The organism is Vagococcus silagei, assembly GCF_004795745.1.
GTDB lineage: Bacteria > Bacillota > Bacilli > Lactobacillales > Vagococcaceae > Vagococcus > Vagococcus silagei.
Genome location: NZ_SDGV01000001.1, coordinates 173,015 through 225,024, shown reverse-complemented (window position 1 = coordinate 225,024; position 52,010 = coordinate 173,015). Strand labels below are relative to the sequence as shown.

Here is a 52,010-nt window from a genome sequence, read left to right as displayed (position 1 = left end):
AATAATGTCTAGACAGGAATCAAATCAAGCAAAGGAAAACAAGCGGTTAAAGATCATTATTTTTCAAATCTATTCTAAATCACATCGCCGATATGGGGCTCCAAAAATTTATCAAGAATTGTTAAAAAAAGGGATTAAAATCAGCCTAAAACGGGTTCAAAAATTAATGAGAGAATTAGATATACGTTCTATTACAGTCAAAAAGTGGCGACCATCATCAACTGAACTATTATTGATTCAACTAGCTTATAATTTAAAGAATTTTGCAGCACAACGATTGTCACAAGAGAAATATAGAAAAGAACTAGTCGCTTAACTTCAAAAAACAATGATTTTGAAATTGGTCGAGTGTTTACTTTTCTAAAAAGTGAATTATGAAATTAGCTCATATACTTGTAATCCTCGTATTCATCTTGTTTTAATGTTCCTTTATCCCAACAATTTTCTTCCTCGTATTCTATTATTTCTACCCAATCATTTTTCATTTTTTATCGCCTCCTTTATATTCTTTTATTTTTTTCAATAAAATAGAAATGAAAACTCCCATACAAGTAAGTCTGTAGGGGAGTTTGATTGCTTTTAAATTTGTTTATTAATTTTATCCAAAAACTTCTTCTTGTCTAATGAAGAAGTTTTTTTTATATTACCTAGATTAATCCATCTTCTTTTTTTTATACCTAATTGTTTACATGTCGCATTTAAAAATACTTTATTAATACTATTACCACAGAATAATTTAATGTACCAAGTAGGGGAGTTAGAAGTAGTGATTACTGATACTGACTTTATGTTAGTTAATTTACCTGAAACTCCTGTTGGAGTATCTATGTAAGCAAAATTCTTTTTCATAACTAAATCAACAAAATTTTTAACAATTCCTGGAATATCATTCCACCATATTGGAAAAATAAATACTATATTTGAAGCTTTCGAGATTCTGTTTTGATAATTTTTTATAAAAGTGCTATTAGTATCACCATCCTTGAATAAAGCGAGCTCTTCTTTAGAATAGATAAGATTAAAATTATCTTCATATAAATTTATAATATCTGCTTTATTTAAGTTCTTTTCTGTAATAGTTTTTAAAATATGATGATTAAAGCTTTTTTCATAAGGATGTGCATAGATTATTAAAGTACTCATTTAAATTCCTCCATTTCTTATCTAGTTAAAAAACTTTTAACAGTAGCGTCTATAAGTTCTTCGTTCAATTCAATTTGTTTTTTTGATACTAAAACAGCATACCCAAAAATAAAACACCAAAGTTGATTAAAAAGTATTTCCTTACTGTATTTAAAGTTATTCTCTTTTATTGCTTGATTGATAATTGAATCCATAAAAAGAATTAAGGGATAATCGGATTTATGGTTTAGAGAAACATTTTTTAAACTGTAATTACTTAGAAACAAGAAATCAAACTCGTTTTTAGATGTTGTTGCATAATTAACAAAACAAACACCAACAGTAGCGATTTCCTGAGTAGGTGAAATTTGACACCCTTTAAGGGACGTCTTTAAGAGATTAGTAAATTCGTGAGAAACTGATACTATTGCTTGTGTAAATAATTCTTCTAAACTATTGTAATGTCGGTAAATAGCAGTAGGGGAAACGTCTAAATGATTGGCGATTTTTCGTACAGATACGGATTGGTATCCTTCTTCTTTAATAATTTTGACTGTTAAAATCAATATATTTTCTTTTAAGTTTTCTTTATGATAATTATTTTTCATATAATAAACCTCCTTAAATAATGTTAACACTGTAAACATTGTGTGTAAAGAAAAAAAGAAGTTTAGATAGTAATTTCTTTTTCTAAATTTTTATTAGATTCATTTAATCTTTTTATTAATTTTTGTTGCTCTTTGGCTAGAGTATCCATAGATTTAGTTAAAGTTGTGTCTTCATTTATATTGATATTTTTGATAGAAGACAGGTAGTTATTTGTTAATTTAACTAGTTTTTCTATTGAGTTATTGTGATATATGTAGTAGTTTTTACCATCATCTTTTTTGATAATGCTAATGTTGTCCTCTTTATTTGCTTTAATCCTATTAGTTAACATTTCTAAAAATTTACTTGGCGTCTAGCAAAGATAGTTATAGAGCAAATAACAATAATAATAAAGATTTTGAGAAAATAGAATATCTAAAAGGAAAGATTCAAGAGCATAACTAACTGTAAAAAGGAAATTATTATAAAATCACATCACTTTCCACATCAAAAAACCACATGAAACGAGAAGTCTCATGTGGTTATTTTTATATCAATATATCTCTTTTAAAGAGTCTACATCATACCGCCCATCATTGATGGATCCATTCCACCAGGCATTCCAGGCATCTCTGGTTCTGGCGTATCTGCAATGACACCCTCAGTTGTTAATAGTAATGCGGCAACACTTGCTGCATTTTGTAATGCTGAACGTGTTACTTTAGTTGGGTCAACGATACCTGCTTCAATCATGTTTACCCATTCGTCAGTTTTCGCATTGTAACCCATACCGAAGTCAGCTTGTTTCAATTTATCAACAATTACTGAGCCTTCCATACCAGCATTTTCAGCAATTTGACGCACTGGTTCTTCTAGAGCACGACGGACAATTTTAACACCAGTTGCTTCGTCACCTTCAGCGTCAATTTCAGCAATTTTATCAAGTACGTTTACGAATGCTGTACCACCACCAGAAACAATTCCTTCTTCAACGGCAGCACGAGTTGCGTTTAACGCATCTTCAATACGTAATTTTAATTCTTTTAATTCTGTTTCAGTTGCTGCTCCAACCTTAACCACGGCAACCCCGCCAGCTAATTTAGCTAAACGTTCCTGTAGTTTTTCACGGTCAAAGTCTGAAGTTGTTTCAGCAATGTGAGAGCGAATTAATGCAATACGATCTTCAATGGCAGCTTTGTTTCCGCCACCTTCAACAATTGTTGTATGTTCTTTGGTTACAACAACTTTGCTAGCAGTTCCTAAAGCATCAATTGATGTATCTTTTAAGTCTAAGCCTAATTCTTCAGTAATCACTGTTGCGCCAGTAAGTGTCGCGATGTCTTGTAACATTTCTTTACGACGGTCACCAAAGCCAGGAGCTTTAACAGCGGCAACATTGAAAGTACCACGAATTTTATTTAATACTAATGTTGGTAATGCTTCACCATCAACGTCATCTGCGATAATTAACAGTGGTTTACCTTCTTGTAAAATTTGTTCTAATAACGGCAAAATATCTTGAATGTTAGAAATTTTCTTATCTGTAATTAACAGGTAAGGGTTATCTAAGACAGCTTCCATTTTATCGTTATCAGTTACCATATATTGAGAAAGGTAACCACGATCAAATTGCATACCTTCAACGACGTCTAGTTCAGTTTCGATACCTTTTGATTCTTCAATCGTAATAACACCGTCATTACCAACTTTTTGCATTGCTTCAGAAATTAAGGCACCAATTTGGTCGCTACCAGAAGAAACAGCGGCAACTTGTGCGATAGCTTCTTTAGAATCCACTTGTTTTGAAATTGCATGTAATTCTTCAACGGCTTTTTTAGTTGCTAGTTCAATCCCACGACGAATGCCGATTGGATTTGCGCCAGCAGTTACGTTTTTAAGTCCTTCACGAACAATTGCTTGTGTTAATACAGTAGCTGTTGTTGTACCGTCACCAGCGATATCGTTTGTTTTTGATGCCACTTCAGCGACTAATTTAGCTCCCATATTTTCGAAACGATCTTCTAATTCAACTTCTTTGGCGATTGTCACACCATCATTTGTAATAAGGGGTGAGCCAAAAGCTTTATCTAAAACAACGTTACGTCCTTTTGGTCCTAATGTTACTTTTACGATATCTGCTAATGTATCGACACCGCGCATCATTGATGAGCGTGCGTCTTCTGAAAATTTAATGTCTTTTGCCATTTTTATTTCACCTCATAGTTTTTTTGTTTCGTTTTGTACTTTTATTCAACGATTGCTACAACGTCTTGTTCACGTACGATTAAGTAGTCGTGACCTTCGTATTTAACTTCTTGCCCCGCATATTTTTCAAACATGACAGTTTGACCAACAGTGACGCTAATTGGTGATTTTGTCCCGTTGTCAAGGGTACGTCCTTCACCGACCGCAATAACTTCCCCGGTTTGAGACTTTTCTTTTGAAGCAGAAGTTAAAACAAGGCCACTAGCAGTTGTTTCTTCAACTTCCTTAACTTCGATGATAATACGATCTCCTAAAGGTTTTAACACGATGAATCCCTCCACAAATTGTTTAATATTTTCTCTAGCACTTAGCAGTCTTGTTTGCCAAGTGCTAACACTTCTATATCATAACTAGTTTTGATTTTTTTTGCAAGTAATTTGCTAAAATGATAGTGAATAAACTGATTCGGTAGCGTATGATAGAAGAAAAGAAAGATTTTGGAGGAGATAGCGTGACCAAAGAACGTTTTTTATTAGTCAGTAGTTTTATATATTTAGCTGTCGTCAATAGTCCGCTACTCTTGGCGAAACTGCCACAAGATAGTCTTTTAGGGGCGATCAGCTATGTTGCAATTAGTATCATTGGAATGAGTATTTTACTCTTTGTATTTGTCAGATATAATGATGAAAATGATTCAATCATGCAAGTAAAGAAGAATATACGTTGGATTGTAGGCGGAATTATTGTTAGCTTCATTTTACAATTTTTCTATATTAACGCGCTCTTGCTTTTTAGTCATAAACCTTATGAAGCGAGTTCAACGCTTGCTGCTTTACAACAGATAAAATCAGCAGAATTCATGATTATTGCTTCAGCAATTTGTATTCCTATAATTGAAGAAATTGTTTTTAGATATAGTTTACCAACTGTTTTGGAAAAGCGTTTATCTTGGCAATTCAGTCTGGTCATCAGCGCAATGCTTTTTGCTTTATTACACGGTAATAACCTTATTTTCTATTTGTTATTGGGATTTTGGTTTGGATATCTTTATCACCGCACCAAACAAATTTGGGTTCCAATCGTTGTGCACGTTGGGATGAATCTGGTGATCTTACTGATATGAAAAGGAGCACTCAAAATTGAAATCATTTGTTTGATTTCAACTCTGAGTGCTCTTTTTATTAATAATGTGATAAAAAGTAAATCAAAGTTTGTAGTTCATTTGTTAAATCAACATTTTGAACCAACACATCTTCTGGTGTTGTGATGCGATCAGGCGTAAAGTTCATAATTCCTTTTACACCAGCATCAATCAGTAAATCCGCTGTTTCTTGTGCTACTTTTAAAGGCACAGTTAAAATGGCAACTTCAATTTTTTGTTCTTGAATTTGTTGGACCATTTCATCAATTGGATAAACAGGTACACCTTCTAAAATTTTTCCATAAATATCTGGATCACTATCAAATGCAGCACTAATACGAATGCTGTCACTTTGATGGAATTTATAATTCAGTAATGCATGTCCTAAGTTCCCCACACCTACTAAAGCAACGTTTGTTAATGTGTCTTCATTTAAAATCTTCGCAAAGAAGTTCATTAAATTTTCAACATCATAACCGTAACCTCGTTTACCTAGTTCGCCAAAATATGAAAAATCACGACGAATAGTGGCACTATCAACTTTGATAGCCTCACTTAATTCTGTAGAAGAAACTTTTTGTTTGCCTGAGTCAAACAAAAACTTTAAGTAACGATAATATAACGGTAGACGTTTTGCAGTTGCTTTAGGGATATCCATTTCTCTCATTTAAAATCATCCTCCCCGATAGATCTAAGCTTCACATGAGCTTGTTTAATATTTCACTTCCCTAGAATACTATTGCTATTAGTTAAAAGCAAAAAAGATGCTTACCAAATATCGAATAGAATGGCTAGATGTGTATCTAATACTGTCTGAATTTGAGCTTTTTCATAGAAAGATGTTGTTAAAAACAATGAACGCATTTGATGGTTCTTTTGTTGGCTGTGTTATTACTTTGAGAGCACCGTAAAAATACAATAAGAGTACTTATGCATTAATGTACATCTCAGATTTTTTTGTGATGTGTCTCTATTTTCTCAGTTATCATTTTTTAACCACAATGTGATTAAAAATATGATAAACTAAGCAAAGAAAGCAACAAGTGGAGGAAACGTATGATATTACTACAAGCGAATCAAGTCGCTCGTCATTTTGGCGAGGAAGTCTTGTTTGAAAATATACAATTAGAAATTCAAGACCGCAGCCGCATTGCCTTAGTTGGACGTAATGGCGCGGGCAAATCAACTTTATTAAAAATTTTAGGTAACATTGAAGAAAGTGATGGCGGAACCATCTCAAAAGTTAAAAATTTAACGATGGGTTACTTAGATCAACATACTGGCTTAGAATCTGAAAATACAGTTTGGGAAGAGATGCTGACCGTTTTTGAAGGTGTCCGTCAAATGGAAGTAAAATTACGTGCGTTTGAGCTGAAGATTGCTGAAGCAGCATCAGAAAATATGCCCGAACAAGAGTATGAACAATTATTAAATAGTTACTCAACCTTACAACATGAATTTGATCAAATTAATGGCTATGGCTATGAGTCAGAAATTAAAGCAGTGCTTCATGGTTTTAATTTTAAAGAAGACTTTTTTGAACGTGTCGTGAGTACTCTTTCGGGTGGACAAAAAACACGGTTAGCCTTAGCGCGTTTATTACTTGAAAAACCGCAATTACTAATTCTGGATGAGCCGACTAACCATTTAGACATTGACACGTTAAATTGGTTAGAAAATTATTTGCAAGGTTACCGTGGCGCGCTTTTGATTGTGTCGCATGACCGCTATTTCTTAGATAAAATTGTGCAAGAGGTATATGAATTAAGTCGCCAAAAAATATATCATTATCATGGAAATTACAGTCGTTACTTAGATCAAAAATCAGAACGTTTAGAACGTGAATGGAAAGAATATGAGAAACAACAAGTTGAAATCGATAAACTAGAAGATTTTGTTGCGCGTAACTTAGTACGTGCGTCAACAACTAAACGGGCTCAAAGTCGCCGTAAGCAACTTGAAAAAATGGACCGCCTTGATCGTCCTTCGGGAGATGAAAAATCAGCGAAATTCCTTTTCCAAACGGAACGCCCTTCAGGTAAAGATGTACTTAAAATGTCTGACGTTGCGATTGGCTATGATGAGACTATTCTTTCAGAGCCAGTGAATGTGGCGATTCGTCGCAATGAAGCAATTGCTTTAGTGGGACCGAATGGTGTTGGAAAATCGACACTTTTAAAAACAATTATGAAAGAGATTCCTTTAATTAAAGGCGACATTGAGCTAGGACATAAAGTTGATATTGGTTACTACGACCAAGAACAAGCACGTTTAAGCTCAAATCAAACTGTTTTAGAAGAATTATGGAGTGAACATTCGACAACACCTGAAAAAGAAATTCGTACCGTTTTAGGTAGTTTCCTTTTCTCAGGTGAAGATGTGAAAAAGACGATTCCTTTACTAAGTGGGGGCGAAAAAGCTCGTGTCGCATTAGCAAAGCTGTCAATGAATAAGGATAATTTTTTAATCTTAGATGAGCCGACCAACCACTTGGATATCGATAGTAAAGAAGTTTTAGAAAATGCTTTAATAGAGTATGAAGGCACGATTCTTTTTGTATCACATGACCGTTATTTTATTAATCGAATTGCGACCAGTGTTTTAGAATTATCTGAATCAGGCAGCAAACTTTATCATGGTGACTATGATTATTATTTAGAGAAAAAAGCTGAGGAAGAACAAGTCGAACTTCTAACTGGTCAACCTGAAGTCGAAGTTGAAGTCATCACTGAAACAAAACGTGATTACGAACAAGATAAAAAAATGCAACGTGAGCGTCGCACCTTAGAGCGTGCCGTTGCAAAAATCGAAGAATCCTTACATCAAGTTGAAGCTGATTTAGAAATCATTCAACAAGAGATGGAAAAACCTGAACACATGGATGATTTAGGTAAACTACAAGATTTAAACAAGCAACTTGCGGAAAAAACGCAAGCGCAAGATGATCTTTTGGAAGAATGGGAAACGGCATCGCTTGCTTTAGAAGAGTTTTAGTAATCGCCTCAAAACGCTGCTGTTAAAGGATGTCAACAGATGTTGACACGGTTTTTTTTAGAGAAAAACTTCAATGTCACCAACAATTGACAGACAAAAATCGTACTACGTTGTACGCTTGATTTGACAAGGAGGTAAGCAAATGAATTTTAGTCATCAATTAAAAAAATATCGTGAAAAAGAACAACTCTCACAAGAGGAATTGGCTGAAAAAATATATGTCTCAAGACAAACAATTTCAAAGTGGGAGAATGATAAAACCTATCCCGATATTCATAATTTGATTGCTCTAAGTATTCTGTTTGATATCACCTTGGATGAATTAGTCAAGGGAGACGTGGAAATAATGAAGAGTAAAATATCAAGGCAACAGTGGGATTTTTGGGTGTATAGTTTTACACTTTTTATTGTTTTAACACCGTTATCTTTTGGTCCAACAATGAAATATTTGGGATTCAAAGGTATGTGGATTCCGTTGGTTTTAGGTAGCTGGATGTTATTTTCTTGCTGGATGGTGGAAAGACTTAAGAAACGTCAGAACCTAAAAACATATTCGCAAATTATTTCATTTATGGAGCAAACAAAGGTTGATGATGAAAAGGTAGCAGAAGAATTGAAATATCACAAAGTGAAAAATGTTGTAGCAGGGATGGTCTCGGGTATTGTGACACTACTATTAATTTCGATTAGTTTCTTTTTATTTAAGTGAGTAAAATAAGTAGTCTTGATGTACAGAAAGATTTTGATTTTTCTGTAGCGTAAAGACTGCTTTTTTTCTTTTTATCTAAAGCTAACCGGAGTAATTTTTTTTATGATACAATGAACAGTGTAGCTATTATTTTCAGTTTTTTCTTCAAATATACTGTCAAAATGCTTTGACATCCTTGAAAGTAAAGGAGTTTTGGCTGAAAAAAATATTCTTCTAAATTATAGTAAATGTAAGGAGCAGACAATGGATATTGCCACAAAATTAAAAGATAAGCGCAAGCAATTGGGATTTACCCAAGAGGAAATTTCCAATCAGTTACACGTTTCGCGTCAAACCATTTCAAATTGGGAGACAGGTAAAAGCGTACCTGATATCTATAATTTAATTGCGTTAAGCGATCTTTATACTCTGACCTTAGATGAATTAATCAAGGAGGATATTAAAATGGTAGCAAATATTAAACGTGAATCAAAAGAGAAAAAGTATTTAAAAGTTACAATGCTGATTAGTGTGGTTGGACTGATAACTTTTGGCTTGAGTTTCTTAATGAGTGCTAGTCATCTTACAGACTTTTTACGAGGTTTTAGTGTGGGGATGTGGATTATCTCTGTGTTAATTTTTATCATTATTAAAATGAATGCAATTTTAAAAGACATCAACAATAGTTAAACTCTTATGGTTGATAAGAAAGGAAGGAATAAATCAATGCGCAAAGAGAATACGATTTTATTAGGCGTCTTTCTAATTTTGGCACTGTTATATGTAATCAATCCGACGATTTTTAAAATCGTGCTGGTGATTTCAATGATTGGTTTTGGTATTTTCTTATCAATCAAACTTAGAAAAGATTGATGGTATAAAGAATTAAGCTCGAGTCTCAAAGGAGAAATCTTTTGAGGCTTTTTTAGTATTTTTAAGGCTATAACGAGCATGTTATACTAAGATATTCAGTTAAAGCGAGGAGTAATTCGACATGATAACTTTTACATCGACACATTTTTTAGATTTTAACTTTGTGGATCAGCCGAATGAATACGTCTTTTTTGCAACGACTTATGATGATGCTGTTAATTTTGATGCTTATAACTTGTTCAAATTTATTAATGCACTACCAATAGAATTGAAAGGATATAGCGTTGAAAATTTCCTTACGCATACCTATTTCGATGAAGTAAAACTACCAATGACTAAAGAAGAATTAGCTGAATTATTCGGGAGTGGCGGTGATCAAACGGCTCTTTACTTTGCTGACAATCAAATTATTATCAATTCATATTACGAAGATAATATTGTCTTTCTTGCCATTCATCAAGCGAAGTTATCTGAATTTCAAGACGCAATTTATGCTGCTGGATTTAATAAGATAGCTTTTTTTTTGGAACGCAAAGTGGATTTCTTTTCCAAAAATGATAAAAAAAGATTGCTGCAATTATATGGTCCTGAACCAAGAGAATATTTTAAAGATGAAGAAAAAGTTGCCAAAAAAGTCAAACGAAAAGAATTTTTATACCCCTATCGCTTGATGGATACACTGTCAGTTATGAAAAAAGTAGGTATTATTCTTCTAGCCATTGTGTTAGCAATCCTAATTTTAGCAGTTTTTGAATTTCAGTTTGGTGAAATATCAGAAACGTTGGGCTTTGTTATGACTTTGATTTTAGCTTTTAGTTTCATATATGTTGAACTGTTGGTTATTGGAAAATGGAGAAAGCACCCCTAAACGAATTAAATAAGAAAAAACGGAACCCACATAGCTATATGCTGTTTGTGAGTTCCGTTTTTGCTTGTTTAACCTAGTATTTGTTTGAGTTCATCTTGGATGCGAAGATTGTCATTTTTTTTACCAATCGTCACGCGTAACCATCCTGGTTTTAATCCACCACGAATAATAAAACCTTTAGATAGTAGTTCTTGTGTGATGGTTTTGTCATCTTGCTTGGTATCAAAGAAGATAAAGTTTGTTTCAGTGTGATAGTAATGTAAACCTAAATCTTCAAGAAAGGCTTCCCACTTTTCACGTTCAATTTTATTTTCTTTTTGAGAAAAGGCCACGAAATCTTGATCTTTAAGCGCAGTGATGGCTGCTTTTTGTGCTAAAGAGTGACAGTTAAAAGGTAACCGCGCAATGTCTAGGAAACGACCAAGGTCTTTTGGAATAATAGCATAACCAACACGAATGCCAGCCAATCCGTAGGCTTTTGAAAAAGTTCGCATAATCATCAGATTCGGATATTTTTCAAGAAATGGTAAACTTGTCGGTTGTTCTTCTGCGGTTACATAGTCATAGTAGGCTTCATCACTGATGACAAGAACATCTTCAGGAACGCGAGCTAAAAATTCTTCGATTTTATTTTGCTTAATATAGGTTCCAGTTGGGTTGTTTGGGTTACATAGCCAAATAATTTTAGTTGTGTCATCAATCGCCGCAAGCATACCTTCTAAATCCATTAAACCACTATCAGCAATGACCGGTACTTTTTTAACAGTCGCACCTTCAATGACAGCATGGTGTGCGTATTGAGGAAATGAAGGACTAGCAATAATAATTGAATCACCTGTATTTAGTAAAGCACGGGAAACAATTTGGATGACTTCGTCTAAGCCAGAGCCTACTAGAAATTGTTCTGGTGCGAGATTGTAAAATTTAGCTAATGCAGCTTTTAACTGAACAGCACCACCATCAGGATATATTTCTAAGTGATCTAAGCCATTTACTATGGTTTCTTTGACTTGTTTTGAATAACCATAGGGATTTTCATTTGAAGCTAATTTAACAGCTGACGTTAAGCCGTATTCTTTTAAAACATCTGCGACAGGTTTCCCTGGCACATATGGGTTTAAACTATTTAGTGTTTCTTTTGTTTTCATTAAGATTCTCCTTTAATTGTTTTTTCCATTTTTTGAATGGCAGTCAGTAGTTCGTGTTGCGTTTCTTCATCTGTTTCTTGTGTTAAAACAGATTTTAAGAACGCTAAAATTTCTTCATTGTTGGGATCAATCATACTGAGTGCCCAAGCAGAGGTACCTCGAATCATAGGTCGAGGGTCTTCTTCAATACAACGAAGTAAGTTTGGAATGCTGGTTTTGTCTCGAGCATTTGCGAGGGCAATAATGGCATTTCTTTGAATCGGTTTTTTGCCACGCCATGATCCGGCTAGATAACCAAACTTTGTTTTGAATTCTTTGTTTGAAATGGTTAAGAGTGGTTTTAATAATGGCATTACAACTTCAGGATCGGGTTCCATTTCCTCATGAAAATGCGAATCCTTACCTTTATTGTAAGGACAGACTTCTTGGCAAATGTCACAGCCATAAATAATGGTTCTGATTTTGGGGCGAAATTCTTCAGGCATGTAGCCTTTTGTTTGTGTTTGATAGGATAAACAGCGTCTGGCATTCATCCGACCATCACCTAATAGAGCAGATGTTGGACAAAGATCAATACATTTTGTACATTCACCGCACTTATTTTCAATCGGTGTGTCAGGTTCAAAAGGAATATTGGTGATAATTTCACCTAAGTAAACGTACGAGCCGAATTCTTCAGTAATCAAGAGACCGTTTTTGCCAATAAAACCTAAGCCTGCACGTTGCGCAACGGCAACATCAATTAGTTCACCAGTATCGACCATGGGTTTGAATGTTAAAGTTTGATCTTGATCCGCTTCTTCTTTAATGAAGGTGATGAGCTTTTGTAAGCGATCCTCCAAAATGTGATGATAGTCAGTGCCCCATGACGCACGCGCAAATTTACCTCGTTTTTCACCACGAATGCTTTTTGGGCGCGTTTTAATACGTGATGGATATGCTAATGCAATTGAAATAATGGATTGAGGCTGATTAAAAATTTGGTCAGGATAGAGGCGTTCATCAATAATCGGATGCTCAAAGCCAGTCGTATGTTCATTTACTTTTTGTTCTTCTAAACTTTGTTTGAGATGATCAAAAGGTGCAGCTGTTGTAAATCCGATTTTATCGATGCCTAGATCTTGGCTTGCATGAATAATTTTATCTTTTAAAATAGAATTCATAAAAAAACGCCATCCTTTCTACGTATTTTAAAAGTTGAAGTAATTATCTCATAAGTTTTTCATTTCTTAAAGTCAAAGGAGAGAGTGCAGATGTTTTTTGCAAAAAATCAAGCAGGTGAGCTAATTGATTTAACGAGAATCAAGCGTGATGAAGTGAAACAGTTAAAAAAGATGAATTGGTTTTGTTGTGATTGTCAGGAACCCGTCATTTTAAAAGCAGGTCGGATTAAACAAATGCATTTTGCGCATGGTAAAGATTCTGAGTGTCAAAGTTTTTCGGAAGGCGAAACACGCGAGCATCTCGCTGGAAAAACCTTGTTATATCAAAATTGTTGTCATCATCAGATTCCAGTTGAATTAGAAGCTTACTTACCGGAATTAAAACAGCGTCCGGACGTTTTAGTTGAGCAAAAATTGGCACTTGAGTTCCAATGTAGTCCGCTAAATTTTGAGCGTTTGAAGGAGCGAACGGATAATTATCAAAAACATGGCTATGAAGTACTTTGGATACTAGGCCAAGAACTCTTTTCATTTGGAAAAAAGGGTCCACTTAGTAAAGGACAACAACAATTTATTCAGTTTTCAAATTGCTTAGGCTATTATAGCTTTGGCCTCCGTGTCGAAACGAGTGAGTTGGTTCTTTCTTATGGTATGTGTCTAAATGAAGGGCGTCTGACAAGTAGTCTGCGTGTTTTTTCATTAGAAAATCAGAGTTTATTTGAAGTTTTCACAGCGATTAAATTGATTCGTCATTCGCGTGTGGTTCCGCGTTCACTTTATGAAGTGACCAAAGCACAACGTTTGATGTGGCAACGCAGTCTTTATAATCGACGTGTTCCTGAGATGCTGTTGCAAGAATATTTTTATTGTCAGCATGAAAACTTATTACAGCTGCCGTTGTATTACCATTGCCTGTCCTTATCAGATTTATTTTTGGGTGAAGCAGAATTGATTTTGAGATGGGAATTGGTGCAACAAATTAAACAAGAAAAGAGCATGTCACGAGAAGAATTGCAACGGTATGTTTCTGAAAAGCAAGTCCCGGAAGAATTATCTGACATTCAGACTCTCTTTCCCATAAAAAAAGTAATCAGTTATCGTTTGCGTCTTTATGTTCAACGTTTGATTGAATTTGATTTTGTTCAAGTGAAGGCACAATATTATTATTGGAACGATAAACGTTGTGACAGTGATACCTGGTTGGAGCATGAATTACGAAAAATTACAGAAGAAATACAAATCCCTTATCGCATCAAATTATTTCGCTTGCAGTAATCGGCACCATGATTAGAAGTTAAGGTGACTGTCTCATAATTTTTTTAGCTTGTTCTCTTTGGTAAGAATAATAATTTGAACAAACTGTGAAAAATAGTCGTTTCGAACCCTAAATCAGATTAGAATATGATATGATAAACACAGATTATCGAATCGAGAGGAGTCATCACATGACAGAAACAAAATCATTACCGTTACGTTCAGAAGTATCTGAAAATCAAAAATGGGATTTAACTTATATCTTTAAAACGGAAGCAGAAGTTGAAGAAGCTTTTGCCGAAGCTAAAAAAATGATTACAGCAACAAAAGAATATGAAGGCACTTTAAAAAATGGTGCTAAAGCTTTCCAAACTGCTTTAGAAAGTACGTTAGAACTATTCCGTTTTGTTGAAAAAATTTATGTGTATTCACATTTAAAAAATGACCAAGATACAGCTAATACTGAATATCAAGCACTTTATGCCAAAGCTAGCACATTAGCAGCTCAAGCAGGCGAAGCGGTTGCCTGGTTCCAACCAGAAGTGCTAACATTATCAGATGCTGAAATCGATGCATATTTTGTTGAAAATAAAGACTTAGAATTGTACCGTCATTACGTTAAACAATTAACAGATAACCGTGCACACGTTTTATCTTCAAATGAAGAAGCATTGCTAGCGGCTGCCAGTGAAGTTTTAGATGCGTCAAGTAATACTTTTAGTATTTTAAACAATGCTGATTTAAAATTCCCTGTTGTGACAGGTGATGATGGCGAAAAAGTGGAACTTTCTGGTGGACTTTATGGTCAATTAATGGAAAGTACGAAACGTGAAGTTCGTAAAGAAGCCTTTGAAGGACTTTACGAAGTGTATGAACAATTTAGAAATACGTTTGCAAGTACACTTTCTTCACACGTTAAGAAACATAATTTTAATGCTAAAGTCCATCACTATGATTCAGCACGTCACGCAGCATTAAGTGCTAACCATATTCCAGAATCTGTTTATGATACATTATTAGAAGTGGTTCATGAAAATTTACCATTATTACATCGTTATGTAGCGTTGCGTAAAAAATTACTAGGTGTGGATACTTTACATATGTATGACATGTATACTCCAATTTTAGGAGACGCACCAATTAAATATACTTATGAAGAAGCAAAAGAAAAAACGTTAACAGCTTTAAAACCTTTAGGTGAAGACTATGCAAGTATTTTAGAAGAAGCCTTTGATACACGTTGGATTGATATTGTTGAAAATAAAGGTAAACGTGGTGGTGCTTATTCATCAGGAAGCTATGATACTAAACCATATATTCTATTAAACTGGCATGACAGTTTAAATCATCTTTATACATTGGTTCATGAGTTAGGACACAGTGTGCATAGTTACTACACTCGTAGCAATCAACCTTACGTTTATGGTGATTACTCAATTTTCTTAGCTGAAATTGCTTCAACAACAAACGAAAATATTTTAACAGAGCATTTACTTGAAACAGAAACAGATCCAAAAGTACGAGCTTTTGTTTTAAATCATTATTTAGATGGCTTTAAGGGCACCATTTTCCGTCAAACACAATTCGCTGAGTTTGAACACTTTATCCATACTGAAGATGCTAAAGGTGTGCCTTTAACAAGTGAATATTTAAGTGATTATTATGCAGGATTGAATGCAAAATATTATGGAGATGCAGTCGAAAAAGATCCTGAAATTGCTTATGAATGGAGTCGAATTCCTCATTTCTACTACAATTACTATGTTTACCAATATTCAACAGGTTTCTCAGCAGCATCAGCTTTAGCAGATAAAATTGTTAAGGGTGAAGAAGGTGCATTAGATAAGTATCTAACTTATTTGAAATCAGGTAACAGCGATTACCCAATCGAGGTTATGAAACGTGCTGGTGTTGACATGACGCAAAGAGACTACATTGATTCTGCCATGAAAGTTTTCGAAACACGCTTAAATGAATTAGAAAAATTAGTCTCAACATTTTAGAATATAATGCAGAAAACACGTCAGTAATGGCGTGTTTTTTTCATACATTCTTCGAATGTAGTATAATAAAGGTGTAATAAAAAGTGATTGGAGGAGATTGAGATGACCGTACAAAAGAAGATTCAGAAAGAACAAATTAAGTTAAATTTGATTCGTTGTGTGATGTTTTTTGTTTTTCTTCTCTTATTAGGATTAATCGCTCCGGAAGCCTTTGGATCTGACAATCAGATTTTGATAATTATTTTGTTAGTCATCATGGTTGTCACTGTAGTTGGTGAAGTATTTTACACACAATATAAAATCAAAAAATTTATTACCATAAAAAAAGAAAACGTGACGGATGAAAAATTACAAGCTGAATTTGGACCAAAATTTTCTCAAGTTGTCACGTCGTATGTTTTTTGGCTTGTATATGGCAACATGTTAATTTATTTTGAAAATGGTTGGAATTGGCGGAGTATGAGTTTCTTTAGTATTGGTATGTTGACACTACTCGTTATTCTAGTGCTCTTAAAACGAAAGAAATGGTAAAAACTATAAAAACGAATTCGCCATCGCTTGAAAAAAAACAAGTAATGGCGAATTCGTTTTATTTTTAGAGTGGTGCGTCTGTGATTGGATCAGTATCTTGTTGTACAGATACTTTTTCATATAAATGTTTAGCTAAAAAGAAGAGCGTTGGAATTAATGAAATCAATGGTAGGATAAAGAATCCTGTGTTGAATAGATTATCATTTGGAATTTCAACTAATGTTTCTACATGTTGCGTTGCTGTTGAAACCGTTGTTGCGACGAATTGGCTACTAAATAGTGAGTAGTCATTTGCTAAAACGAGACTAATTGAGAGCACGATTAATGTCATAATTAAAAATGAAACAAATAAAGTCCAACTATTAATTTTTGCTTTCAATTGAATCACCACCTTTTCTTTGAGTATAAATAGTATAAACGATTAATGTTAACTATTTGTTAAAAAATTCAATAAATATACATTAAATATTTTTGTATAAGAAACCTAATCAAATTAAGTCGTATAGCATAATTTATAAAAATAAAAGTAGTGATTTTTTAATTAAAATGAGAATTCTCTAATAATTCAATTGGTTTTAGTGTATAATAAAGGTAATAAATAAAAAAGAGCTGTTGATCAAGAATAATAAAGTATTGTTCAAACAAAATATCTATTATACAGTTATTTATAGTCTTTTTATCTACTTGATTTATTTTTGGGAAAGAGTGGCCTTGAAAAATTTTAATCTTAAAGATGAAATTAACAATTTAGTGATGCTCTTGATTTTAGCTCTCGTTCTTTTTCTTTTTAATTTGATTATTCTGTGGTGGCTTGAAAGAAAACAAGCTAAAGACAAAGAAGCTAAACAAAAAGAATTTCTTCTTTTCACAAATAATTATAAATTTTTTGCTGTTACAATTATTGTTTTTGCAATTTTTAGAATTATTTTTGAATATGGCTGGAATTGGTCTAAATTACTCATCTATACGCAGGGGGCGTTAGTAATTGGATTTGGCTTTGTTGCATGTGGTAAGTTATTGAATAATAAAATATCAGTTGGCGGTGATACGGAAAACAGTTCAGAAAGAGGAGGAAACTAAAATGGAAAATGCGCAGAAATTTAAGACGATTGGGTTAAACTATTTGTTACTATTTCTAATCATGGGCTCAATGTTAGCTTGGGAAGATATCGTGTCAAAAGGTTTTCAACTAACCAAAGTTTTAAGCATACTTGGTTTTGCCTTTGTAGTTGCGGTCTGCTGTTCTGTAGCAGAAATTTTGTATCAAAAACATCAAGCAAAACAAGCTGCAGAAACAAGTGAAAGCAATGACGAAGATATAAAATTTTTACCATCCAGCTTAAAAATACCTATCATTGGCTTTTATTTGATTGGTGTCTCTGGTCTATTAATCACGCATGGCTTTATGTGGCAACGTTTAATGATTTTCACACTCGGAGCAGCAGCTATTGGCTTTGTTTTTCTGACGATTGATAAGTATGTTCTAAAGAAAGAAGTGGCATAACACAAATGAGGCATCGAACACGGATTATGTTGTGTTCGATGCCTTTTAATTTGTGCAATCGTGTTGCTATTTGACTAGTTAAAATAAAACTCTTCAGGAAGAGTAGATTTACCAAATCGATTGGTAGCTAAATTTGAAGTGCTGCTTGCTTGGATTAGTCGACTGATGTGTCTCTCAGAGAGATTTGCATCAACTAAAATGCCAAAGTCTTCATGAGAATCGTAATTAAAAATAACGGCAGTTGAATAGTCAGAAACACTCATCTCTTGCGCAATTTGTTGGTCTTTTTGGAAGCAACGTTGTACTAATTTTGAATCACGGTCTTCTTTAAAGGTTTCAACATCGGCACCGATTTTTTGAATCAAATGAAGGGCTAGCTCAGGTGAATAAGGAATATCTCCCACACCAACAGCCTCTTGTAAGAGTAATAATAGCTTTTTACTCATGTGCATTCCTTGTAACTGTGCTGCCTTAAGATCTAGGCAAGCAGAGTAGATTGAAGTAAATAATTCATTGCGATACTCGAGTCCTTTTGACTCAAGATTTTTTCTTTTTAAGAACTGATGAATGATTTTGAGATTAATAATAGGAATCACACGAAAATGTATTTTTTGAGACTCGTTATTAATGATGTTCAAAAATTTTTTTTCAATATCCAAACAGTGCTTATCTAAAGGATTCACAAAAAGATAAATTTCAATCAATTTATACCCCTCCTAAATAAACTAGGTAATTTAAACCTTATCTATAATTTATCAGAAAATACTAAAATTGTGAAAGAAAACGAGCGTTCTCATTTTAGGAGTTATTATTTTTCTTTGTAGAATAGCATTCTGGCAATCTTTTTATCCGCAGGACGCTCGGGAATGTGGTGCTCTTTTAAGAAGTTTTTAAAGAACACCTCACCAGTCCTTGAATCATTTGTCTCCATCTCAAGCTCGTAGTCGATATGACCATAGAAGGTACTTTTATCAATGACAATCAGATGTGGCAGATGTTGCGTCGATTCAAGACGATCAGTTGAAAGCTCACCGATCCGCTCGATTGTGTCAATCTGAATCCCGTTTTCTAGTAAAACTTCTCTGACATGACTGTTTGTTGGAAAAATCATTTTGTTTAAGAAGTCGTTTTTTTCTTGTTCAGTTAGATGGTCAGTGACTTCAACTAATGCATGTTGATCAGTCGTCGGTACCTTAAGTGTTAATTCATGGGGTAGACTTTTTTCACGAATGCGTAAGCCCATCTTTTTTTGTTTTAAATCTTGGTTTGGGGTATCAAAATAATAGTTTGTTTGGACAATATGTGTGGCATTCTTATCAGAATATAGGTTAATTAACTCTTGGTATTCTGTTGCTGTTAGCATATTTTTAAATTCAATTTCTAATTCTTTCGCCATTTCTTCACCTCATCTCTATTTTAGTGATTTTTCAGATTATTACAAATTTTAAGTAATGCTCACTCGTCGCTAACGTTTTAGTCGGGACTGTGATAAAATATACTCTGGATACGCAAGAAAAATGGAGATGATGAAAAATGCAACGCAATTGGGATTTATTTTTGGCTCCTTATGAGCAGGCGGTTTCTGAAATGAAAGTAAAATTAAAGAATATTCGCAAAGAATATCGCGAAAATAATTTACACGCACCAGTTGAATTCGTTACAGGACGCGTTAAACCAGTCGATAGTATTCTAGCTAAATGTCAAACTCGAAACATTCATCCGGATCGTATTCAAGAAGAAATGTATGATATTGCTGGTTTAAGAATTATGTGTCAGTTTGTCGAAGATATTTACGAAGTTGTCAAATTACTACAAGACCGTAAAGACTTCAACATTATTTATGAAATGGACTACATTGCGCACAAAAAGGATAGCGGTTATCGCTCTTATCATGTGGTGCTTGAGTACCCGGTTCAATTGATTTCTGGTGAAAAAATTATTTACGTTGAAATTCAAATCAGAACATTATCAATGAACTTTTGGGCGACGATTGAACATTCGTTAAATTATAAGTATCAAGGTGAGTTTCCAGAAGAAATTCATACCCGATTACAAAAAACAGCCGAAGCGGCTTACTTTTTAGATGAAGAAATGTCTAAAATTAGAGATGAGATTCAAGAGGCACAATATGAGTTCAATTATCGCAATTTATTCGATATGGAAAAACTGTATGAACAATCTGCGTTAGTTGAAAGCTTCTTGAAAAAAGAAAGTGAGGAGGCCTATGAAAATAGCAATCAGCGCTAATCATGCGGAAAAATCGCAAAATGTTGCGGCTGAATTAACCGATAAATTAAAAAAAGCGGGCTTTGACCTCGATTGTGATCAACCATCAGTTGTGATTACAATTGGGGGGGATGGAACCCTTTTAAACGCCTTCCACAAATATAGTGACCGTCTGGATGAGATTCGTTTTATCGGTGTCCATACGGGTCATTTAGGTTTTTATACTGACTGGCGTGATTACGAAATTGATCTACTAGTTGAAAGTTTGATTTATGAAACAGAACAAAGTGTGTCATATCCGTTACTTGATGTCATTCTCAGTTATAGTGATGGCCAACCGGATCGGAAATATATTGCACTGAATGAAGCGACAATTCGTAATATTGAACGAACAATGGTTGCAGAAGTCTATATTCGTGACGAGTTTTTTGAAAAGTATCGTGGTGATGGTCTGTCGGTTTCAACACCAACAGGCTCAACAGCCTACAGTAAAAGTTTAGGGGGCGCGGTGGTTAATCCGCGCGTCAAAGCGATTCAAATGAATGAGATTGCCTCAATTAATAATCGTGTCTTTCGCTCATTAGGGTCACCCCTTATTATTGCGGAAGATGATTGGATTCGGATTGACTTGAAACGCGATGATAAGTATCAGTTACATATTGATCACTTTGTTGAGTCGCAAGTTAATTTAGCCTCTGCGTATTTTAAAGTATCAGATAAACAAATTCATTTTGCGTCTTATCGCCATACTCATTTCTGGCGTCGTGTGAATGATGCATTTATTGGAAATATGTAAGATAAGGACGACTAAAATGAGATTTACGTGGTATGTGTCAGAACCAAATCTGACGTTAAAAACATTTATTAAGCAATGCGGTGTATCAAAAAAATTACTCGCAAAAATAAAATTTCAAGGCGGACAGTTGCTGGTCAATCAAGTTGAACAGACGGTCCGCTATGTTCTTGATGTTGGGGACGAAGTAATGATTGTCATTCCTGATGAGGGTGAACATGAGACGCTTGTACCAACTGAGGAGCCAATAGATATCGTGTTTGAGGATGAACATCTCTTAGTTGTCAACAAGCCGTCAGATGTAGCTTCAATTCCTTCGCAGTATCATCCTGAAAATACTATGGCAAATCGTGTGAAATTCTACTATAATCAGAAAGGATATGTAAATCGGGTGGTCCATGTTGTGACACGTCTTGATCGTGACACAAGTGGACTGATGCTTTTTGCAAAACATGGCTTTGCGCATGCAATGCTTGATAAACAGTTGCGAAGTCGTGAACTTAAGAAGTTTTATACAGCTTTAGTTGGTGGAAACGTAGCGTCACTTGAAGAGACAAGTGAGATTGAGCTACCAATTGGTCGTGACTATGAGTCGCTCATTAAACGCCAAGTGACACCAGAGGGGCAATATGCCTTGACTGAATATACGTTGAAAGAGCGCGATGAACAGACCGCAACTGTTTTAATTCAATTACATACAGGGCGAACTCACCAAATAAGAGTTCATTTTGAAGCAATTGGGTGCCCACTTTTAGGTGATTCGATGTACGGTGGGGATATGGATAAAGGCATCGAACGTCAAGCTTTGCACTGTACGCAGCTTGACTTAAGACACCCATTTACAAATGAAAAATTGACATTCTATCAGCCGTTACCTCAAGACATGATAGTCTGTTAATTTGAGGAAAAGAAGGCGATGAAATGACAGAAACACTAGAAATAGAAGAACAATTCGATTGGCTAAAAGAGGTCTTGCGTAAAGAAGACATGACGACTTTTAGGGACGTCTTTCTGGATTGGCATCTCTATGAAGAGGCGCAGTTCTACTTATCGTTAGATGAGAATGAACGCCAAAAAATCTATCATTTTCTATCGCCCTATGAAATGGCGAATCTATTTGACGTGATTGAAGAAGAACATGAAGACGTCAAAGAGTTTTTAGCTGAGATGCGTCCAAGTTACGCTGCGGAAATGTTAACCGAGATGTATACCGATAATGCGGTGGATATTTTAAATCAATTAGATAAAGCAACGGTTGCTCGCTTTTTGAGTACCATGAAATCAGAAAAAGTCGAAGATATTAAAGAGTTACTGCATTATGAGGATAAAACAGCTGGCTCTATTATGACAACTGATTATGTGGCAATTGTCGCCAATCAAACTGTTAAATCGGCTTTGACACTCTTGAAGAAAAAAGCGTTAACGGCTGAAATTATTTACTATATTTATGTGATTCGTGAAGACGAAACACTAGTGGGTGTTATTTCCTTGCGGGACTTAATCGTGAGTGATGATGAGATGATGATTGCGGATATCATGAATGAGCGTGTGATTTCTGTGCGAGTCGGCGATGATCAAGAAGATGTTGCCAAAATGATTCGTGACTACGATTTCCTTGCCGTGCCAGTTATTGATTATGAAGATTGTTTATTAGGGATTATTACGGTTGATGATATTATTGATGTTATTGATGATGAAGCGGCAAGTGATTACTCTGGTTTGGCCGGGGTTGACGTTGAAGCAGTCGCAGAAACGCCTTTAAAAGCCTCAAGTAAGCGACTACCATGGTTGATTACTTTACTCTTTTTAGGAATGTCTACAGCTACCTTAATTAGTCACTATGAAGTGATGATTAATGAAGCGAGTATTTTAGCGGTCTTTATTTCATTGATCACAGGAACAGCTGGTAATGCAGGGACACAGTCTTTAGCGGTTGCGGTGCGTCGTTTGGCCATTTCGGATGATAAAGATGCAGGCTTTGTGCGATTAATTTTAAATGAAGTACTGACAGGTGTTATTACGGGTCTAGTAACCGGTGCGGTCATTTGTGTCGTAATTGGTTTATGGAAAAATAATTTCGTATTAGGTTTGGTGATTGGTATTGCGATGCTGTGTGCCATTACGGTTGCTAACTTAGCGGGTAGTTTAATTCCGATGTTAATGGAAAAACTAGGGTTCGACCCGGCTGTTGCCAGTGGACCATTTATTACAACCCTCAGTGACTTAACGAGTGTGTTGATTTATTTCAATATTGCTAGTCTTTTCATGTCGTTTTTTGTCTAACGTAAAGCATTAAAACTATGTTCTACTCGAATTAAAAAGTGTGTGTTTAAGTTTTTTTTGTTAAACTTAAACACACACTTTATTTTTTATAAGAAATTTAGATTCACAATTTGTGAGCCATGAATTTCATTCACTTTTAAGAAAGATGAAATACTTTCAACATTCTCAAAAGTAATGCCACCACCAGGTAAAATTAGAATACGTTGATTTGCATAAGAAATTAAATCGCGAATATATTCTAGTTGGATTTCTATAGGTGTTGAAAGAGGTCCACCATGAGTCAAAATGCGGTCGACACCATGATGAACTAACCAATCAATCGCTTGAAATTGATTATCTTTTGGCATCACATCAAATGCCATACTAAACGTAATTTGCATACCTTCTGCAGCTGCAATTAAGAGTTTCATGGCTTCTTCATCTAACCAACCGCTTTCGTCCAAGCAACCGATGACAACGCCACTGACGCCCATTTTTTTAGCTTCTAAGATATCGTGCTCCATAATCTTAAGTTCAATGTCATTATAAACAAAGTTACCGCCACGTGGACGTATAAGCACCATCACGGGGATATTTTTTTTATCACAATATTTTTTAGTTTCAATCAGAACGCCTTTACTGACAGTTGTGCCGCCGACAGTCAGATTATCGCAAAGTTCAATTCTTTTTGCGCCCGCTGCAATGGCTCTGGGAATTTGAGTAAAGTTTTCTGCACAAAATTCTTTAATTAACACGTTTCTTCTTCCAGCCTTTCTATCAGTATCTTCCCTTAGTATAGCACAAAGAAGTCTTTTCAGGTTCATGAATTATGTTATGATAGGAGTACGAAAAAATAAGGATAGTGACCGCATGTTAAAGAAAAAGATTACCTATAGCCAAGAGTTTTTAAAAAAATATGAGCAATACTTTTGTTGCTTGAATTGTCAGGAGAAAATGAGTTTCAAAGAACCCCAGAGTTTAGTCTGTGTGAATGGTCATCGTTATGATCTTTCTAAGAAAGGCACGATTCATTTTCCGAATCATCATATGATTAGTGATTATGATCAAGAAATGTTAACACATCGACGTGCAATGATTTTGGCGGGACTTTATCAGCCTGTGCTAGATGTTCTTAAAGAAAAAGTTGCTTTTTCTGACTACGAAAGCATTGTTGAGATGGGTTGTGGTGAAGGAAGTTTCCTAAATCAACTGATACTTGAGACAGAGTTTAAGGGCTTTACCAGTGGTTTTGACTTATCAAAAGATGGGGTTCAAATGGCCAGTGATTATAATGCACAAGCTTTTTGGTTTTTAGGCGACGTGACTCAAGTTCCGATGGAGGATGCAAAATTAGATCTGATACTCAATATGTTGTCACCTGTTTCTTATGAAGAAGTAAAACGTGTTTTAAAACCAACGGGTCAGATTATTAAAATCATTCCAGAAAGTGACTATTTGAAAGAGTTGCGTATGTTATTTTTTAAAGACGAACCTGAAAAGTTGACATATTCAAATGAACATACTGATTTGAAATTTAAGGAAAATCTAACCTTGATTTCTGAAGAGCGTGTGACCTATAAAATTAAGGTAACACCTGAAAATTATGAACACATTTTAAAAATGTCACCCTTACATTGGGGGGCGAGTCAAGAGGCCCGTTTGTACGCACAACAACATCCATTTTCAGAACTGACAATTGATTTGAAAATTTTAATTGGACAAAAGTAAAGAAGGGTTGCTTCTTTTTGTGCAAAGTGATACAATGGTCCCAACGTCAATTTCAGCGGTTTTTATCAGATTCCTGTTCTGATAAAAGTTGATGAAATGACAATCATCAACGTAACGACTCGCAGTGAAATGACACCGAGGCGATACGTTTTTTTTATGCCTAAAATTCACAAAGAAAGAAGATACTAAAATGAATCATATCGTTTTATTTGAACCACAAATTCCTGCCAATACGGGCAATATTGCGCGTACATGTGCAGCTACTAATACGCCACTTCATCTGATTGAACCTTTAGGGTTTTTAACCGATGACAAACATCTTAAAAGAGCTGGTTTAGATTACTGGCATGATGTGAATATTAAATACTATCCAAATTTAGAGGCCTTTCTAGAGTCAATTGAAGGAAAACCACTACATTTAGTTTCAAAGTTTGCAAGACATACCTATAGTGATGTTAATTATGCGGATGGCGAAGATCATTACTTTATTTTTGGTAAAGAAACAACGGGCTTACCTGAAAACTTTATGCGTGATTATGAAGCACAATGTATTCGTGTGCCAATGAACGACGAACATGTTCGTTCATTAAATTTATCAAATACGGCTGCTTTAGTTATTTACGAAGCGTTACGCCAACAAGATTTTATCGGGTTAGAGAAAACACACATTTACGACAATGATAAACTAAGCTAGGAGGCTGTTGTCATGGAATTGTATTTTGTTCGACACGGAAAAACAGAATGGAATAAAGAAATGCGTCTGCAAGGGCGTTTTGGTGATTCACCGTTACTTAAGACAAGTTACCAGCAAATTGAATTGTTAGGTCAGGTCTTGACACCGGTGGATTTTGAAGTGTGTTTTTGTAGTCCTTCGCGACGTGCGAGAGAGACCGCCGAGGGAATTTTAACTTGTCAAAAAGCACCCGTTCCGATTCATTTTGAAGAAAATTTTCGTGAATTAGGTTATGGGGATTTAGAAGGTCAAAAGATTAGTACCAGTAAAGCACGATATCCTAAAGCGTTATATGCCATGCGACATGATCCAAGTCAGTACCATCCTGAAGCTTTTCACGGTGAGAGTTATGTGAAGATGCTTGAACGTATGCGTACTGTCGTTGAACAAGCAATGAATGATTATCCAACAGGTCCAATCCTTTTTGTCGGTCACGGTGCTTCTTTAACAGGCTGTATTCAGCATCTGTTAGGAAAACCGCTAGACAGACTAAGAGAAGACGGTGGACTAGCGAATAATAGTCTAACAATTCTTGACTACAGTAAAGGTCAATTTAAAATGAAACAATGGAATGATACATCATTTCTAGCATAAATAAGAGCAGCGAGGAGGGAACAAATTGGAGCAATTGGCTTTAGATGAAGTACGTGATGATTTTATTGCAGGGAAAATAGAGGCGATTTTTTTTGAAAATGCAAACAACTTCTACAAAGTGATGTTGGTCACTGTCACGGAAACGAATACTGATTATCTTGAAAAAGAAATCGTCGTGACCGGTACTTTTGGGCAAATCCAAGAAGAAGAAAATTATCGCTTTTACGGTAAAATTGTAAACCATCCTCGTTATGGCGACCAGTTTCAAGTCAGTCACTATGAAAAAAATAAGCCGACCTCGGCGAGCGGACTTATCCATTATTTATCTAGTGATAAATTTCCAGGTATTGGTAAGAAAACAGCTGAACAGATTGTAGACACACTGGGACTTGACGCGATTGATCAAATTATGAATGATGCTAGTTGTCTTGAAAAAGTTTCCGGGCTAAACGAGAAAAAGCGTCAAACATTAGCCACTTCTTTAGCTGAAAATTACGGCTTGGAACAAATCGTGATTGGCTTAAATCAATATGGTTTTGGGAATCAACTTGCGTTTACGATTTATAGTTTTTATAAGAGTGAGACACTAAAAGTTATTGAAGAAAATCCCTATCAACTTGTTGAGGATATTGAAGGAATTGGGTTTACTAAAGCCGATCATTTAGCGGAACATTTAGGGATTCAAGCTGACTCACCTCAACGGATTCAAGCTGCGATTATTCATGAATTATTTCAAGGTTCTCTGAATTCAGGCAATACCTATTTAGAAGCAAGGCAATTGCTTGAACTTGCTTTGGACACGCTTGAAAAAAGCCGTCGTGTCGCGCTTGAACCAAAACTTGTGGCAGACATGATGATTCAATTGGCTGAAGAAGGCCGTATTATTCAAGAAGGTACGAAACTTTATGAAAAGTCTTTATATTTTTCAGAGGTAGGGATTGCAACCTCGATTCAACGCTTGATGGAAAATAAAAAGAAGATTAAATATCCTCAGAAAGAAATAGATGAAACGCTTGCCTTGATTGAGAATAATTTTGATATTGAATATGGTGATTCACAAATTCAAGCGATTAAGGAAGCGATTCAGTCGCCCTTCTTTATTTTGACGGGTGGGCCGGGAACAGGGAAAACCACTGTGATTAACGGAATTGTCAATTTATTTGCTGAATTAAATGGCTTGTCACTTGATCCGGCTGATTATACGCAAGCTGTATTTCCTATTCTATTGGCTGCTCCAACTGGTCGTGCCGCAAAAAGAATGAATGAAACAACAGGCTTACCCGCAAGTACGATTCACCGTTTGTTAGGTTTAACCGGACGGGAAAAAGAAGGCAGTGAGGAAGCGAAAGAAGTGGAAGGCGGGCTGTTAATTGTCGATGAGTTTTCGATGGTTGATACGTGGCTGGCCAATACTTTATTAAAATCATTACCGTCTTCAATTCAAGTGATTTTTGTAGGAGATAAAGATCAATTACCTTCAGTTGGGCCTGGTCAGGTGTTGACGGATTTATTGGATATTCCAGATATCCCAAAACGCGAGTTAGTTGATATTTATCGTCAAGAGGACGGATCAACGATTATTTCTTTGGCTCATGAAATTAAAAATGGTCAAGTGCCCCCTGATTTAACAGTTAATAAAAAAGATCGCTCGTTTATCAATTGTACGGTGAACCAAATGGAATCAGTTGTTGAACAAATTGTTATTCGTGCGAAAGACAAGGGCTTTGACGCGAAAGATATTCAAGTTTTAGCTCCCATGTATCGTGGTAAAGCTGGGATTAATCAGTTAAATGAATTAATGCAAGAAATATTAAATCCAAATCCAACACAACAGCGTAAAGAAGTGAAATGGTTGGATAAGATTTATCGAATTGGTGATAAGGTCTTGCATTTGGTAAATAGTCCCGAATCAAATGTTTTTAATGGAGACATTGGTGAAATTGTCGGTATTAACTTGGCAAAAGAAACAGATGATAAGGTTGATGAGTTGATTCTACAATTTGATGAATCAGAAATTACTTATAAACGCAATGAATGGAATAAAATAACGTTGGCGTATAGTTGTTCTATTCATAAAGCGCAAGGTAGTGAATTTAAAATGGTCATTCTACCGATGGTAAGACAATATGGCCGCATGTTGCAACGCAAATTACTGTATACGGCAGTGACGCGAAGTAAGGATCTTTTAATCCTTTTAGGTGAGCCGCAAGCGTATCAATTTGCGATTGAAAGTGAAGGCATTGCACGCCAAACGTCATTAAAAGCACGGATACTTGGCGAGGAACCTCCCTTTGTAGAAGTTGTCAAAGAACGAAGTGAGCCGGAGTTAATACCTGTTACAGTTGAAACTCGAACAGATCAAACAAAAATTGAAACAGTGACGACTGAACCGCAAGATTTTCGTTTGACGCTTGAAATGGTAAATGAGCAACGTGTTGACCCGTTAATCGGTATGGAAGATGTAACACCATTTCAATTTATGTAAAAGCAAATAAAAGAAGTTGTGACAGCAGCGATTAGCTTTAATAAAAAGGAGTGTGACAAAAACAGTCACACTCCTTTTTATTTTACGGTTGAATAATCAATTCTTCTCTTAAAATGTCATACTTAATGGAATCGTAGTAGACACCATTCAAGTCACGAACTTTACGAATAACACCTTCTTTTTTCATGTTACATTTTTACCCAAGTATTTGCATTCCCTTGTTACCTGACCAGGTTGTAAAGCCAATGTGCGGCAAGTAATCAAACAGGACAAAAAGGTAGTGAAGCCATTCGCTTAAAGCCGTCGTTTCAATTCCTTGGCTCCATAAAGAAGCATCATAAATCAACATCCCAACTTCTATCCATTGCTTTAAATCCTCATCTTCCCAATAGGCGGTGACAAGGCCGATGATTTTATCCTCTTTTACTATGGTTTTGAAGAGTGGATTTTCAATAAAGCTTTTTCCAAATCCATTTGAAAAATCTTCCCAATTGAGTACTGGATCGTTGAAATAGGGACCATTATACTTGATCTATTCTAAGTCAGCTTTTGTTCCGAAACTGACTTGCCATAATTCCTCCAAATCAGTGGTTTGGATGGTTCTTAATTGAATTATTTGTGATATGTTTTTATCCTCATTCATTGTAATTTATTCTGTTTTCAAAAAAAGCTAATCAATGAACTTAAATCTCTCTTTATCTTGAATTAAGGAGAGCTGTCCAATGATAGCATCCATATTTAGCGGGCTATAAAGATGTGGATAGTCTGCCCCTAATTCATATAAATCTTCCATAGAACGTCAGGCGGAAGGTACAGCGATTGCAAAAGGTTTATATCAAGGACGACCGCACTAAATCCCGTGATAAACAAAAGTGAGCAATCTATTTCAATATTGTGAAAGATTTAAATGATGAGATGGGTGTACTTGCGATAGCTAAGAAGTATGATGTTAGTCGAACTTTGGTTTACCGTATAAAAAAAGAGTTGGACGAAGAAAAATAATCGTTCAACTCTTTTATGCTATTAATATGTCTTCTTGAAAGCTCTTAAAGCATGCGAATATAGTTTAATTCACTGATTTTTTGAAGTCGGTCACTATTTTCAGCCGATAATTTGAGATGTGTCTGTGCTAGATATCGTGAAACTTCAATATTTAATCTTGTGAGAATCGAAGGGGCTCCTTGTGCTTGATCTTTAATTTCGAGATAAAAGCCAATTAATAAATTTTGGAGCTCTTTTCCTTCTTGTTTATCCAAATCACGAATCGTTGCCGCAAGAAGAGATTTTTAGACCTCGCCACGTTCTGAACCGCCAGCAAACCATTTTAACTTTTTCATGTTACTTGCCTTCTTTTCGTTTTATTATTGTGGGTTAATTTAATGTATTATACCACTTTTTAGATGAACTGCTTCTTTTTTTGAAAGATTAATCCATTTTTTCTAACTTTATTATTTTAGAACAGAAGTATGAAATGTTATGACAATATAAAAACATCGTTATTTAATTATCTGAAAAATTCAGTTTGTTCATATTAAGATAACTTATTTTGGATTAACAGCAGTCAATTTTTTTTAAATAAAAGCATGGATTTGGATAAAATTTAATGCTTTTGTTTTCGTGTCAGTAAACTGAGGCACTCTGATATGACTAGCTAAATCTCTCTCATTATGCTACAATTAACTAGAGATTGTTGACAAAGTGAATAAAAAAACGGTTGGGCGGAAGCTTTCAAGGTATATTTTTCTAGGGCGAGAAAAACAGGCTTTGAGTACGTTCGAATTTAGAAGACGTATTCTTAAAAAAAGAATACGTCTTTTTTTACGTCCTTTTAACAATCACTAATGAATAAAGATATTTATTCAAAGAAGGGGGAGTTATTTTTGAAAGATGTTATTTTTGAAATTATCGCAGTTGAAGATTCGATCGAACATGATCGTCTTGAGTTGACTGAGAAATTACAACAAATGAAAGAAACGAATCAAACAAAATATGAAGAGCGTGAACATCAATTACAACAAGACCTTTCGGATAAATTAAAAAACTTTGAAGCAGAACAAAATAAAGCATTGTCTGAACGGGCGGCGTTGAGTGAAAAACGACTGGAAGAAGTATCAGCACATTTACTAGAACGTTTTGAAACCAATAAACAGCCAGTTGTCAGCACATTATTAAAGGAGGTTGAATCAATTTATGGCCATTTCTAAGATGGAAAAAGTGACGATTATCTCACCTAAATCTGAAGAAGAAAATGTCTTGCGTATCATGCAGGATCTTCAAAGTATTGAAATTGTTGACAGTGCGGCGGAGTTGAACCGTTTATTACAAAAGAAACAGTTTACGCATACAAATGTTGAAAATAATCAAGTCCAAGAAGAGAAATTGAATTTTGTTCAAGGTCAAATTGAAAAAGCTCTGTATTATTTAGAAACGCATCTCACTAAAACGCCTCAAATTTATAGTGATATGCAAACATTTGCGCAGTTTGAACAAAAAGTAAATTTTGATGATGTGAATCGCTTGTTAACTGAAATTAATGAGCTTCAAGATCAAGAGAACGCATTAGCGACAGAAATTGAAGCAATCAGAACGGAAATTGAGGAGTTAAGACAGTGGCAGTATCTAGATGTTGAGCCAAGTGTCGTCCAAGACTCACAATACTTACAAGCGGTCTTAGTTGATTTTTCATTAACAGTTAAAGAAGATCTGATTGAAAAAATCGCAGCACTATCTACAATTTTTGAAGTGGTGTATGAAAGTCAGTCACGAATGTATGCATGTGTTGTATATTTGAAAAAAGATGCAGGAGAGATGTCTCAATTAATAGATGAATATAGTTTGAATGTTGTCAGTTATGAACATGAGCAAACACCTAAAGAAAGATTCAAAGCTTTAGAAGAACGTTTAGCAATCTTGAATCGTGAAAAAGCGAAAATTATCAAGAAAGTTAGTACAAATTCAGCAGTGATTAATCCTTTGAAAATGGCTGAAGAGTCTGTCTTGGCTGAATTAGATCGCTTGCATGCTAAAGAAATGCTGACAGAATATAAGGATTTATCTATTATATGTGGTTGGATTGAAAGTGAGCGCGCTGAAAAATTTGCCAATACAGTTAAATCGCAAGTCACAAGCGAAGTGCCAATTTATATTACTTTTGAAGAAGTTACCGCGGATGATGAAGTACCAACAGCATTAAAAAATAATAAACTAGTGAAACCTTTTGAGTCGTTAACTGAGATGTATAGCTTGCCCAAATATGACGAAGTTGATCCAACACCGTTATTAACACCGTTTTACATGGTCTTTTTTGGGATGATGGTTGCCGATGTTGGGTATGGTTTATTGATGTTTATTGCGACCGTTTGGTTATCAAAAAAGAAAAGTTTACGTCGTGACAAGAAAAGTTTTATCAATTTATTTAAAATACTATCGGTACCAGTGATGATTTGGGGTGTAATTTACGGTTCGTTCTTTGGTCTATCGTTACCGTTTCATGTCTTATCACCAACGGAAGATATGAATAGCATTTTAATTCTGTCTGTCGTTTTTGGTTTGATCCAGTTACTTGTTGGCTTACTAGTCAATGGTGTTCAACTTGTGAAGCAAAAAGAATACTTGAAGAGTATCAGCGAGTCGTTTGCGTGGCAAGGGATTCTAATTGGAGCAGTCATGTTACTGTTAGGTAGTATTGTCCTGAAAGTTGATGTGTTAAAAAATGCGGGATTGATTTTATTTATCATCTCAGCTATTTCAATCGTTCTGGTTCCTGTTATTACGAACAAATCTAAAGGAAAAGGCTTAGCCCAAGGTTTGTATTCGTTCTACGGTATCACAGGTTACATTGGTGATTTGGTGAGTTACACGCGTTTGATGGCACTAGGAATTTCCGGTGGTAGTATTGCGGGAGCTTTCAATATGTTGGTTGGCTTTATGCCGCCAGCAGCGAAATTTACGATTGGTATTTTCTTGATTATTGTATTGCACGCTTTAAACATCTTTTTAAGTTTATTAAGTGCATACGTGCATGGAGCAAGACTCCAATACGTTGAATATTTTGGTAAATTCTTTACCGGAGGTGGACGTAAATTTGCGCCACTTAAACCGAAGGAAAAACATGTTGATTTTAAAATAGACAAATAGAAGATTAATTAGGAGGAAGAAATATATGTTTACATATTTAGTAGAAAATAATGGTGGTATCATTTTTGCGATTTTAGGAATGGCAATTGCAACAATCTTTTCAGGGATTGGTTCAGCAAAAGGTGTAGGTATGACAGGTGAGGCAGCAGCGATTTTAACGACTGAACAACCAGAAAAATTTGGTAAAGCCTTAATTTTACAACTTTTACCCGGAACACAAGGATTGTATGGTTTTGTTATTGCGTTCTTTATTTTAGGGAAAATTTCACCTGATATGAGCATGGTAGAAGGTTTTGCAATGTTAGGAGCATCACTACCAATCGCATTTACAGGTCTTTCTTCAGGGATTGCACAAGGTCGTGTTGCAGCTTCAGGGATTCAAATTCTTGCGAAGAAGCCAGAACATGCAACAAAAGGTATTATCTATGCTGCAATGGTTGAAACATATGCAATTCTTGGCTTTGTTATTTCATTAATGTTGATTTTACAAAACTAAGAAAGTAGGAATAATAATGAAGGATCAAAAACAATCTAAAGATGAAATGATTCAATATATTCTCGAACAAGGAAAAACAGAGAATCAAGCTTTTTTTGAAAAAGAAGCTCAGAAACTAGCTGATGATTTCAGCGAAAAGATGAAGCAGTTAGAAAGTGAACAAGCAACACGTTTTCAAAAACAACAAAAACGAATGAAAGAATCATTCGATAAAAAAATGCAACGAATTGATTTAGACGAAAATCAAGCCATTATGCTAGCGAAGCAAGCGTATGTTGAAAAGATTATTGCTGATATTTCAAGTCATTTATTTGCACTAACGACAGCACAACTACAAGAGATGGTTTGTCATATTTTTATGACCAATGACTTAGTAGGAGAGGTTGAAGTCGTGGTGGGTGAAAAGTCTGCCGCAGCCATTACGCAAGCGTGGTTAACTGAACAAACGACAACGGATACTATTTATAAATTAGCAACAGAAGTATTGAAAAACGATGGTGGCTTTGTTTTACGTCAAAAAGGCATTGAATATAATTACTTATTTTCAAGCATTCTAAATCAAATAAGTGAGGAAAAAGAATACGAAATCGTATCTAATTTATTTGAAAATGAGGTGAGTTAATGAAAGATATCAAGTATAACCAAATTAATACTTTGGTCCGAATGGAAGAAAGTAATTTATTAAAAGTGGAGCACCTCAATCGTATGCTGAATAGCAAAAATTTTGATGATGCTCGTGATGTGTTGCGAAATACTGTCTATGACTCTTTTATTAATGAAACTGATTTTGGCATGAACTTTGATTATTACTTACGAAGAGAACAGGATCGTCTTTTTAAAAAAATGTATGAAATTGCGCCTGAAAAAGAAGTGATTGATATTTATACAATGCGCTACACGTATCATAATTTAAAATTGATTACCAAAGCGTATCATAGTCAACAAAATTTGGATCAATATTTTGTAGATGACGGTAAATACTCACTTGCAACCATTAAAAGCGTTGTGAAAAATGGTACGTCAACATCGATTGATGGTTTATTACTTGAGAGTGTTCAAGATGTTCGTACTTATCTTGATGAATATCATGATTTAAGAGGAATTGATGTCATTTATGATCGTTATTACTTAAGACATCAACGTCAAGCCGCGGAACATTTAAACTACCCAGAACTATTAAAAGAAGTGCTGGCCTTTATTGACTTAACGAATATCTCAATGGTTTTTCGCGGCATCAAACAAAAGCGTAGTGCGAATTTTTTAATGACCACTCTTTCAAGTCATGGTACTTTTGATAAAAAACAATTAGCCGGTTTCGCCAATCAATCAGTTGAAGATTTTATTCGCTTTTTAAGTAATAGTGATTATAACGATGTCATAAAATCGTTGGTGGATAAAGAAACGGGTGAAGTTGATTTGTTGATGTTATCAAGAGAACGCGATAACTTTTTAACCAATCTCTATAATTTAGCCAATACACAAGCATTTGGTCCGCTGCCGTTACTCTCACTATTGAATTCTAAAGATATTGAAATAAAAAATATTCAATTGATTTTAGCTGGGAAGAAGAATCACTTTTCTGATCAAGCAATAAGAGAAAGGATTCGTGATAATAATGAGTTATAAAATTGGTGTTGTTGGCCATAAAGAATCCGTGATGGCGTTTAAACTCGTTGGATTCGACGTGACTTATGCTGAGACAACTGTCGAAGCTAGAAAAGCAATTGATAAAATGGCACAACAAAATTATGGTGTCATTTATGTCAGTGATGTTTTACTTTTGGAAATACCAGAAGTTGTGAGTCATTATGAAAAGAAAGTTACACCAGCCTTAATCAGTATCCCAACTCACTTAGGTAGCAATGGCTACGGTAAAAGTAAAATTAAAGAATATGTTGAAAAAGCAGTGGGACAAGATATTTTATAGTGAAAGCGTCATTAGAAAGGAAGAGCATATTGAATAGTGGAAAAATTATTAAAGTATCTGGCCCTTTAGTTTTAGCTAGTGGTATGTCAGATGCAAATATTCAAGATATCTGTCACGTAGGTGATAGTCAACTAGTGGGTGAAATCATCGAAATGCGTGAAGATGTCGCATCCATTCAGGTTTATGAAGAAACATCAGGCATCGGCCCAGGCGAACCAGTTGTCACAACCAAAGAACCATTAGTTGTTGAACTAGCACCAGGTGTGATGTCACAAATGTTTGATGGCATTCAACGCCCTTTAAAAACATTCCAAGAGACAACACAAAGTAATTATTTAAAACGAGGCGTTCATATCCATGCACTTGATCGTGAAAAAAGCTGGACATTTAAGCCAACTGTAAACGTGGGTGACCAAGTAACAGCGGGAGACATTATCGGAAGTGTGAAAGAAACAGCTTCTGTTGATCATAAAATTATGGTGCCTTTCCAAGTATCAGGTGTTGTGACTGAAATTAAAGCCGGTGATTTCACAATTGATGAAACTATTTGTGTTCTAGAGACAGAAAAAGGCCCACAAGAATTGACAATGTTACAAAAATGGCCTGTAAGACGAGCACGTCCAACAACTGAAAAAGTGTATCCAACGGATCCGTTGATTACTGGTCAACGTGTCATTGATACATTTTTCCCAGTTGCTAAAGGTGGTGCAGCTGCGGTTCCGGGACCATTTGGTGCTGGTAAAACAGTGGTGCAACATCAAATTGCTAAATGGAGCGATGTTGATATTGTGGTTTACGTAGGTTGTGGTGAACGTGGAAACGAGATGACAGATGTTATTAATGAGTTTCCGGAATTAATTGATCCCAACACAGGTGAGTCATTAATGGCACGGACAATTTTAATTGCCAATACGTCAAACATGCCGGTAGCAGCGCGTGAAGCTTCAATCTATACGGGTATTACAATTGCTGAGTATTTTAGAGATATGGGTTATTCTGTAGCAATTATGGCGGACTCAACTTCGCGTTGGGCAGAAGCACTAAGAGAAATGAGTGGTCGTTTAGAAGAAATGCCTGGTGACGAAGGATATCCAGCTTATTTGGGTAGTCGTTTAGCCGAGTATTATGAACGTGCCGGTAAAGTAATTACACTTGGAACGGAAAGACGCGAAGGTAGCATTACTGCGATTGGTGCTGTTTCTCCTCCTGGTGGGGATACATCAGAGCCTGTCACGCAGAATACTTTACGAATTGTGAAAGTTTTCTGGGGATTGGATTCAACTTTAGCTCAAAAACGTCATTTCCCATCGATTAACTGGTTGTCTTCATATTCACTTTATTTAGATGAGATGGGCAGTAAAATGGATGAAATTTTAAATAAAGACTGGTCAAGTCTGGTCAAAGAAGCAATGCGTATTTTACAAGAGGAATCTAAATTAGAAGAAATTGTCCGCCTTGTTGGTTTGGATACTTTATCAGATAAAGATAAATTAACCTTAGAAGTGGCTAAATCAATTCGTGAAGACTACTTACAGCAAAACGCTTTTGATGAGGTCGATACTTTTAGTTCACGTGAAAAACAATATAAAATGCTTGATACTATTCTTTCATTTGGTATTGAAGGGAACCGTGCGCTTGAGCTTGGTGCTTACTATAAAGAGTTGATGGCTGGTACAAAAGAAACGAGAGATTTAGTTGCTAGAATGAAGTATTTACCAGAGACTGAAATCGAAAAAATCGATCAAATCAAAGTGACATTAAAAGATGTCATTCAACAGTTATTAGAAGAAGGAGGAGATGACCTTCATGCGTAAAGAGTATAGAACAATTAAAGAAGCCGTGGGTCCCTTAATGCTTGTGGACAAAGTAACGGATGTCAAATTTGATGAATTGGCTGAAATTCGGATGCAAAATGGCGAATTACGTCGTGGTCAAGTCCTTGAAATCACTGAAGATAAAGCTTTAGTACAACTTTTTGAAGGCACAAGTAATATCAATATTCGTGATTCAAAAGTCCGTTTTTTAGGGAATTCATTAACTTTAGGTGTCTCAGAAGGGATGCTAGGACGTGTCTTTGATGGACTAGGTCGACCAAAAGATGGTGGCGCGAAAATCCTAGCTGAAAAACATTTAGATGTAAACGGTGAAGCAATTAATCCAATGGCCAGAGATTATCCAGATGAATTCATTCAAACTGGTATTTCTTCAATTGACCATTTAAATACACTAGTGCGTGGTCAAAAATTACCAATCTTTTCTGGTTCGGGTTTACCACATAAAGAGTTGGCAGCTCAAATTGCTAGACAAGCTAGTGTTTTAAATAGTGATGAAAAATTTGCGGTTGTCTTTGCGGCGATTGGGATTACCTTTGAAGAAGCCGATTACTTTATGAATGACTTTAAGAAAACAGGCGCAATTGATCGCTCGGTAATGTTTGTTAACTTAGCGAATGATCCAGCGATTGAGCGAATTGCGACACCTAAAATGGCCTTAACAACAGCAGAATATTTAGCTTACGAAAAAGGCATGCATGTTTTAGTGATTATGACGGATATGACCAACTATTGTGAAGCTTTGCGTGAAGTGTCAGCGGCCAGACGTGAAGTCCCTGGTCGACGTGGTTATCCGGGTTACTTGTATACGAATCTATCAACACTTTATGAACGTGCGGGACGTATCACAGGTTTGAGTGGCTCCGTGACGCAAATTCCAATTCTAACAATGCCAGAAGATGATAAGACACATCCAATTCCTGACTTAACGGGCTATATTACCGAAGGCCAAATTATTTTATCACGCGAATTAGATAAGAGTGGGATTCAACCCCCAATCGATGTGTTACCTTCTTTATCACGTTTGAAAGATAAAGGAACAGGTCCTGGTAAAACGAGAAAAGATCATGCAGCAACTATGAATCAACTGTTCGCAGCTTATGCACAAGGTAAGCAAGCAAAAGAGCTTGCGGTTGTCTTAGGTGAGTCTGCATTATCTGAAGAAGACTTGATTTATGCAAGTTTTGCCGAAAAATTTGAAACAACTTATGTCAATCAAGGATTCTCAACTAATCGAAGTATTGAAGATACACTTGATTTGTCTTGGGAGCTGTTATCAATGTTACCAAGAACCGAATTGAAGCGAATTAAAGACGACATGTTAGATGAGTTTCTTCCTGAAAGGTAGTGAGTAGAATGGTGAGATTAAATGTCAATCCAACACGCATGGAGTTAACCAAATTAAATAGTCGCTTATCTACTGCTACTAAGGGATATAAATTACTAAAAGATAAGCAAGATGAATTGATGCGACGTTTTATTTTGATGGCGAAAGAAACCAATCAATTAAGAGACAAAGTTGAAAAAGAGCTCGTCGATTCAATGCAAGCTGTCATGCTTGCGAATGCGACGATTCACGAAGCTTATATCGAAGAATTGTTTGCAATTCCGGCTGAAAATGTCGAATTAGATATTGTTTTGAAGAACATTTTGAGTGTTGAAATTCCTAGTATGCGTTTTTCCTATGATGAAGAGCTAGCTGCTGACTCACTAAATTATGGCTATTTGAATTCAAATGAAGAGTTGGATGAAGCAATCAACAAATTAATTAGTGTTTTAGCTGACTTGTTGAAACTAACAGAACAAGAAAAAGCTTGTCAGTTAATGGCGGATGAAATTGAGAAAACAAGACGACGTGTGAATGCTTTAGATTCACTGACAATTCCGCAACTGGAAGAAACGATTAAGTTCATTAAAATGAAACTTGAAGAGAACGAACGCTCAAATATTACGAGATTGATTAAAGTAAAAAATATCAGTAAGTAATGAGATGCTGTACTGCTGAATTTAGTGACAGGATGGAGAGTAAAATAAAATGATATATAAAAGAATTTTAGTCGGTATCGATGGATCTGAAGAGTCAGAAAAAGCATTCTTAGAAGCGGTTGATGTTGCGAAGGAAAATGAAGCAACGCTATATCTTGCTTGGATTAATACGGAAACAAATCGTAATCCGAATCAAGATCAATTCTCGAGTAAAGAACAGTTGATTTATGATCGAAAAGTGTTAAAGAAAGAGTTGGAAGCCAAAGAACAAGGTGTTGAAAAGGTTGTCCCGATTGTTTTATCAGGGGATCCTAAAAAATACTTGTCTCAAAGTATTCCTAATGAACACAAAATCGATTTAATCGTCTTAGGCGCAACTTCTAAAGGTCTATTGACAAAATTATTGATTGGTTCAACGGCCAAATATGTAGTTGAACATGCGCAATGTTCTGTTTTGATTGCAAAATAGGCGAGAACAATTTAGTCAGAAAAGCGAATAAAAAAGAGTCAGGTCGTTTCACTATCAAGTGAGAAGACATGACTCTTTTATTCTATTATGAGTTAAAACCAAAATAAATGTGAGGTTAGAGAAAAATCAATATCAATTGGATCTTTTCTAAGTTCTTCGCCATCGATTTGACCAAATTCACGACTAGTTGAACGAAGCTTGATTTCTTGCCCTTTGAATTGACGAACGTGCGGTGAAGCTAAATGTGTCTTCTTCAGAAGTTTAGGAATCAGTGCCATAATTTTATACAAAGCAATTTTTTCAATCACAATGAGATTCAGTTCCTCATTCTCTGCGGTTGCTGTAGGGTCAAGTGCAAGACCACCACCAAAGTAAGGGTGATTCGTCACTGTACACAAATAGGCATTGTTAAAGTGATGCGTGCGCCCGTTTACCGTAATATCAATTGGAAAACCCTTTTGTTTACGCAGGATGCCAAATGCATTCGATAAGTAGGAGAATGCACCCATATTTACACTATTGAGGCTTGATTTCATTTTGGAAGCATTTGTAGCGCGAACCACAGCTGCGTCCAAGCCAACACCTAAATTATTAAGACCGATTATTTCTTTTTTGGTTCGATTTAAAAAGCTGTTAATGAGGTACAACGAACGTGGTTTTTTTGTTTGAACAATTTTATCCATTGCTTCGATTGGATTGTTAGGAATCCCTACCCCTCTAGCAAAATCATTACCTGAACCGCCTGGAATATAACCAATTGGAATCTCAGGAAATTTTTTCAACATGTTGACAACGCCGTGCAAGGTACCGTCGCCTCCGACTACAACGAGTAATGGAAAGACAGGTAATTCTTTATCATAGGGGACAAGTGTTTGATTTAAGAGTTGTGTTACAATTCTTTTCTCATGTCCCGCGTGTTCAGTATAATAACATTTATATTTAATTTTATATTCTTTTAGTTTTTTGATAATCTCAGGCATAATCTTGCGAGCTTTACCAGCTCCGGCATTTTGATTAACCAACAGATGCCATTCAAACAATTGCATTCACTCACTCCTTTTTCATTCACTCTATCATAACTTAAAAATATGTGAAAAACGACTATTTTATTCTACTTTTTTGATGTTAACGTCAAATTGAGGTGAACTAAATCTTTTAAGTGAATGCCATTTTCATAAATGGGTTCATCATAGTTCACAACAAAAAAATCAGGCTCGATATGAGACATTCTAAATCCGAATTTTTGATAGAAGTAAAGCTGTCCAATACTTGTAGAACCCGTACAAACTTTTAGTTTTGAAAATCCTTGTTCTGTCGCATAATCTTTTGCAAATTGTAGTAAATCAGAGCCAATGCCTTGATGTTGGTGTTGATCAGAAACGGCAATATTTTTTATTTCAATTTCATTTGGCTCCTCTGTTTTAGTAAGTAGTAAAACGCCAACAGGTATTTTCTCAATTACGGCTTCAAAAAGAACTCCTTCTTGGAGATATCGATCAAGCAGTTCTTTGGAAGGATCGGCTTCAAGTAAGAGTTCAAAGTGTGCTGGCGTCACGTTTGTGGTGACTTTTTGAATTTTCAATGTCATGTTGTTGGTCCTTTTCTTTTAGTAATAACTCTAGTTTAGCAGAAAATTTGAGAACTACCAAAAGATTTTGACAAAGTTTCGTTTGAGGAGTAGTATATATATCGTTGTTTTAAACAACCGCAGTTCGTTCATACCATCCTGCGTAACAAAACTAGGAGGAGGAAAATATAATGGAAAATAGTAAAACAGCCACTCAAACTAAATTGTTGGTGGTAAACAGTTTAATTGCAGCTGCATATCTTGCAATTACGATTATTGTAACCCCATTTGCTCAAGGAGCGATTCAATTGCGGGTGTCAGAAAGTCTCAATCATTTGGTGGTCTTCAACCGAAAATTAATGTGGGGAGTTTTAGGTGGTGTCGTCATCTATAATATGCTCTTTTCAGGTTGGCTAGATGTTCTTTTTGGAGGCGGTCAAACTTTGATTGCTTTATCAATTACAGTCCTTTCGGCAAAATGGATTAAAGATGAGAAATTAAGAATGGTATTTAACACGCTCATTTTCTCGGTCACTATGATTTTAATTGCGATTTTAATTAGTATTTTAAGTGGTCAAGCGTTAGGTTCATCGTTTTTCTGGGCAACCTACGGCTCATTATTCATCAGTGAAGCCATTATGATGGGTATTTCAATTCCAATTATGTTAATGGTCAATCAGGCCGTTAAATTTTCAAGATTTTAATAAATTTACAAGAAATGACTGTTGTTAAGGTCGTTTCTTTTTTTATTTTGAAGTGATGTATTATGATGATAATAACAATAGTCTTTGTATCTGAAAGCAATGACTTCGATAGGTATTTCTTTACAAATGCTAAAAATTTCTGTAGATTAAAAAAATAATTTTTTGCAATGAATCTGTTTTTTTAAAAGGAGGTAAATTATGGAATTTATCGCAATAATCATTTTAATATTAATTTCAACGAAATTATTCGGACAACTATCGATCCGTTTAGGACAGCCTGCCGTTTTAGGAAAACTACTCATTGGGATCTTAATCGGTCCTGCTGTCTTAGGCTGGGTGACCGATTCTGAGTTGTTCCAACAATTTTCAAATATTGGTGTTCTACTCTTGATATTTCTAGCTGGGCTTGAAACGGACGCCGAACAATTAAAAGCCAACTGGAAGCCTTCTGTGGCTGTGATGGGGATTATTGTGCCATTTGCGAGTGCCTTTGGTGTCGGTCATTTATTTGGCTTTGATTTGCATCACTCGGTATTTTTAGGTGTGTTATTCTCAGCGACTTCAGTGAGTATTACCGTTCAGGTTTTAAAAGAGATGAAAGTGATGAAAACACAAGAATCAACAACGATTTTAGGTGCAGCAGTTGTGGATGATATTTTAGTTGTCACATTGCTTGCGTTTGTGATGTCATTTATGGGGGGACAATTCGGGTGGCACGTCAATCCCATTGTTATTACTTAAAAAAGCCATTTTCTTTATTGTCGCATTTGTCGTTGGTATCTATGTCGTGCCGCTATTTTTACGATTGGCATCGAAATTTACAGTTACAGCACCACTTGTGACCGGCGCGTTAATCATTTGTTTTGCTTTTGCTTACTTTGGTGAAAGTTTGGGTATGGCAGGAATTATTGGGACTTTCTTAGCTGGTTTGTTCATCTCCCAAACAGAATTTAAACACGAAATCGAAGAGGGAATTGACCCTATTGCGAATTCACTCTTTGTGCCTTTCTTTTATGTAAGTGTTGGTTTGAGTATTTCATTTACAGGTGTCTTAAGTCAAATCTGGTTTTTAGTTGTGGTGACCGTTGTTGCCATCTTCTCAAAACTATTTGGCGGTTACTTAGGTGCGAAAATGACAGGTTTTAACACTGAGTCGTCATTAGCGATTGGTTCGGGCATGATTTCAAGAGGTGAAGTTGCTTTAATCATTGGTACGACAGGTTTAAGTAGTGGTTTACTGTCACAAGAGTATTATACAAGTGTGATAATTTCTGTGATTTTAACAACCTTAATTGCGCCACCAATTTTGAAAAAAGTTTTTAAAAATATTCACGAATCATAACCAATATTAAATAAGACAGTATCTTGATGTGTTCACTAAAATTTAGTCATTTTAGGAGAAACCAAGGTACTGATTTTTATTTCATAAAGTAATAAATTTAGCTGGTTTGTTTATCGTTTTTCAATGAGGTTTGATATAATTGAGAGTACTAGAGATAAGGATGTGGGAAAAATGAGTTATGTCGTAGCAAAAAATGTTGCCAAACGTTATCAAATGGGCGAAACAACGATTGTTGCCAATGATGATATTTCGTTTGACATTAAAAAAGGTGAATTTACCGTTATTTTAGGTCCCAGTGGGGCGGGAAAATCAACTGTTTTAAATATACTAGGTGGAATGGATAGCTGTGATGAAGGTGAGATTTTAATCGATGGTCAAGACATTGCACAATATAGTGCCAAACAGTTAACCCAATATCGTCGTGTAGATGTTGGCTTTGTTTTTCAGTTCTATAATTTGGTGCCCAATTTAACAGCACGTGAAAATGTTGAGTTAGCGTCGCAGGTTACGACGACCGCTTTAGACGTTGATGAAGTTTTACAAATGGTTGGTTTAGAGCATCGCGCGAAAAACTTCCCTGCGCAATTATCTGGTGGTGAGCAGCAACGTGTTGCCATAGCAAGAGCGTTAGCTAAAAATCCTAAACTGTTACTTTGTGACGAACCAACTGGGGCTTTGGATTATGAAACAGGTAAACAAATTCTAACAATCCTTGAAGAAACTTGTCGAAAATACCATACGACGGTCATCGTAATTACGCACAATTCAGAGATTGCTAAAATGGCTGATCGTGTGATTCGTATTAATGATGCGAAAGTTCGTAGCATTGATGTCAATGAACATCCAATCTCCGCGCAAGACGTGACGTGGTAAGAAGGGGAGTGGGAAAATGAAAGCATTACACCGTTCAATTTGGCGTGAAATTTATCAATCAAAAGCTCGATTTTTATCAATTTTACTGATTATCTTATTAGGCGTTAGTTTCTATGCTGGAATCAAAGCCACCGGACCCAATATGCTTAATACAGCAGATCATTACTATAAGAAACAAGATTTGATGGATACAAAAATCACATCACCTTTTGGATTAACAAAAGATGATATTGCTAAAGTGGCCGCAATTGATGAAGTAAAGAAAGTACAGGGTGGTTACTCACTCGATTTAAATGAACCAGATAAGAATCAAGTCGTTCACGTGATGTCTTATGATTTGGATGCGAAGCGTAATTTAAATCAGCCAGTCCTGACGTCAGGTCGCTTGCCAGAAAAAGCTGGTGAAATTGTCCTTGATCAACGAGCAAAAGAATTAAAATTAGCTAAAATCGGTGAAAAACTAGATTGGTCAGAAATCGAAGGCCATGAAAAGTTGAATCAAAAAACGTATGAAGTCGTAGGTTTTGTGAATTCACCACTTTATATTGATAAAATATCGCGTGGTAATACATCGATTGGTAAAGGTTCGATTGATTATTTTGCTTTAATACCACAAACAGATTTTGTTGACGGAGATTTTTCAGAAGCTTTTGTGCAATATAAAGAGACGCCGAAAGAATCAGGTTATAGTGACGGGTATGATCGACTGCAAAGTCGTGATGAAAAATTGGTGAAAAAAGCACTGAAAAAAAGTGCGCGTGATAAATATGACGCGCAAGCTAAAAATTTAGCAGAGGGACAAAAAGAACTGACATTAGGCTTACAAAAATTAGCAGATGGTCAGAAAATAATTGAAACTGAAACTGAAAAAGTTGACACACAAATCAAACAGTTAACACAACAAGGCTTATCAAGCGGGATGTTACCAGTTGAATTAAAAGAAGCTCAAAATAAATTAGCCCAAGAAGCTGATAAAATAGCCGATCAACAACATGAACTTGAAATTAAACAAAGTGAATTAGCAGAATCACAAAATCTTTTTGATAAATTGTCTGCTAAAGATAATATTTATACAAATCGTAAAGATGATGCTGCCTATAAAGAATATCAAGATAATGCAGATCGTTTATCTTCAATCGCGACTGTTTTCCCAGTGTTCTTCTTCCTCATTGCCGCATTAATTTGTTTAACGACTATGACAAGAATGGTGGATGAAAAACGAGGAGAGATTGGTGTCCTAAAAGCTTTAGGTTATACGAATTGGGAAATTTCGCGAAAATTTATTGTCTATGCCATTACCGCAAGTATTACCGGAAGTTTATTAGGATTAGTCGTGGGTTATCATGTCTTTCCAACGATCATCTACAATGCATATGGCAGTCTCTATAATTTGCCTGAATTAATTATTACTTATTATTGGAGTTATTCAATTCAATCAGTTGTTGTGGCACTCCTTTGTACAGTGGTCTCTGCCCTAGTCGTTTTAAGAGTGGATTTATTGAGTACACCCGCAACACTACTGCGTCCGAAAGCACCAAAACCGGGAAAACGCATTTTATTAGAACGCATTCCGTGGTTATGGCGTCGGATGAATTTTAATCAAAAAGTAACCGCACGAAATTTATTCCGCTATAAACAACGAATGTTGATGACCGTCTTAGGCATTGCTGGTTGTGCCGCAATGATTGTGACCGGATTTGGAATTCGAGATGCGATTGGTGATATTGTTGACATTCAATTTTCGCGAATTTGGCATTATGATGCAACTGTCGTGTTAAATGATGATGTAACAAAAGATGGTGGTAAAGATTATCGTGCACAACGTGATGAAATTTCTAATGTGAGCGCTCACTTAGCATTGGCTCAAAAGACAGTGACCGTAGAGAAAAAAGGTGTCACTAGTCAAGATGTGACTTTAGATGTTCCTGAAAAAAATAAAAACCTTGCTGATTTTGTGACATTTAAAGATCGTAAAACTGGGGAAAGTTACCATTTAGATCAAGATGGTGTCATTATTAATGAAAAACTAGCAAAACTCTTTGATGTGAAATCAGGCGATCAACTTAAAATTGTAGACAGTAATAATCGTGAGTATCAAGTAAGAGTGAGTCATATTGTTGAAAATTATGCTTTACACTTTATGTACTTAACACCGGAGTATTATGAAAAAATATTCGCAGAAAAGCCAGAATACAATGTTGATTTGTTGAAATTTAAAAAAGAGCTTAGTGAAACACAAGAGAAAAAATTAGCGCAAGATTTAATGAATTCTGAAAATGTTATGAATGTGACCTACACAAGTGCAATTGGTAAACAAATGGATGATACCATGGGTAGTTTGAATATCGTTGTCTGGGTATTAATTGTCTCAGCTGCATTACTAGCGTTCATCGTTTTATATAACCTAACAAACATAAATATTTCAGAACGGATTAGAGAACTTTCAACCATCAAAGTCCTCGGTTTTTACGACCGTGAAGTTACGCTTTACGTTTACCGTGAAAACAATATCTTAACAATTTTAGGAATTCTATTAGGAAGTGTCTTAGGCAAATTCTTACACAACTTCGTGTTAAAAACAGCTGAAGTCGACATGATGATGTTCCCACCAATCATCCACCCAATCAGCTACCTATACGCCGCCCTCCTAACCATCCTCTTCTCCCTAATCGTCATGTGGTTCATGCACCAAAAATTAAAACACGTCGATATGATAGAAGCGTTGAAGTCAGTAGATTAAAAACAAGGTGATTTTTGGAGCGCTTAGAGGTGAGCGATAAGACAATCCTGATAATTTGACGGTTTTTGTCAAAATATCAGGATTAGCTTATTGCCGAACCTCTGCTCCAAAAATCCCGATAAAACAAGGTGGTGGAGTGAGCGTGTTGGGCAGAGCAGTAAGGCGAGTCTGATAAATTGCCGATTTTTGTCAAAATATCAGGATTGACTTAATGCGGAGGCCCAGCTCACAGAACCCCGATAAAATAAGGTGGTGGAGTAGGTGTTTAGAGGTGAACATTAAGACGAGCTCAACAATCAGGATGCAGTAGTGAAGCCTGTGCTATAATTATTTTGCCTTAAAATACAGTTTTGACCGAAGAGCAAATGTCACACTATTTACCCAAAACTACAAAATAAAAGAGGCTCCCATTTTTTGGGCAAGCCTCTTCATTTTTTATTTTGTTTTTGTCAATTTTGCATTTTTTTGGAACGTTTCGATCAAGTCTAAGGTATAATCAATATTACTTAATGTCTCTTCACTTAACATCGTAATTGATCCATTATTTCTTTCGATGACCGACATCCGTGTTGCAAGGTCATCAAGAGGTAGAGCGTTGTATAAATCGTCTTCTTGCTCAAGTCCAGTTGTTAAATAAAGAATAAGTGCTTCGTAATTATTTTCAATAATTGTTAAGCTGCTAGCAATTAGACGTAATTTTTTATTATCAACATCCACAGCTTTTTTGGATACGATAGTGTCGATTTCTTTACGTTGTTTTTTGACTAGTTTCTTATGATCAACAAGTGTTGTTAAAATCTCATTTCTTTTTTGAACGTTCTTATATAAGAAGCCCTCTTCGTTTTGATAAAAAGTGTCATCAGATTGATCAGCCAAATCTTTATCTAACGTATCTTTGACTTTACGAGTTAGTTCCTCTAATTTTGCAACATCTTTCTTTTGGGCCTTTAAATCGGTCGTAATCGCAGTAGTACTGTCAATGGCTTGGTCTAGTTCTTGCGTCATTCCACAGGCACTTAACGAGAAGAGCACGACCACACTTAAAATAATTGATTTAATAAATTTCAAAAGGGTCCCCTCCTTAGTAACTACTATCATATACGAAAATGACGGGTGATGCTAGTCTAAGAAGCTGGTCTAAACTAAAATTAAAAAAATGAAAAGGAGTCTTTGGATTGAAAATAGGATTACGGACAATAAAAACAGTTATTTCAGTTGTTTTAGGAATCTTAATCGCGAGCGCGTTTGGCTTAGCCTCTGCGCCTACAGCTGGAATTATCGCGTTATTGAGTGTCTCGAATACAAAAAAATCATCCCTTGAATTAGGTGTAGGCAGAATTTTAGCATTCATTGGAGCTGTTTTTATTGCGTGGGTTTGTTATAATTTGATTGGTTACAATGCATACGCTTTTGGTGCATATTTATTGGCTTATATCCCTCTGGCGGTAAAATTCAATGTCCCCGAAGCGATTACAGTGAATTCAGTTTTGATGACAAGTTTTTTAAATGCAAAAAGCATGACATTTGCTCTAATTGGCAATGCCTTTGGATTATTGATTATCGGCATAAGTCTGGCTTGGTTGGCTAATCTTTATATGCCTAATCAGAGTCAAAAATTAGCCGATAATAAAAAGAGTGTCGATGAAAAAATTCAAACATTGATTCTCGAGTTAGCTGACGTATTAACGGCTCAAGGTGAAGTGACAAAATGTGAAACACTATTAGCCGAGTTGTCACATCAAATTGAGAATGGCGAAGCAATTGCAAAAAAGGATCTAGATAATCATTTGTTGTCAGAAGATGTTTATCACCTCAATTATTTTCAAATGCGCCGTTTGCAATGGACGTTACTAGATGACATTTTATTGAAAATTAAAAAGATTGATGTTTCAGCAGAAATTTCTGAAGATGTGGTAAAATTGATGGAGCGAATTGCGACTGAATATGCAGAAACAAATGATGCTAAAGCACTGAAAGAAGCTGCACAAAACACAATGGCCTTTTATCAAGCGAGTCCTTTACCAAAAACGCGAACTGAGTTTGAAAATCGAGCCGTGTTGTTTTTATTACTGCAAGATTTAGAGACATTTGTTTCAATTAAGGTAAACTTCTTTGCGGAATCCAGCCTTGGAGAATAATAGATGAAAGATGATTTTATCGGGTAAAGAGGGTAAAATGAAAATATGAGAAATTTAGAAAGGATGAATTATGATGAATCAAGCGATTGTAAATATTATGGTTGATCGAATTCAAGATCAGTTTTTTAGCGAGAAACTTTTTAGTCTTCAATATTTAGATATTTCATATGAGGAATGGCTCGAGTGGAAGAGTGGGAAAAAAGCACTTTCTGCCGATAAAATGCAAAAGTTAAAAGCTTTGTTTTCGGATTATGAATGGATGTTGATTCAAAAAATAGCACGTCAAACAATCATCTTTCCAGAAAAGCGTAATTATATCGTACCTGAATACAAACGGTTAAAAGCAAGTATTGCTAAAACATGGATCAAGTCAGGTTTAGCAACGGCAGAATTAATAACACAGCAACGCGCTATCCGGGCAGGTGTTGATGAACGAAATAAACGTAATTGTGTGAATTTAAGAATTAGCGTCAATTATCAAGAATGGGGCTATGATGATATTTTAGAATTCTTTATGCCGGAAATTATTCAACAACAAATTATAGATTCTCAAGTTGATCTATTAGAATGGGTTGACGAGAATTTAAGTGAAACTTACATTGAAAAAAATATCGTTGTTGAAGAAGAGCCGATTGAAGAATAAGTTTTAAGTAATTGGGGTCTTGTCGTGGGTGTCAGTTGAGCAATAAACGAGAAGTAGGGAAATTATGGCAAAAAAATATAAAAAAAATTATCGCTCCAAACGAAATGGTCGAGGTCCTTTTCTGATGAGTGTGTTGATTATTCTATTAGGGATTTTCGTGTTTTCATTTACACTGAACCATTTGTTTGATGACAAGGTCCAACCAGTGAATCCTCATGATGATCAAGTAGAAGCGCATGAACAGTTTATTCAGCAACTTCTACCAACAGCAAAACAGTTACAACAAGATTATGGGATTTTGCCAAGTATTGTCATTGGCCAGGCAATTTTAGAATCTGATTGGGGTACCAGTGAATTAAGTGCCCAGTATAATAACCTATTTGGAATGAAATCTTTTAATCCGAATGGAAAATCAGTAAAACTAAAAACACAAGAATACCGAAATGGCAAATGGGAAACTATTGAAGCCAATTTTAAAGTGTATTCAAGTTGGGAAGAAAGTTTAATCGATCATACGAAACTTTTTGTTAAAGGTGTCGATTGGGATCCGTATCTTTATCAAGGCGTTTTGCTAGCAGATGATTACAAAACAGCTGCTAAAGCATTGCAAGTAGCCGGTTATGCAACTGACCCAACATATGCGAATAAGATTATTGACGTGATCGAAGCGAATCAGCTCGCGCAATATGATTAAGCATAAAAATTTTTAAAGTTGATTTAGGGGGAAGTAAGTTGAAAAGTGAAAAATATGTACCGGAAATAATGACAGATTTACGTAAAGATATTTTGAAAGTGCCAAACGTGATTCGTGAGTGTTCAGGCATTCGAATTTTTGGTCGTCGTATCAAATCAATTTGTTATTCAACCGATATTGCTATTATTAAAAATATTGATGCGGATGCAGTCATTGCTGTTTATCCGTTTACGCCACATCCATCCATTACAAAATGTATCGTGGAAGTTGCTGATGTTCCTGTTTTTTCAGGGGTCGGCGGAGGAACAACGCAAGGACACCGTTCTGCAAGTATGAGTATGTTTGCTGAGGCGAATGGTTCACTGGGAGTTGTTGTAAATGCACCTACTCCAACAGAAACCATTGAGGAAATTGCAAAAATGGTGGATATTCCAATTATTGGCACAGTGACATCAGAATTTACTGATGTAGAAGCTAAACTAAACGCCGGTGTGAAGATTTTGAATGTCAGCGGTGGAAAAAATACTGCTCATATTGTGCGTGAAATTCGAAAAAATCATCCTCTTGTCCCTATCATGGCTACAGGTGGCCCAACCGATGAAAGTATTTTGGAGACTATTCACGCAGGCGCCAACGCAATCACATATACAGCGCCAACAAACGGCTATTTATTTAGCAAGAAGATGGAAAAGTATCGTGAAATTGAAGAGGCGCAACAAGAAGAAAAGTAATAGATGAATAGGAATTAGAAAAAATGAAACCAAGAAAAGCCAAACGACAATCAAAATCTTTTTTTGTTTACTTTTTTTTCATTGCGGTTATCTTGATCATTGTCGCAGTAGTAGTAGCGTCATCACTTGTTAAACGTCATGAAGTTGATAATGATAGTATGTATATTCAACTTGAAAAAAAAGACCGTATCTTTTATAAAGAAGATTTTCAACCTCAACGCTTCAATCTTGCATTAGTAAAAGTTGAAGAGGATGTCATGCCACTAAGAATTATCGGATTACCAGGGGATGATGTGAAAGTCACGAATGATATTCTAACAATTAATAAAGAAGAATATTCGGAACCCTACTTAAAGGAGAATTTTTTAACCTTTAAGTCGAAAGCAAAGAATAAACAAGCGTTATATACTGAGAATTTTGATATGCGTAATATTAAAGGAGCCAACGAAGGGACGCAAACTATCCCAGAAAATCACTATCTTGTCTTAGCAGATAATCGCCAAGCAGCTAAAGATAGTCGTCATTTTGGACTCGTGAAACGAGACCAATTAAAAGGGGTTCTTTTAGTGCGATATTATCCATTTAACAAAATTGGACCAGTTACTTAGACGAGAAAAGAGGAACAATGTGAAACCAGCACTTATTATTGCCGGCTCAGATACACTGAGTGGAGGCGGCTTACAGGCAGATGTCAGAACTTTTCAACGCTTTGGCATTACCTCACACCAACTTTTAACGTGTATCGTAACAATGAATCCTCAAAACGAGCACATCTCAATTTTTGAACTAAGCGAAAAAGAAATTAGTACGCAATTAGGAATCCTTAAG

General features: G+C 35.6%; 59 protein-coding genes, 1 pseudogene and 1 other annotated feature (1 of these 61 cut by a window edge). Of the genes and pseudogenes, 42 read left to right on the top strand and 18 right to left on the bottom strand.

Going from position 1 to position 52,010, the window contains the following annotated elements:
• The coding region (locus tag ESZ54_RS01090; RefSeq protein WP_162615051.1) for an IS3 family transposase at positions 1–316 on the top strand (316 nt) is incomplete at its 5' end.
• Between the two features lie 263 nt (positions 317–579).
• Here the strand turns inward: ESZ54_RS01090 and ESZ54_RS01085 are convergent.
• The 3 genes from ESZ54_RS01085 to ESZ54_RS01075 form a co-directional block, all read right to left on the bottom strand.
• The gene (locus tag ESZ54_RS01085) at positions 580–1,143 is read right to left on the bottom strand and encodes an NAD(P)H-dependent oxidoreductase (RefSeq protein WP_204249492.1); all 564 of its coding nucleotides are present in this window, start codon (positions 1,141–1,143) and stop codon (positions 580–582) included.
• Between the two features lie 17 nt (positions 1,144–1,160).
• On the bottom strand, positions 1,161–1,730 hold the full coding sequence (locus tag ESZ54_RS01080; protein WP_162615050.1) for a TetR/AcrR family transcriptional regulator: 570 nt from the start codon (positions 1,728–1,730) through the stop codon (positions 1,161–1,163).
• A 62-nt stretch (positions 1,731–1,792) separates the two neighbouring features.
• The gene (locus tag ESZ54_RS01075; RefSeq protein WP_136135820.1) at positions 1,793–2,062 is read right to left on the bottom strand and encodes a hypothetical protein; all 270 of its coding nucleotides are present in this window, start codon (positions 2,060–2,062) and stop codon (positions 1,793–1,795) included.
• Here ESZ54_RS01075 and ESZ54_RS12620 point away from each other — a divergent pair.
• Positions 2,062–2,175: pseudogene (locus ESZ54_RS12620) on the top strand (phosphoribosylanthranilate isomerase); the annotation flags it as partial. The gene ESZ54_RS01075 and the pseudogene ESZ54_RS12620 overlap by 1 nt on opposite strands.
• Positions 2,176–2,286: 111 nt before the next feature.
• Here ESZ54_RS12620 and groL read toward each other — a convergent pair.
• Both groL and groES read right to left on the bottom strand, forming a co-directional pair.
• Complete coding sequence (groL, locus tag ESZ54_RS01065) at positions 2,287–3,915, bottom strand: chaperonin GroEL (protein WP_136135819.1); 1,629 nt, start codon at positions 3,913–3,915, stop codon at positions 2,287–2,289.
• A gap of 41 nt (positions 3,916–3,956) precedes the next feature.
• Positions 3,957–4,241, bottom strand: coding sequence for a co-chaperone GroES (gene groES, locus ESZ54_RS01060; RefSeq protein ID WP_136135818.1), 285 nt, complete (start codon positions 4,239–4,241; stop codon positions 3,957–3,959).
• 149 nt (positions 4,242–4,390) lie between these two features.
• Here groES and ESZ54_RS01055 point away from each other — a divergent pair, with 149 nt between their 5' ends.
• Complete coding sequence (locus ESZ54_RS01055; protein ID WP_136135817.1) at positions 4,391–5,038, top strand: CPBP family intramembrane glutamic endopeptidase; 648 nt, start codon at positions 4,391–4,393, stop codon at positions 5,036–5,038.
• A 58-nt stretch (positions 5,039–5,096) separates the two neighbouring features.
• Here ESZ54_RS01055 and ESZ54_RS01050 read toward each other — a convergent pair whose 3' ends face one another.
• Positions 5,097–5,723, bottom strand: a complete 627-nt coding sequence (locus ESZ54_RS01050; RefSeq protein WP_136135816.1) for a redox-sensing transcriptional repressor Rex — start codon at positions 5,721–5,723, stop codon at positions 5,097–5,099.
• Positions 5,724–6,112: 389 nt separating this feature from the next.
• Between ESZ54_RS01050 and abc-f the strand changes: the two genes are divergently transcribed.
• From abc-f to ESZ54_RS01030, 5 genes are all read left to right on the top strand, one after another.
• Complete coding sequence (abc-f, locus tag ESZ54_RS01045) at positions 6,113–8,050, top strand: ribosomal protection-like ABC-F family protein (RefSeq protein WP_136135815.1); 1,938 nt, start codon at positions 6,113–6,115, stop codon at positions 8,048–8,050.
• Positions 8,051–8,192: 142 nt separating this feature from the next.
• Positions 8,193–8,759 carry a helix-turn-helix domain-containing protein gene (locus tag ESZ54_RS01040; protein ID WP_136135814.1) on the top strand — a complete coding sequence of 189 codons (567 nt, stop codon included), beginning with the start codon at positions 8,193–8,195 and terminating at the stop codon, positions 8,757–8,759.
• 243 nt (positions 8,760–9,002) lie between these two features.
• Entirely contained in the window at positions 9,003–9,428 is a 426-nt protein-coding gene (locus ESZ54_RS01035) for a helix-turn-helix domain-containing protein (protein ID WP_136135813.1), read from the top strand.
• 36 nt (positions 9,429–9,464) lie between these two features.
• On the top strand, positions 9,465–9,611 hold the full coding sequence (locus ESZ54_RS12455; RefSeq protein WP_162615049.1) for a hypothetical protein: 147 nt from the start codon (positions 9,465–9,467) through the stop codon (positions 9,609–9,611).
• A gap of 121 nt (positions 9,612–9,732) precedes the next feature.
• The gene (locus ESZ54_RS01030; RefSeq protein WP_136135812.1) at positions 9,733–10,479 is read left to right on the top strand and encodes a hypothetical protein; all 747 of its coding nucleotides are present in this window, start codon (positions 9,733–9,735) and stop codon (positions 10,477–10,479) included.
• A 68-nt stretch (positions 10,480–10,547) separates the two neighbouring features.
• Here the strand turns inward: ESZ54_RS01030 and hisC are convergent, their stop codons facing one another.
• A complete protein-coding gene (hisC, locus tag ESZ54_RS01025) occupies positions 10,548–11,627 on the bottom strand; it encodes a histidinol-phosphate transaminase (RefSeq protein WP_136135811.1) in 1,080 nt (359 codons plus the stop codon).
• Positions 11,627–12,790 carry a tRNA epoxyqueuosine(34) reductase QueG gene (queG, locus tag ESZ54_RS01020; RefSeq protein ID WP_136135810.1) on the bottom strand — a complete coding sequence of 388 codons (1,164 nt, stop codon included), beginning with the start codon at positions 12,788–12,790 and terminating at the stop codon, positions 11,627–11,629. The genes hisC and queG overlap by 1 nt, the downstream gene beginning before the upstream one ends.
• Before the next feature lie 90 nt (positions 12,791–12,880).
• On the opposite strand from queG, the gene ESZ54_RS01015 reads away from it, so the two are divergent.
• The 3 genes from ESZ54_RS01015 to ESZ54_RS01005 all read left to right on the top strand — a co-directional run bounded on the left by ESZ54_RS01015 (position 12,881) and on the right by ESZ54_RS01005 (position 16,578).
• Positions 12,881–14,065 carry a competence protein CoiA gene (locus ESZ54_RS01015; protein WP_136135809.1) on the top strand — a complete coding sequence of 395 codons (1,185 nt, stop codon included), beginning with the start codon at positions 12,881–12,883 and terminating at the stop codon, positions 14,063–14,065.
• A 170-nt stretch (positions 14,066–14,235) separates the two neighbouring features.
• Entirely contained in the window at positions 14,236–16,047 is a 1,812-nt protein-coding gene (pepF, locus tag ESZ54_RS01010) for an oligoendopeptidase F (protein ID WP_136135808.1), read from the top strand.
• Between the two features lie 102 nt (positions 16,048–16,149).
• Positions 16,150–16,578: a hypothetical protein gene (locus ESZ54_RS01005; protein ID WP_136135807.1), complete on the top strand. Its 429-nt coding sequence runs from the start codon at positions 16,150–16,152 to the stop codon at positions 16,576–16,578.
• Positions 16,579–16,642: 64 nt separating this feature from the next.
• Here ESZ54_RS01005 and ESZ54_RS01000 read toward each other — a convergent pair whose 3' ends face one another.
• Positions 16,643–16,957, bottom strand: a complete 315-nt coding sequence (locus ESZ54_RS01000) for a hypothetical protein (RefSeq protein ID WP_136135806.1) — start codon at positions 16,955–16,957, stop codon at positions 16,643–16,645.
• 332 nt (positions 16,958–17,289) lie between these two features.
• Here ESZ54_RS01000 and ESZ54_RS00995 point away from each other — a divergent pair, with 332 nt between their 5' ends.
• The gene (locus ESZ54_RS00995) at positions 17,290–17,658 is read left to right on the top strand and encodes a hypothetical protein (RefSeq protein WP_136135805.1); all 369 of its coding nucleotides are present in this window, start codon (positions 17,290–17,292) and stop codon (positions 17,656–17,658) included.
• A gap of 1 nt (position 17,659) precedes the next feature.
• Positions 17,660–18,082, top strand: a complete 423-nt coding sequence (locus ESZ54_RS00990) for a hypothetical protein (RefSeq protein WP_136135804.1) — start codon at positions 17,660–17,662, stop codon at positions 18,080–18,082.
• A 74-nt stretch (positions 18,083–18,156) separates the two neighbouring features.
• Here ESZ54_RS00990 and ESZ54_RS00985 read toward each other — a convergent pair whose 3' ends face one another.
• Both ESZ54_RS00985 and ESZ54_RS00980 read right to left on the bottom strand, forming a co-directional pair.
• Positions 18,157–18,786 carry a DsbA family protein gene (locus ESZ54_RS00985; RefSeq protein WP_136135803.1) on the bottom strand — a complete coding sequence of 210 codons (630 nt, stop codon included), beginning with the start codon at positions 18,784–18,786 and terminating at the stop codon, positions 18,157–18,159.
• A 104-nt stretch (positions 18,787–18,890) separates the two neighbouring features.
• Positions 18,891–19,478: a CYTH domain-containing protein gene (locus ESZ54_RS00980; protein ID WP_136135802.1), complete on the bottom strand. Its 588-nt coding sequence runs from the start codon at positions 19,476–19,478 to the stop codon at positions 18,891–18,893.
• Positions 19,479–19,615: 137 nt separating this feature from the next.
• Here ESZ54_RS00980 and yjbM point away from each other — a divergent pair, with 137 nt between their 5' ends.
• Genes yjbM through mgtE form a run of 4 tightly spaced genes read left to right on the top strand, consistent with a single transcriptional unit; the run spans position 19,616 to position 23,384 of the window.
• Entirely contained in the window at positions 19,616–20,329 is a 714-nt protein-coding gene (gene yjbM, locus ESZ54_RS00975) for a GTP diphosphokinase (protein ID WP_136135801.1), read from the top strand.
• On the top strand, positions 20,307–21,104 hold the full coding sequence (locus ESZ54_RS00970) for an NAD kinase (protein ID WP_136135800.1): 798 nt from the start codon (positions 20,307–20,309) through the stop codon (positions 21,102–21,104). The genes yjbM and ESZ54_RS00970 overlap by 23 nt, the downstream gene beginning before the upstream one ends.
• 16 nt (positions 21,105–21,120) lie before the next feature.
• Entirely contained in the window at positions 21,121–21,999 is an 879-nt protein-coding gene (locus tag ESZ54_RS00965; protein WP_136135799.1) for an RluA family pseudouridine synthase, read from the top strand.
• A 23-nt stretch (positions 22,000–22,022) separates the two neighbouring features.
• Positions 22,023–23,384 carry a magnesium transporter gene (gene mgtE / locus ESZ54_RS00960; RefSeq protein ID WP_136135798.1) on the top strand — a complete coding sequence of 454 codons (1,362 nt, stop codon included), beginning with the start codon at positions 22,023–22,025 and terminating at the stop codon, positions 23,382–23,384.
• Between the two features lie 86 nt (positions 23,385–23,470).
• Here mgtE and ESZ54_RS00955 read toward each other — a convergent pair whose 3' ends face one another.
• A complete protein-coding gene (locus ESZ54_RS00955; RefSeq protein ID WP_239433716.1) occupies positions 23,471–24,118 on the bottom strand; it encodes a copper homeostasis protein CutC in 648 nt (215 codons plus the stop codon).
• 67 nt (positions 24,119–24,185) lie between these two features.
• Here ESZ54_RS00955 and ESZ54_RS00950 point away from each other — a divergent pair, with 67 nt between their 5' ends.
• The 4 genes from ESZ54_RS00950 (at position 24,186) to recD2 (ending at position 28,903) form a co-directional block, all read left to right on the top strand.
• Entirely contained in the window at positions 24,186–25,091 is a 906-nt protein-coding gene (locus ESZ54_RS00950) for a methyltransferase domain-containing protein (protein ID WP_136135796.1), read from the top strand.
• A 190-nt stretch (positions 25,092–25,281) separates the two neighbouring features.
• Complete coding sequence (trmL, locus tag ESZ54_RS00945) at positions 25,282–25,785, top strand: tRNA (uridine(34)/cytosine(34)/5-carboxymethylaminomethyluridine(34)-2'-O)-methyltransferase TrmL (RefSeq protein WP_136135795.1); 504 nt, start codon at positions 25,282–25,284, stop codon at positions 25,783–25,785.
• Positions 25,786–25,797: 12 nt separating this feature from the next.
• Positions 25,798–26,418 (top strand): histidine phosphatase family protein, encoded by a 621-nt coding sequence (locus ESZ54_RS00940; RefSeq protein WP_136135794.1) that lies wholly within the window; start codon positions 25,798–25,800, stop codon positions 26,416–26,418.
• A gap of 25 nt (positions 26,419–26,443) precedes the next feature.
• Positions 26,444–28,903, top strand: a complete 2,460-nt coding sequence (gene recD2, locus ESZ54_RS00935; RefSeq protein ID WP_204249491.1) for an SF1B family DNA helicase RecD2 — start codon at positions 26,444–26,446, stop codon at positions 28,901–28,903.
• Positions 28,904–28,985: 82 nt separating this feature from the next.
• Here the strand turns inward: recD2 and ESZ54_RS12615 are convergent, their stop codons facing one another.
• The 3 genes from ESZ54_RS12615 to ESZ54_RS00920 form a co-directional block, all read right to left on the bottom strand.
• Entirely contained in the window at positions 28,986–29,090 is a 105-nt protein-coding gene (locus ESZ54_RS12615; protein WP_136135793.1) for an N-acetyltransferase, read from the bottom strand.
• Positions 29,091–29,099: 9 nt separating this feature from the next.
• Complete coding sequence (locus ESZ54_RS00925; RefSeq protein WP_275426527.1) at positions 29,100–29,333, bottom strand: GNAT family N-acetyltransferase; 234 nt, start codon at positions 29,331–29,333, stop codon at positions 29,100–29,102.
• Positions 29,334–29,949: 616 nt separating this feature from the next.
• Positions 29,950–30,159, bottom strand: a complete 210-nt coding sequence (locus ESZ54_RS00920) for a bacteriocin immunity family protein (protein ID WP_162615047.1) — start codon at positions 30,157–30,159, stop codon at positions 29,950–29,952.
• A gap of 456 nt (positions 30,160–30,615) precedes the next feature.
• Positions 30,616–30,661, top strand: a sequence feature (sodium ion sensor (DUF1646 type); this cis-regulatory element may regulate processes involved in with the transportation of sodium ions).
• A gap of 122 nt (positions 30,662–30,783) precedes the next feature.
• Here ESZ54_RS00920 and ESZ54_RS00915 point away from each other — a divergent pair.
• Genes ESZ54_RS00915 through ESZ54_RS00870 form a run of 10 tightly spaced genes read left to right on the top strand, consistent with a single transcriptional unit; the run spans position 30,784 to position 39,750 of the window.
• Entirely contained in the window at positions 30,784–31,107 is a 324-nt protein-coding gene (locus tag ESZ54_RS00915) for a hypothetical protein (protein WP_136135791.1), read from the top strand.
• The gene (locus ESZ54_RS00910) at positions 31,094–33,040 is read left to right on the top strand and encodes a V-type ATP synthase subunit I (RefSeq protein WP_136135790.1); all 1,947 of its coding nucleotides are present in this window, start codon (positions 31,094–31,096) and stop codon (positions 33,038–33,040) included. The genes ESZ54_RS00915 and ESZ54_RS00910 overlap by 14 nt, the downstream gene beginning before the upstream one ends.
• Positions 33,041–33,065: 25 nt before the next feature.
• The gene (locus ESZ54_RS00905) at positions 33,066–33,536 is read left to right on the top strand and encodes a V-type ATP synthase subunit K (protein WP_136135789.1); all 471 of its coding nucleotides are present in this window, start codon (positions 33,066–33,068) and stop codon (positions 33,534–33,536) included.
• A 16-nt stretch (positions 33,537–33,552) separates the two neighbouring features.
• Positions 33,553–34,158, top strand: a complete 606-nt coding sequence (locus ESZ54_RS00900; RefSeq protein ID WP_136135788.1) for a hypothetical protein — start codon at positions 33,553–33,555, stop codon at positions 34,156–34,158.
• A complete protein-coding gene (locus ESZ54_RS00895) occupies positions 34,158–35,162 on the top strand; it encodes a V-type ATPase subunit (protein ID WP_136135787.1) in 1,005 nt (334 codons plus the stop codon). The genes ESZ54_RS00900 and ESZ54_RS00895 overlap by 1 nt, the downstream gene beginning before the upstream one ends.
• Positions 35,152–35,463 carry a V-type ATP synthase subunit F gene (locus ESZ54_RS00890; RefSeq protein WP_136135786.1) on the top strand — a complete coding sequence of 104 codons (312 nt, stop codon included), beginning with the start codon at positions 35,152–35,154 and terminating at the stop codon, positions 35,461–35,463. Before ESZ54_RS00895 ends, ESZ54_RS00890 begins: the two co-directional genes overlap by 11 nt.
• Positions 35,464–35,492: 29 nt before the next feature.
• Positions 35,493–37,277 carry a V-type ATP synthase subunit A gene (locus ESZ54_RS00885; protein WP_136135785.1) on the top strand — a complete coding sequence of 595 codons (1,785 nt, stop codon included), beginning with the start codon at positions 35,493–35,495 and terminating at the stop codon, positions 37,275–37,277.
• Positions 37,270–38,643, top strand: a complete 1,374-nt coding sequence (locus ESZ54_RS00880) for a V-type ATP synthase subunit B (protein WP_136135784.1) — start codon at positions 37,270–37,272, stop codon at positions 38,641–38,643. The genes ESZ54_RS00885 and ESZ54_RS00880 overlap by 8 nt, the downstream gene beginning before the upstream one ends.
• A gap of 8 nt (positions 38,644–38,651) precedes the next feature.
• Positions 38,652–39,281, top strand: a complete 630-nt coding sequence (locus tag ESZ54_RS00875; protein ID WP_136135783.1) for a V-type ATP synthase subunit D — start codon at positions 38,652–38,654, stop codon at positions 39,279–39,281.
• 49 nt (positions 39,282–39,330) lie between these two features.
• The gene (locus ESZ54_RS00870) at positions 39,331–39,750 is read left to right on the top strand and encodes a universal stress protein (RefSeq protein ID WP_136135782.1); all 420 of its coding nucleotides are present in this window, start codon (positions 39,331–39,333) and stop codon (positions 39,748–39,750) included.
• A gap of 92 nt (positions 39,751–39,842) precedes the next feature.
• On the opposite strand, the gene ESZ54_RS00865 is transcribed toward ESZ54_RS00870, so the two are convergent.
• Together ESZ54_RS00865 and ESZ54_RS00860 are read right to left on the bottom strand one after the other, a co-directional pair.
• The gene (locus ESZ54_RS00865) at positions 39,843–40,796 is read right to left on the bottom strand and encodes a diacylglycerol/lipid kinase family protein (protein ID WP_136135781.1); all 954 of its coding nucleotides are present in this window, start codon (positions 40,794–40,796) and stop codon (positions 39,843–39,845) included.
• A gap of 65 nt (positions 40,797–40,861) precedes the next feature.
• Positions 40,862–41,338: a GNAT family N-acetyltransferase gene (locus ESZ54_RS00860; protein ID WP_136135780.1), complete on the bottom strand. Its 477-nt coding sequence runs from the start codon at positions 41,336–41,338 to the stop codon at positions 40,862–40,864.
• A gap of 170 nt (positions 41,339–41,508) precedes the next feature.
• Between ESZ54_RS00860 and ESZ54_RS00855 the strand changes: the two genes are divergently transcribed.
• The 5 genes from ESZ54_RS00855 (at position 41,509) to ESZ54_RS00840 (ending at position 46,976) form a co-directional block, all read left to right on the top strand.
• The gene (locus tag ESZ54_RS00855) at positions 41,509–42,021 is read left to right on the top strand and encodes a QueT transporter family protein (protein WP_136135779.1); all 513 of its coding nucleotides are present in this window, start codon (positions 41,509–41,511) and stop codon (positions 42,019–42,021) included.
• 198 nt (positions 42,022–42,219) lie between these two features.
• Positions 42,220–42,762: a cation:proton antiporter domain-containing protein gene (locus ESZ54_RS12610; protein ID WP_239433715.1), complete on the top strand. Its 543-nt coding sequence runs from the start codon at positions 42,220–42,222 to the stop codon at positions 42,760–42,762.
• A complete protein-coding gene (locus ESZ54_RS12605) occupies positions 42,749–43,363 on the top strand; it encodes a cation:proton antiporter (protein WP_239433714.1) in 615 nt (204 codons plus the stop codon). The genes ESZ54_RS12610 and ESZ54_RS12605 overlap by 14 nt, the downstream gene beginning before the upstream one ends.
• 171 nt (positions 43,364–43,534) lie before the next feature.
• Positions 43,535–44,236, top strand: coding sequence for an ABC transporter ATP-binding protein (locus ESZ54_RS00845; RefSeq protein WP_136135778.1), 702 nt, complete (start codon positions 43,535–43,537; stop codon positions 44,234–44,236).
• A 16-nt stretch (positions 44,237–44,252) separates the two neighbouring features.
• Positions 44,253–46,976 carry an ABC transporter permease gene (locus ESZ54_RS00840; RefSeq protein WP_136135777.1) on the top strand — a complete coding sequence of 908 codons (2,724 nt, stop codon included), beginning with the start codon at positions 44,253–44,255 and terminating at the stop codon, positions 46,974–46,976.
• Positions 46,977–47,411: 435 nt separating this feature from the next.
• Here ESZ54_RS00840 and ESZ54_RS00835 read toward each other — a convergent pair whose 3' ends face one another.
• Positions 47,412–48,044 (bottom strand): hypothetical protein, encoded by a 633-nt coding sequence (locus ESZ54_RS00835; RefSeq protein WP_136135776.1) that lies wholly within the window; start codon positions 48,042–48,044, stop codon positions 47,412–47,414.
• 107 nt (positions 48,045–48,151) lie between these two features.
• Here ESZ54_RS00835 and ESZ54_RS00830 point away from each other — a divergent pair, with 107 nt between their 5' ends.
• The 6 genes from ESZ54_RS00830 to ESZ54_RS00805 all read left to right on the top strand — a co-directional run.
• On the top strand, positions 48,152–49,114 hold the full coding sequence (locus ESZ54_RS00830; RefSeq protein ID WP_136135775.1) for an aromatic acid exporter family protein: 963 nt from the start codon (positions 48,152–48,154) through the stop codon (positions 49,112–49,114).
• Positions 49,115–49,187: 73 nt separating this feature from the next.
• A complete protein-coding gene (locus ESZ54_RS00825) occupies positions 49,188–49,757 on the top strand; it encodes a hypothetical protein (RefSeq protein WP_136135774.1) in 570 nt (189 codons plus the stop codon).
• Positions 49,758–49,818: 61 nt separating this feature from the next.
• Positions 49,819–50,451, top strand: a complete 633-nt coding sequence (locus ESZ54_RS00820) for a glycoside hydrolase family 73 protein (RefSeq protein WP_204249494.1) — start codon at positions 49,819–49,821, stop codon at positions 50,449–50,451.
• A gap of 68 nt (positions 50,452–50,519) precedes the next feature.
• Positions 50,520–51,182: a beta/alpha barrel domain-containing protein gene (locus ESZ54_RS00815; RefSeq protein WP_136135826.1), complete on the top strand. Its 663-nt coding sequence runs from the start codon at positions 50,520–50,522 to the stop codon at positions 51,180–51,182.
• Positions 51,183–51,205: 23 nt separating this feature from the next.
• The gene (gene lepB / locus ESZ54_RS00810; protein ID WP_136135772.1) at positions 51,206–51,790 is read left to right on the top strand and encodes a signal peptidase I; all 585 of its coding nucleotides are present in this window, start codon (positions 51,206–51,208) and stop codon (positions 51,788–51,790) included.
• 19 nt (positions 51,791–51,809) lie between these two features.
• Positions 51,810–52,010 carry the start of a hydroxymethylpyrimidine/phosphomethylpyrimidine kinase gene (locus ESZ54_RS00805; RefSeq protein ID WP_162615046.1) on the top strand. Its footprint extends 600 nt past the window's final position, so the window shows 201 of its 801 coding nt (coding positions 1–201); the start codon lies at positions 51,810–51,812; its stop codon lies beyond the right edge, outside the window.

Coding starts and splice junctions, on each gene's coding strand:
- ESZ54_RS00825 (WP_136135774.1), top strand. CDS start 49,188: ATGAATCAAGCGATTGTAAATATTATGGTTGATCGAATTCAAGATCAG.
- ESZ54_RS00950 (WP_136135796.1), top strand. CDS start 24,186: ATGAATTATGTTATGATAGGAGTACGAAAAAATAAGGATAGTGACCGC.
- ESZ54_RS00900 (WP_136135788.1), top strand. CDS start 33,553: ATGAAGGATCAAAAACAATCTAAAGATGAAATGATTCAATATATTCTC.
- ESZ54_RS12455 (WP_162615049.1), top strand. CDS start 9,465: ATGCGCAAAGAGAATACGATTTTATTAGGCGTCTTTCTAATTTTGGCA.
- ESZ54_RS01080 (WP_162615050.1), bottom strand. CDS start 1,730: ATGAAAAATAATTATCATAAAGAAAACTTAAAAGAAAATATATTGATT.
- ESZ54_RS01035 (WP_136135813.1), top strand. CDS start 9,003: ATGGATATTGCCACAAAATTAAAAGATAAGCGCAAGCAATTGGGATTT.
- ESZ54_RS00845 (WP_136135778.1), top strand. CDS start 43,535: ATGAGTTATGTCGTAGCAAAAAATGTTGCCAAACGTTATCAAATGGGC.
- ESZ54_RS00860 (WP_136135780.1), bottom strand. CDS start 41,338: ATGACATTGAAAATTCAAAAAGTCACCACAAACGTGACGCCAGCACAC.
- trmL (WP_136135795.1), top strand. CDS start 25,282: ATGAATCATATCGTTTTATTTGAACCACAAATTCCTGCCAATACGGGC.
- ESZ54_RS00880 (WP_136135784.1), top strand. CDS start 37,270: ATGCGTAAAGAGTATAGAACAATTAAAGAAGCCGTGGGTCCCTTAATG.
- mgtE (WP_136135798.1), top strand. CDS start 22,023: ATGACAGAAACACTAGAAATAGAAGAACAATTCGATTGGCTAAAAGAG.
- ESZ54_RS00855 (WP_136135779.1), top strand. CDS start 41,509: ATGGAAAATAGTAAAACAGCCACTCAAACTAAATTGTTGGTGGTAAAC.
- ESZ54_RS00965 (WP_136135799.1), top strand. CDS start 21,121: ATGAGATTTACGTGGTATGTGTCAGAACCAAATCTGACGTTAAAAACA.
- ESZ54_RS00890 (WP_136135786.1), top strand. CDS start 35,152: ATGAGTTATAAAATTGGTGTTGTTGGCCATAAAGAATCCGTGATGGCG.
- yjbM (WP_136135801.1), top strand. CDS start 19,616: ATGCAACGCAATTGGGATTTATTTTTGGCTCCTTATGAGCAGGCGGTT.
- ESZ54_RS00940 (WP_136135794.1), top strand. CDS start 25,798: ATGGAATTGTATTTTGTTCGACACGGAAAAACAGAATGGAATAAAGAA.
- ESZ54_RS00815 (WP_136135826.1), top strand. CDS start 50,520: ATGACAGATTTACGTAAAGATATTTTGAAAGTGCCAAACGTGATTCGT.
- ESZ54_RS01040 (WP_136135814.1), top strand. CDS start 8,193: ATGAATTTTAGTCATCAATTAAAAAAATATCGTGAAAAAGAACAACTC.
- ESZ54_RS01085 (WP_204249492.1), bottom strand. CDS start 1,143: ATGAGTACTTTAATAATCTATGCACATCCTTATGAAAAAAGCTTTAAT.
- ESZ54_RS00990 (WP_136135804.1), top strand. CDS start 17,660: ATGGAAAATGCGCAGAAATTTAAGACGATTGGGTTAAACTATTTGTTA.
- ESZ54_RS01050 (WP_136135816.1), bottom strand. CDS start 5,723: ATGAGAGAAATGGATATCCCTAAAGCAACTGCAAAACGTCTACCGTTA.
- ESZ54_RS01015 (WP_136135809.1), top strand. CDS start 12,881: ATGTTTTTTGCAAAAAATCAAGCAGGTGAGCTAATTGATTTAACGAGA.
- ESZ54_RS01005 (WP_136135807.1), top strand. CDS start 16,150: ATGACCGTACAAAAGAAGATTCAGAAAGAACAAATTAAGTTAAATTTG.
- ESZ54_RS01075 (WP_136135820.1), bottom strand. CDS start 2,062: ATGTTAACTAATAGGATTAAAGCAAATAAAGAGGACAACATTAGCATT.
- hisC (WP_136135811.1), bottom strand. CDS start 11,627: ATGAAAACAAAAGAAACACTAAATAGTTTAAACCCATATGTGCCAGGG.
- ESZ54_RS00910 (WP_136135790.1), top strand. CDS start 31,094: ATGGCCATTTCTAAGATGGAAAAAGTGACGATTATCTCACCTAAATCT.
- lepB (WP_136135772.1), top strand. CDS start 51,206: ATGAAACCAAGAAAAGCCAAACGACAATCAAAATCTTTTTTTGTTTAC.
- abc-f (WP_136135815.1), top strand. CDS start 6,113: ATGATATTACTACAAGCGAATCAAGTCGCTCGTCATTTTGGCGAGGAA.
- ESZ54_RS00840 (WP_136135777.1), top strand. CDS start 44,253: ATGAAAGCATTACACCGTTCAATTTGGCGTGAAATTTATCAATCAAAA.
- ESZ54_RS00865 (WP_136135781.1), bottom strand. CDS start 40,796: ATGCAATTGTTTGAATGGCATCTGTTGGTTAATCAAAATGCCGGAGCT.
- ESZ54_RS12615 (WP_136135793.1), bottom strand. CDS start 29,090: ATGAAAAAAGAAGGTGTTATTCGTAAAGTTCGTGACTTGAATGGTGTC.
- ESZ54_RS00875 (WP_136135783.1), top strand. CDS start 38,652: ATGGTGAGATTAAATGTCAATCCAACACGCATGGAGTTAACCAAATTA.
- groL (WP_136135819.1), bottom strand. CDS start 3,915: ATGGCAAAAGACATTAAATTTTCAGAAGACGCACGCTCATCAATGATG.
- pepF (WP_136135808.1), top strand. CDS start 14,236: ATGACAGAAACAAAATCATTACCGTTACGTTCAGAAGTATCTGAAAAT.
- ESZ54_RS01055 (WP_136135817.1), top strand. CDS start 4,391: ATGATAGAAGAAAAGAAAGATTTTGGAGGAGATAGCGTGACCAAAGAA.
- queG (WP_136135810.1), bottom strand. CDS start 12,790: ATGAATTCTATTTTAAAAGATAAAATTATTCATGCAAGCCAAGATCTA.
- ESZ54_RS00905 (WP_136135789.1), top strand. CDS start 33,066: ATGTTTACATATTTAGTAGAAAATAATGGTGGTATCATTTTTGCGATT.
- ESZ54_RS12610 (WP_239433715.1), top strand. CDS start 42,220: ATGGAATTTATCGCAATAATCATTTTAATATTAATTTCAACGAAATTA.
- ESZ54_RS00970 (WP_136135800.1), top strand. CDS start 20,307: ATGAAAATAGCAATCAGCGCTAATCATGCGGAAAAATCGCAAAATGTT.
- ESZ54_RS00895 (WP_136135787.1), top strand. CDS start 34,158: ATGAAAGATATCAAGTATAACCAAATTAATACTTTGGTCCGAATGGAA.
- ESZ54_RS00870 (WP_136135782.1), top strand. CDS start 39,331: ATGATATATAAAAGAATTTTAGTCGGTATCGATGGATCTGAAGAGTCA.
- ESZ54_RS00980 (WP_136135802.1), bottom strand. CDS start 19,478: ATGGCGAAAGAATTAGAAATTGAATTTAAAAATATGCTAACAGCAACA.
- ESZ54_RS01030 (WP_136135812.1), top strand. CDS start 9,733: ATGATAACTTTTACATCGACACATTTTTTAGATTTTAACTTTGTGGAT.